The organism is Maritimimonas sp. 2405UD52-3 (assembly GCF_056591715.1).
On sequence record NZ_JBWQOL010000001.1, the window covers coordinates 634,386 to 692,056 of the forward strand.

Annotated in this window: 61 protein-coding genes (1 of these 61 only partly in view); 39 read left to right on the forward strand and 22 right to left on the reverse strand. The window is 33.3% G+C overall.

Translation table 11 applies throughout. The features are described from left to right. Positions 1–522 precede the first annotated feature (522 nt). Positions 523–1,464 carry a calcium/sodium antiporter gene (locus tag AC1EU5_RS02925; protein ID WP_480190850.1) on the forward strand — a complete coding sequence of 314 codons (942 nt, stop codon included), beginning with the start codon at positions 523–525 and terminating at the stop codon, positions 1,462–1,464. Between the two features lie 40 nt (positions 1,465–1,504). Here AC1EU5_RS02925 and AC1EU5_RS02930 read toward each other — a convergent pair whose 3' ends face one another. The 3 genes from AC1EU5_RS02930 to alaS form a co-directional block, all read right to left on the reverse strand. After that, complete coding sequence (locus AC1EU5_RS02930) at positions 1,505–1,924, reverse strand: CBS domain-containing protein (protein WP_480190851.1); 420 nt, start codon at positions 1,922–1,924, stop codon at positions 1,505–1,507. Between the two features lie 83 nt (positions 1,925–2,007). Beyond that, on the reverse strand, positions 2,008–2,961 hold the full coding sequence (locus tag AC1EU5_RS02935) for a GSCFA domain-containing protein (RefSeq protein WP_480190852.1): 954 nt from the start codon (positions 2,959–2,961) through the stop codon (positions 2,008–2,010). Between the two features lie 111 nt (positions 2,962–3,072). Beyond that, positions 3,073–5,682 (reverse strand): alanine--tRNA ligase, encoded by a 2,610-nt coding sequence (gene alaS / locus AC1EU5_RS02940; RefSeq protein WP_480190853.1) that lies wholly within the window; start codon positions 5,680–5,682, stop codon positions 3,073–3,075. Positions 5,683–5,812: 130 nt separating this feature from the next. Here alaS and AC1EU5_RS02945 point away from each other — a divergent pair, with 130 nt between their 5' ends. From AC1EU5_RS02945 to AC1EU5_RS02975, 7 genes are all read left to right on the forward strand, one after another. Continuing rightward, positions 5,813–6,784 (forward strand): peptidoglycan DD-metalloendopeptidase family protein, encoded by a 972-nt coding sequence (locus tag AC1EU5_RS02945; RefSeq protein WP_480190854.1) that lies wholly within the window; start codon positions 5,813–5,815, stop codon positions 6,782–6,784. Beyond that, entirely contained in the window at positions 6,784–7,113 is a 330-nt protein-coding gene (locus AC1EU5_RS02950; RefSeq protein WP_480190855.1) for a MerR family transcriptional regulator, read from the forward strand. Before AC1EU5_RS02945 ends, AC1EU5_RS02950 begins: the two co-directional genes overlap by 1 nt. Before the next feature lie 21 nt (positions 7,114–7,134). After that, positions 7,135–7,743, forward strand: coding sequence for a LemA family protein (locus tag AC1EU5_RS02955; protein WP_480190856.1), 609 nt, complete (start codon positions 7,135–7,137; stop codon positions 7,741–7,743). Then, positions 7,744–8,181 carry a TPM domain-containing protein gene (locus tag AC1EU5_RS02960; RefSeq protein ID WP_480190857.1) on the forward strand — a complete coding sequence of 146 codons (438 nt, stop codon included), beginning with the start codon at positions 7,744–7,746 and terminating at the stop codon, positions 8,179–8,181. Between the two features lie 70 nt (positions 8,182–8,251). Next, positions 8,252–9,304, forward strand: coding sequence for a 2Fe-2S iron-sulfur cluster-binding protein (locus AC1EU5_RS02965; protein WP_480190858.1), 1,053 nt, complete (start codon positions 8,252–8,254; stop codon positions 9,302–9,304). A gap of 6 nt (positions 9,305–9,310) precedes the next feature. Further along, complete coding sequence (locus tag AC1EU5_RS02970) at positions 9,311–10,003, forward strand: LysE family translocator (protein WP_480190859.1); 693 nt, start codon at positions 9,311–9,313, stop codon at positions 10,001–10,003. After that, positions 10,000–10,539, forward strand: coding sequence for a GNAT family N-acetyltransferase (locus AC1EU5_RS02975; protein ID WP_480190860.1), 540 nt, complete (start codon positions 10,000–10,002; stop codon positions 10,537–10,539). Before AC1EU5_RS02970 ends, AC1EU5_RS02975 begins: the two co-directional genes overlap by 4 nt. Here the strand turns inward: AC1EU5_RS02975 and dut are convergent. From dut to AC1EU5_RS03000, 5 genes are all read right to left on the reverse strand, one after another. Next, on the reverse strand, positions 10,536–10,967 hold the full coding sequence (gene dut, locus AC1EU5_RS02980; protein WP_480190861.1) for a dUTP diphosphatase: 432 nt from the start codon (positions 10,965–10,967) through the stop codon (positions 10,536–10,538). The two genes, AC1EU5_RS02975 and dut, sit on opposite strands and share 4 nt — an antisense overlap. Further along, the gene (locus AC1EU5_RS02985) at positions 10,964–12,418 is read right to left on the reverse strand and encodes a lipopolysaccharide biosynthesis protein (RefSeq protein WP_480190862.1); all 1,455 of its coding nucleotides are present in this window, start codon (positions 12,416–12,418) and stop codon (positions 10,964–10,966) included. The genes dut and AC1EU5_RS02985 overlap by 4 nt, the downstream gene beginning before the upstream one ends. Positions 12,419–12,528: 110 nt before the next feature. Next, a complete protein-coding gene (gene rpmA / locus AC1EU5_RS02990; RefSeq protein ID WP_480190863.1) occupies positions 12,529–12,789 on the reverse strand; it encodes a 50S ribosomal protein L27 in 261 nt (86 codons plus the stop codon). A 36-nt stretch (positions 12,790–12,825) separates the two neighbouring features. Next, on the reverse strand, positions 12,826–13,500 hold the full coding sequence (gene rplU / locus AC1EU5_RS02995; RefSeq protein ID WP_480190864.1) for a 50S ribosomal protein L21: 675 nt from the start codon (positions 13,498–13,500) through the stop codon (positions 12,826–12,828). A gap of 119 nt (positions 13,501–13,619) precedes the next feature. Then, positions 13,620–14,486, reverse strand: a complete 867-nt coding sequence (locus AC1EU5_RS03000; RefSeq protein ID WP_480190865.1) for a DMT family transporter — start codon at positions 14,484–14,486, stop codon at positions 13,620–13,622. A gap of 100 nt (positions 14,487–14,586) precedes the next feature. Here AC1EU5_RS03000 and AC1EU5_RS03005 point away from each other — a divergent pair, with 100 nt between their 5' ends. The 3 genes from AC1EU5_RS03005 to AC1EU5_RS03015 all read left to right on the forward strand — a co-directional run bounded on the left by AC1EU5_RS03005 (position 14,587) and on the right by AC1EU5_RS03015 (position 16,536). Next, a complete protein-coding gene (locus AC1EU5_RS03005; RefSeq protein WP_480190866.1) occupies positions 14,587–14,988 on the forward strand; it encodes a heavy-metal-associated domain-containing protein in 402 nt (133 codons plus the stop codon). An 83-nt stretch (positions 14,989–15,071) separates the two neighbouring features. Then, positions 15,072–15,413 (forward strand): hypothetical protein, encoded by a 342-nt coding sequence (locus tag AC1EU5_RS03010; protein ID WP_480190867.1) that lies wholly within the window; start codon positions 15,072–15,074, stop codon positions 15,411–15,413. 94 nt (positions 15,414–15,507) lie between these two features. Beyond that, positions 15,508–16,536, forward strand: a complete 1,029-nt coding sequence (locus tag AC1EU5_RS03015; protein ID WP_480190868.1) for a COX15/CtaA family protein — start codon at positions 15,508–15,510, stop codon at positions 16,534–16,536. Here AC1EU5_RS03015 and gldD read toward each other — a convergent pair. Genes gldD through mutY form a run of 4 tightly spaced genes read right to left on the reverse strand, consistent with a single transcriptional unit; the run spans position 16,533 to position 19,974 of the window. Next, positions 16,533–17,123, reverse strand: a complete 591-nt coding sequence (gene gldD / locus AC1EU5_RS03020) for a gliding motility lipoprotein GldD (protein ID WP_480190869.1) — start codon at positions 17,121–17,123, stop codon at positions 16,533–16,535. The genes AC1EU5_RS03015 and gldD overlap by 4 nt on opposite strands. After that, complete coding sequence (locus AC1EU5_RS03025) at positions 17,116–18,420, reverse strand: gliding motility-associated protein GldE (protein WP_480190870.1); 1,305 nt, start codon at positions 18,418–18,420, stop codon at positions 17,116–17,118. Before AC1EU5_RS03025 ends, gldD begins: the two co-directional genes overlap by 8 nt. Positions 18,421–18,442: 22 nt before the next feature. Then, a complete protein-coding gene (locus tag AC1EU5_RS03030) occupies positions 18,443–18,892 on the reverse strand; it encodes a single-stranded DNA-binding protein (RefSeq protein WP_480190871.1) in 450 nt (149 codons plus the stop codon). A gap of 38 nt (positions 18,893–18,930) precedes the next feature. Continuing rightward, positions 18,931–19,974 (reverse strand): A/G-specific adenine glycosylase, encoded by a 1,044-nt coding sequence (mutY, locus tag AC1EU5_RS03035; protein WP_480190872.1) that lies wholly within the window; start codon positions 19,972–19,974, stop codon positions 18,931–18,933. 133 nt (positions 19,975–20,107) lie between these two features. Here mutY and AC1EU5_RS03040 point away from each other — a divergent pair, with 133 nt between their 5' ends. Together AC1EU5_RS03040 and AC1EU5_RS03045 are read left to right on the forward strand one after the other, a co-directional pair. After that, positions 20,108–20,398, forward strand: coding sequence for an HU family DNA-binding protein (locus AC1EU5_RS03040; protein WP_480190873.1), 291 nt, complete (start codon positions 20,108–20,110; stop codon positions 20,396–20,398). 299 nt (positions 20,399–20,697) lie between these two features. Beyond that, a complete protein-coding gene (locus tag AC1EU5_RS03045; protein WP_480190874.1) occupies positions 20,698–22,242 on the forward strand; it encodes an Rne/Rng family ribonuclease in 1,545 nt (514 codons plus the stop codon). A 154-nt stretch (positions 22,243–22,396) separates the two neighbouring features. Here the strand turns inward: AC1EU5_RS03045 and AC1EU5_RS03050 are convergent, their stop codons facing one another. Then, positions 22,397–24,565 (reverse strand): choice-of-anchor J domain-containing protein, encoded by a 2,169-nt coding sequence (locus AC1EU5_RS03050; RefSeq protein WP_480190875.1) that lies wholly within the window; start codon positions 24,563–24,565, stop codon positions 22,397–22,399. 126 nt (positions 24,566–24,691) lie between these two features. Here AC1EU5_RS03050 and AC1EU5_RS03055 point away from each other — a divergent pair, with 126 nt between their 5' ends. Then, the gene (locus AC1EU5_RS03055) at positions 24,692–25,159 is read left to right on the forward strand and encodes a regulatory protein RecX (RefSeq protein ID WP_480190876.1); all 468 of its coding nucleotides are present in this window, start codon (positions 24,692–24,694) and stop codon (positions 25,157–25,159) included. Here the strand turns inward: AC1EU5_RS03055 and AC1EU5_RS03060 are convergent. From AC1EU5_RS03060 to AC1EU5_RS03070, 3 genes are all read right to left on the reverse strand, one after another. Beyond that, positions 25,156–25,650: a DUF6646 family protein gene (locus AC1EU5_RS03060; protein ID WP_480190877.1), complete on the reverse strand. Its 495-nt coding sequence runs from the start codon at positions 25,648–25,650 to the stop codon at positions 25,156–25,158. The genes AC1EU5_RS03055 and AC1EU5_RS03060 overlap by 4 nt on opposite strands. Positions 25,651–25,690: 40 nt before the next feature. Beyond that, on the reverse strand, positions 25,691–26,563 hold the full coding sequence (locus tag AC1EU5_RS03065) for a cupin-like domain-containing protein (protein ID WP_480190878.1): 873 nt from the start codon (positions 26,561–26,563) through the stop codon (positions 25,691–25,693). A 79-nt stretch (positions 26,564–26,642) separates the two neighbouring features. Then, positions 26,643–27,176 carry a hypothetical protein gene (locus AC1EU5_RS03070; RefSeq protein WP_480190879.1) on the reverse strand — a complete coding sequence of 178 codons (534 nt, stop codon included), beginning with the start codon at positions 27,174–27,176 and terminating at the stop codon, positions 26,643–26,645. Positions 27,177–27,226: 50 nt separating this feature from the next. Between AC1EU5_RS03070 and AC1EU5_RS03075 the strand changes: the two genes are divergently transcribed. Both AC1EU5_RS03075 and AC1EU5_RS03080 read left to right on the forward strand, forming a co-directional pair. Further along, on the forward strand, positions 27,227–28,162 hold the full coding sequence (locus AC1EU5_RS03075; RefSeq protein WP_480190880.1) for an NAD-dependent epimerase/dehydratase family protein: 936 nt from the start codon (positions 27,227–27,229) through the stop codon (positions 28,160–28,162). 65 nt (positions 28,163–28,227) lie between these two features. Further along, a complete protein-coding gene (locus AC1EU5_RS03080; RefSeq protein ID WP_480190881.1) occupies positions 28,228–28,824 on the forward strand; it encodes a thioredoxin family protein in 597 nt (198 codons plus the stop codon). Here AC1EU5_RS03080 and truB read toward each other — a convergent pair. The 5 genes from truB to mce are packed head-to-tail and all read right to left on the reverse strand — an operon-like array spanning position 28,804 to position 31,902. Next, complete coding sequence (gene truB / locus AC1EU5_RS03085) at positions 28,804–29,502, reverse strand: tRNA pseudouridine(55) synthase TruB (protein WP_480190882.1); 699 nt, start codon at positions 29,500–29,502, stop codon at positions 28,804–28,806. The genes AC1EU5_RS03080 and truB overlap by 21 nt on opposite strands. A gap of 5 nt (positions 29,503–29,507) precedes the next feature. Then, positions 29,508–30,302 (reverse strand): undecaprenyl-diphosphate phosphatase, encoded by a 795-nt coding sequence (locus AC1EU5_RS03090; protein ID WP_480190883.1) that lies wholly within the window; start codon positions 30,300–30,302, stop codon positions 29,508–29,510. 3 nt (positions 30,303–30,305) lie between these two features. Beyond that, positions 30,306–30,557: a DUF3098 domain-containing protein gene (locus AC1EU5_RS03095; protein ID WP_480190884.1), complete on the reverse strand. Its 252-nt coding sequence runs from the start codon at positions 30,555–30,557 to the stop codon at positions 30,306–30,308. Position 30,558: 1 nt separating this feature from the next. Further along, positions 30,559–31,440 (reverse strand): cell division protein FtsX, encoded by an 882-nt coding sequence (locus AC1EU5_RS03100; RefSeq protein WP_480190885.1) that lies wholly within the window; start codon positions 31,438–31,440, stop codon positions 30,559–30,561. Positions 31,441–31,494: 54 nt separating this feature from the next. Further along, positions 31,495–31,902: a methylmalonyl-CoA epimerase gene (gene mce / locus AC1EU5_RS03105; protein ID WP_480190886.1), complete on the reverse strand. Its 408-nt coding sequence runs from the start codon at positions 31,900–31,902 to the stop codon at positions 31,495–31,497. A 95-nt stretch (positions 31,903–31,997) separates the two neighbouring features. Here mce and rbfA point away from each other — a divergent pair, with 95 nt between their 5' ends. From rbfA to AC1EU5_RS03120, 3 genes are all read left to right on the forward strand, one after another. Then, positions 31,998–32,390, forward strand: a complete 393-nt coding sequence (gene rbfA / locus AC1EU5_RS03110; protein ID WP_480190887.1) for a 30S ribosome-binding factor RbfA — start codon at positions 31,998–32,000, stop codon at positions 32,388–32,390. Further along, positions 32,391–33,587: an ABC transporter permease gene (locus tag AC1EU5_RS03115; protein ID WP_480190888.1), complete on the forward strand. Its 1,197-nt coding sequence runs from the start codon at positions 32,391–32,393 to the stop codon at positions 33,585–33,587. 102 nt (positions 33,588–33,689) lie between these two features. Beyond that, a complete protein-coding gene (locus AC1EU5_RS03120; RefSeq protein ID WP_480190889.1) occupies positions 33,690–36,074 on the forward strand; it encodes a GAF domain-containing protein in 2,385 nt (794 codons plus the stop codon). Positions 36,075–36,125: 51 nt separating this feature from the next. Here the strand turns inward: AC1EU5_RS03120 and AC1EU5_RS03125 are convergent, their stop codons facing one another. Further along, a complete protein-coding gene (locus AC1EU5_RS03125) occupies positions 36,126–37,334 on the reverse strand; it encodes a Pycsar system effector family protein (protein WP_480190890.1) in 1,209 nt (402 codons plus the stop codon). 301 nt (positions 37,335–37,635) lie between these two features. Between AC1EU5_RS03125 and AC1EU5_RS03130 the strand changes: the two genes are divergently transcribed. The 20 genes from AC1EU5_RS03130 to AC1EU5_RS03225 form a co-directional block, all read left to right on the forward strand. Continuing rightward, positions 37,636–38,097, forward strand: a complete 462-nt coding sequence (locus tag AC1EU5_RS03130; protein ID WP_480190891.1) for a hypothetical protein — start codon at positions 37,636–37,638, stop codon at positions 38,095–38,097. A 20-nt stretch (positions 38,098–38,117) separates the two neighbouring features. Then, on the forward strand, positions 38,118–38,603 hold the full coding sequence (locus AC1EU5_RS03135) for a (2Fe-2S)-binding protein (RefSeq protein ID WP_480190892.1): 486 nt from the start codon (positions 38,118–38,120) through the stop codon (positions 38,601–38,603). A gap of 3 nt (positions 38,604–38,606) precedes the next feature. Further along, positions 38,607–40,772, forward strand: a complete 2,166-nt coding sequence (locus tag AC1EU5_RS03140) for a xanthine dehydrogenase family protein molybdopterin-binding subunit (RefSeq protein WP_480190893.1) — start codon at positions 38,607–38,609, stop codon at positions 40,770–40,772. 66 nt (positions 40,773–40,838) lie between these two features. After that, the gene (locus tag AC1EU5_RS03145) at positions 40,839–41,849 is read left to right on the forward strand and encodes an XdhC family protein (protein ID WP_480190894.1); all 1,011 of its coding nucleotides are present in this window, start codon (positions 40,839–40,841) and stop codon (positions 41,847–41,849) included. Beyond that, positions 41,839–43,074: a class I SAM-dependent rRNA methyltransferase gene (locus AC1EU5_RS03150; protein WP_480190895.1), complete on the forward strand. Its 1,236-nt coding sequence runs from the start codon at positions 41,839–41,841 to the stop codon at positions 43,072–43,074. The genes AC1EU5_RS03145 and AC1EU5_RS03150 overlap by 11 nt, the downstream gene beginning before the upstream one ends. A gap of 39 nt (positions 43,075–43,113) precedes the next feature. Continuing rightward, a complete protein-coding gene (locus tag AC1EU5_RS03155; RefSeq protein WP_480190896.1) occupies positions 43,114–43,683 on the forward strand; it encodes a nucleotidyltransferase family protein in 570 nt (189 codons plus the stop codon). Next, positions 43,683–44,624 (forward strand): aldo/keto reductase, encoded by a 942-nt coding sequence (locus tag AC1EU5_RS03160; protein WP_480190897.1) that lies wholly within the window; start codon positions 43,683–43,685, stop codon positions 44,622–44,624. Before AC1EU5_RS03155 ends, AC1EU5_RS03160 begins: the two co-directional genes overlap by 1 nt. Before the next feature lie 23 nt (positions 44,625–44,647). Beyond that, the gene (locus AC1EU5_RS03165; protein ID WP_480190898.1) at positions 44,648–44,923 is read left to right on the forward strand and encodes a hypothetical protein; all 276 of its coding nucleotides are present in this window, start codon (positions 44,648–44,650) and stop codon (positions 44,921–44,923) included. Positions 44,924–44,931: 8 nt separating this feature from the next. Further along, entirely contained in the window at positions 44,932–45,114 is a 183-nt protein-coding gene (locus AC1EU5_RS03170; RefSeq protein WP_480190899.1) for a hypothetical protein, read from the forward strand. A 36-nt stretch (positions 45,115–45,150) separates the two neighbouring features. Further along, positions 45,151–46,257: an MBL fold metallo-hydrolase gene (locus AC1EU5_RS03175; protein ID WP_480190900.1), complete on the forward strand. Its 1,107-nt coding sequence runs from the start codon at positions 45,151–45,153 to the stop codon at positions 46,255–46,257. 203 nt (positions 46,258–46,460) lie between these two features. Continuing rightward, positions 46,461–46,919, forward strand: coding sequence for a peptide-methionine (R)-S-oxide reductase MsrB (gene msrB, locus AC1EU5_RS03180; protein WP_480190901.1), 459 nt, complete (start codon positions 46,461–46,463; stop codon positions 46,917–46,919). Beyond that, positions 46,912–47,382: a peroxiredoxin family protein gene (locus AC1EU5_RS03185; RefSeq protein WP_480190902.1), complete on the forward strand. Its 471-nt coding sequence runs from the start codon at positions 46,912–46,914 to the stop codon at positions 47,380–47,382. The genes msrB and AC1EU5_RS03185 overlap by 8 nt, the downstream gene beginning before the upstream one ends. After that, complete coding sequence (locus AC1EU5_RS03190) at positions 47,382–47,642, forward strand: glutaredoxin family protein (RefSeq protein ID WP_480190903.1); 261 nt, start codon at positions 47,382–47,384, stop codon at positions 47,640–47,642. The genes AC1EU5_RS03185 and AC1EU5_RS03190 overlap by 1 nt, the downstream gene beginning before the upstream one ends. Before the next feature lie 146 nt (positions 47,643–47,788). Beyond that, a complete protein-coding gene (locus tag AC1EU5_RS03195) occupies positions 47,789–51,496 on the forward strand; it encodes a metallophosphoesterase (RefSeq protein ID WP_480190904.1) in 3,708 nt (1,235 codons plus the stop codon). 112 nt (positions 51,497–51,608) lie between these two features. Next, positions 51,609–52,622, forward strand: coding sequence for a helix-turn-helix domain-containing protein (locus tag AC1EU5_RS03200; RefSeq protein ID WP_480190905.1), 1,014 nt, complete (start codon positions 51,609–51,611; stop codon positions 52,620–52,622). 244 nt (positions 52,623–52,866) lie between these two features. Further along, positions 52,867–54,060 (forward strand): cytochrome-c peroxidase, encoded by a 1,194-nt coding sequence (locus AC1EU5_RS03205; RefSeq protein ID WP_480190906.1) that lies wholly within the window; start codon positions 52,867–52,869, stop codon positions 54,058–54,060. A gap of 6 nt (positions 54,061–54,066) precedes the next feature. Beyond that, positions 54,067–54,621 (forward strand): phosphatase PAP2 family protein, encoded by a 555-nt coding sequence (locus AC1EU5_RS03210; protein ID WP_480190907.1) that lies wholly within the window; start codon positions 54,067–54,069, stop codon positions 54,619–54,621. A 36-nt stretch (positions 54,622–54,657) separates the two neighbouring features. Next, on the forward strand, positions 54,658–55,443 hold the full coding sequence (locus AC1EU5_RS03215; protein ID WP_480190908.1) for a glycosyltransferase: 786 nt from the start codon (positions 54,658–54,660) through the stop codon (positions 55,441–55,443). An 85-nt stretch (positions 55,444–55,528) separates the two neighbouring features. Beyond that, a complete protein-coding gene (locus AC1EU5_RS03220; RefSeq protein ID WP_480190909.1) occupies positions 55,529–56,842 on the forward strand; it encodes an ArnT family glycosyltransferase in 1,314 nt (437 codons plus the stop codon). Between the two features lie 270 nt (positions 56,843–57,112). Continuing rightward, positions 57,113–57,671 carry the beginning of a TolC family protein gene (locus AC1EU5_RS03225; RefSeq protein WP_480190910.1) on the forward strand. Its footprint extends 1,784 nt past the window's final position, so only the first 559 of its 2,343 coding nucleotides appear in the window; its start codon is at positions 57,113–57,115; its stop codon lies off the right edge, out of view.

Genomic DNA, 57,671 nt, shown 5'->3' on the forward strand with positions numbered 1-57,671 from the left:
TAATTTGAATCATAGTTTTTAGAGATTTTGGTTAATTTTTTAGTTTGTTGAATAAATTCTTTTTCAGTATACCAAGTTTTCCAAAATCTGGTCACATAAAAAATATAAAATCTATGAAATTGCCTACCAAATTTTAAGTATTAAATAAAATAAGCCCTACAAGTGTAAGTTATTTTTCTTGAAATATGTAACAATATGTAACTTTAATTGTGTTAAATGGTTACAAATTATAATAATTGTAGAGCATTTTTTCATCAATTTTTATAAAAATGATGAAAAGTCATCTTTTTTTGGCTATATTTTGTGCTTTTCATCTTTTATTGAATCGTTTCTATGTTTTTTTGATGAATAAAAAACCTTATTATTTTTTAGATAATAAGGTCAATTCAAGGATGAGTTATTTGGTTAGTTTTTTACTCTTTTTGTTGATTTTAAGGCTTTAAATTATCCTTATCTAAATTTTAGGTTATTCATACAACTTCAAAGAATGTTTTTAAAATTATATTTGCCAAAATTTAGTCTATGAGCATCCTATACATAGTTGGTGGTTTGGTTTTATTGGTTTTGGGAGGCAACTGGCTCTTAAAGGCCGCTGTAGGCTTATCACTTCAGCTAAATATTCCAAAGATTGTTATAGGAATGACGGTAGTATCATTTGCTACTTCTGCTCCAGAACTAATTGTAAGTATAAAATCAGCTTTAGATGGTGCCACCGGTTTGGCAATAGGAAATGTCATTGGTTCTAATATTGCGAATTTAGGATTGGTTTTAGGAGTGACCATTATTTTAGGAAGCATAGATGTAGAGAGAAGTTTTTACAAAACAAATTGGCCTGTAATGATGCTTGCTTCTATAGTTCTGTATTTTTTTATTGCAGAAGATCTGGTAATTCAGCAGTATGAGGGAATTATTATGTTTTCAATGCTAATTATTTTCCTGATTTACCTATTGCGATTTCAGAAACCCGCAGTCGTTGATGAAATGCCTGAAGATGATGAGCTTTTACCTTTGTATAAGGTTGTTTTGTTTTTAGTGATTGGAGGTTTAGGGCTTTGGGGTGGTTCTGAATTTTTAATCACCGGTGCTGTTGATCTGGCTAAAAATTTAGGTGTAAGTGATGCTATTATTGGTGTAACGGTTGTATCTGTTGGGACCAGCGTACCTGAGTTGGCGGCTTCTATAATTGCCGTTTTAAAGAAAGAGAAAGCCATCTCATTAGGAAATTTAGTGGGCTCAAATGTGTTTAATATTCTAGCAGTTTTGGGTATTACTTCAATGATTTTACCTGTGGAGGTAAAGCCAGATGCCATGAGTCTTATTAACAATGATATTTTCTGGATGCTGGGAGTATCTTTTTTAATATTTCCATTGGTATTCTTACCCAAAGGCCTACGATTGAACTGGCGCGATGGTATTGTTCTACTTAGCCTTTATGTGCTTTTTATATACAAATCCTTTAGTTAAAAAGCTTACTAACCAAAATTGACCCTACTTCAAGCTGTACTTAAAACTGTTCCAATAAATATTTTATAAGATCTGTAGTAGTTACAATACCTACTAGTTCATCTTCTTCAACTACTGGCAATGCATGAAATTCTTGATTGGCTAAAATTTCTGCTACTTCCTTTATTGTTGCTGATGGTGAAACAGAAATAAGATTTTTAGCCATGACTTGTTCAATTGTGAACATATTATAAACAATGGTTTCAACGTCACTTTCGTCATCTTCTATAGCATCTGCAAAACTTATGCGTAAAAGATCAGTATAACTTAACATCCCTTTAATTTGATTGCCTTCAACAACCGGAATATGTCTGATTTTATTTTCTTTAAATAGTCGCTCGGCACTTACTAGGTCACCTGAGGTATTCAATGTGATGACATCTTTAGTCATTATTGTTGATATGGGTGTTCTTTTTTTCATAATAAATCATCTTTTTTGTTTGAATAAAGTTCTGATTTAAACTCAACTCAAAAACTGATATTTATCATGAAAAAGAAAATTCTTTAATCAAAAGAAATATAAGGATGGTTGACTTGAAGCAATTTTATTTTTTCTTCTAAAGAATTTAAAAAAGTTTGGTGCAGTTCAGAATTAGGATTAAAAGACTTGTGTAACAATCCTTTTTGAATTATATCAATGTCTTTCATAGTGTTTCTGGCACTTTGGGAAATCCAGACACTTTGAAATTTTTCCCAGATATAATCAATTGCGATTTGATTAGGATGTATCATGTCTTCAGCATAAAAACGATAATCACGTAATTCATCTAACATCAACTCATAGGAAGGGAAATAATGAGTATTCTTACGCGGCTCAACTACTTGGTGTATAGCAGCAGTTAAATGAGCCTTGCTTCTTGCATTTTCAGTAAAACCATCTTTTAAATGACGTACAGGAGACACTGTAAATAATAAAGAGACTTTAGGATTTACTTTCTTAATCAATGCAATAATAGCTTCTAAACTTTGCTGGATTTCTTCAACGGTGAGCAGCTCTTTTAAAAACTCCTTTTGCGGTACTTTATGACAATTAGCAATAACGGTATCAGACTCAATATGTCTATAGACCCAAGCAGTTCCCAGAGTAATGATTATATGTGTAGCCTTATTTATTTGTTGACTCGTATTGTCTATTCCATTATTTAGGTTTTGCAGTAAAACTTCTTTTTCAGGATGACCTAACCTAGAATGTGCCTCAAAACAATGCCATTGTTCATTCAAAAAAAAGATATCTTCTTGAGTGTATCGCTTCTCATTTATAGAGTTCGCAATAAGGTTTTCGATCGCTTTAGGGTGAAATAAAATTCCAAAGGGATTTAAAAGATTTTGAAATTTAAAATAGGAGAGTTTAGACCCGATATGTTCAGTAAAACAAGAACCTAGTAACAACAAATCAGAATCATAATTAATAGAATGATATCGTTGAGGTTCTAAGGGTATTTGCGTTTGTAACTGCATTTTATAGTAATGTCATTCTTACCTTTTGTCTTCATTAAAGGTAGACTTCGGTAGAAGTTTGTTTATGAAAAATCTGGATTCCGCATCAAGTGCGGAATGACAAATATTAAACTATGATAAATATTCTTTCGCTTTTACAAGCGCCTCTTTAATACCATCAGGGTTTTTACCACCAGCAGTTGCAAAAAATGGTTGCCCGCCGCCGCCGCCATGAATTAGTTTACCTAGTTCTCTTACTATCTTTCCGGCATTTAAGTTATCATTTGCTATGTTCTTAGAAATGTAAACTGTCAGCATAGCCTTACCATTATTGGTAGACCCTGCAATAAAATATAAGTTCTCCATTTCACCACCTATTTGAAACGCAAGATCTTTAATGGCACTTTGATCTAGACTTACCTCTGAGGCAATAAAATTAATACCATTAATGTTTTCAGCACTTTTTTTCAAATCATTCTTTAATGAAGAAGCTTTGTCTTTCATAAAAACTTCCAACTGTTTTTTAAGCTCGGTGTTTTCCTGTTGCAAAGCTTTTACAGATTCTATTGGGCTTGACGAACTTTTGAATAAATCCTTAATCTCAAAATAGGCTCTATTCGTTTCAAAATAAAAGTCTTTTACTGCGTCATAAGTAATGGCTTCAATTCTTCTGATTCCTGAAGCTACAGCACTTTCTGATCTGATTTTAAAATGCCAGAGGTCGCTTGTATTTTGAACATGTGTACCTCCACAGAGTTCAATAGATTTTCCAAAACGAATTGTTCGTACAGTATCACCATATTTTTCCCCAAAAAGTGCCATAGCACCTTGATTTTTAGCCTCTGTCATGGTAATGTTCCTGTCTTCTTGAAGCGCTAGTTTATTATTGATTCTTGCATTGACAAAATTCTCTACATCTCGCAATTCGTCTAAAGTTAATTTAGAAAAATGCGAAAAGTCAAATCGTAAATATTTTGAATGCACTGCAGACCCTTTTTGCTCAACATGTGTACCTAAAATCTCACGAAGTGCCTGGTGCAATAAATGCGTTGCTGTATGATTACAAGCTGTTCTAAAACGCTGCTTTTCATCAACAACTACCTTAAAAGTATCAGAAACATTTTTAGGTAAGTTCTCTGCAAAATGAATGATAAGATTATTCTCTTTTTTTGTGTCAATAATATAAATAACGTCACCGTTAGGAGTTTCTAAATAACCTTTATCGCCAACTTGCCCACCGCCTTCAGGGTAGAAAGGCGTTAAATTAAAAACCAGCTGATATTGATCACCATCTTTTTTAGAACTTACCTTTCTATAGCGTGTAATCTTAACACTCGCTTCCAATTGGTCATAGCCAATAAATTCTTCATCTTTATCGTCTACTAATATATGCCAATCATCAGTTTCAACTTCTGATGCTGCTCTAGAACGACTCTTTTGCTTTTCTAATTCTTCATTGAATGTTTTTTCATCAAAGGTCAATCCTTTTTCAGAAAGAATAAGTGCTGTAAGGTCTTTTGGGAATCCATAGGTATCATACAATTCAAAAGCTTTTTCACCAGAAATGACATTTCCTTTGGTTTGCTGAACTATTCCATCCAACAAGATCAATCCTTGTTCTAAAGTCCTTAAAAAGGAATGCTCTTCCTCTTTAATAACATTTGTAATTAATTGCTTTTGTTCTTTTAGTTCAGTAAAGAAAACTCCCATTTCTTTACTTAAGGTCTGCACCAGCTTGAAAATAAAGGGCTCTTTTTGATTTAAAAATGTGAATCCGTAACGAATAGCACGTCTCAAAATTCTTCTTATCACATAACCAGCACCAGTATTTGAGGGTAGTTGGCCATCAGCAATAGCAAAAGCTACAGCACGCACATGATCAGCAATCACACGAATGGCAACATCTGTTTTTTTGTCTTTACTATACTCAGATCTGGTTATGGTTTCAACTTCCCTAATAAGAGGGGTAAATACATCAGTATCATAGTTAGACTGGACGTTTTGTAATACCATACAAAGGCGTTCAAAGCCCATTCCGGTATCAATATGTTTTTGAGGAAGTTCTTCTAAAGAGCCGTCAGCTTTTCGGTTATACTGCATAAAAACCAGATTCCAGATCTCAACTACTTCGGGGTGGTCTTTGTTCACCAATTCCTTACCGGGAATTTTTGCTTTTTCTTCTTTTGATCGTATATCTACATGAATTTCAGAACAAGGTCCACTAGGTCCTTGAGCACCCATTTCCCAGAAGTTATCCTTTTTATTACCATTGATAATGCGATCTTCATCTATCAATTCTTTCCAATAATCATAAGCTTCCTGATCAAATGCCAATCCATCATTTTTATCGCCTTCAAAAACCGTGACATATAAGTCATTTTTGTTAATCTTATAAACCTCTGTAAGTAATTCCCATGCCCACGCAATAGCTTCTTTTTTAAAGTAATCGCCAAAACTCCAATTACCTAACATTTCAAACATCGTGTGATGGTAGGTGTCAATTCCTACTTCCTCTAAATCATTATGCTTGCCAGAAACACGTAAACATTTTTGTGTATCTGCTATTCTTTTGACATCCGCTTTTTTTTGCCCTAAAAAATACTCCTTAAAAGGAACCATCCCCGCATTAGTAAACATTAGGGTAGGGTCATTTTTGAGAACCATAGGTGAGGAAGCTACTATATTGTGGCTTTTAGATTTAAAAAAGTCTAAAAATTGCTGTCTGATTTCCTGTGACGTCATAATGTTAATTAAAAGCTAAATAAAAGGGCTTTTTTTTCAGTTGCAAAACATTTCGTAAATTTGTTGTTATGCAAAAAAATAAGCATATAAAAATGCTTAATAGACTGCAAAAATAGTATAATTTAGCGTTATGGCGAAGGTAAAATATTATTACGATTCAGACACTTTATCGTATCGTAAAATAGAGCTTAAAAAACGGGAAAAAATTAAGCAGACTTTAATATTCCTAGCCAGTTCTGTTTTGTTTTCCTTGCTTATCGTTTTTCTTTCTTTTCAATTTATAGAATCACCTAAAGAAAAAGCACTCAATAGAGAACTTGATAACATGAAGTTACGCTATGACTTACTTTCAAAGAAAATGGATAGGGCGACGGATGTCTTAGCCGAAATCCAACAACGTGATAATGACATTTACCGCTTGTATTTTGAAGCAAACCCTATTCCTGAAGAGCAGCGCAAAGCGGGCTTTGGAGGAATTAACAGATATAAATCATTAGAAGGTTTTGAAAATTCTGAAATGATAGTTGATGTGACCAAGAATATGGATATTCTGTCAAAACAGCTCTACATTCAGTCAAAATCTTTAGATGAGATTATTAATTTGGCTGAGGATAAAGAAAAATTATTGGCATCAATACCGGCAATTCAACCTATAAAAAAAGAAGATCTTACAAGAATGGCTTCAGGGTATGGTTGGCGTTCTGACCCATTTACCAAGGCTAGAAAAATGCATAAAGGAATGGATTTTACTGCTCCTACAGGTACACCTATTTATGCTACCGGTAATGGAAGAGTAAAACGTGCAGATAATAGAGCTTCCGGTTTTGGTGAGCATATAGAAATAGACCACGGATTTGGCTATAAAACCATTTACGCACATTTGAGTAAGTACAATGTAAAGCGCGGTCAGAAGGTAAAAAGGGGTGACCTAATTGGATTTGTTGGAAGTACGGGTCGTTCGGCAGGACCACACTTACATTACGAAGTACATAAAAATGGCAAAGCCATTAACCCTATAAATTTCTATTATGGAAATTTAACACCTGAAGAGTTCAAAAAAATGTTAGAAGCTGCTTCGCAAGAAGGCCAATCATTTGATTAATGCATATAGATCTACCAGACAAGCGATACTACAAAATTGGAGAAGTGGCAAAAGCCTTTAATGTTAATACTTCATTAATCCGTTTTTGGGATAAAGAGTTTGATATCATCAAGCCAAAAAAGAATGCGAAGGGTAACCGACTTTTTACACCTGAAGACATCAAGAATTTGCAGATGATTTATCATTTGGTAAAAGAAAAAGGATTTACTTTAGATGGTGCAAAGAATAAATTAAAGCAAAATCTTGAAAAAGTAAAGGGCAATCATGAAATTATTGCGCGATTGCAAGGCGTAAAAGATCAACTTATAAAAATTAAAAATCAATTATAATCAACTAAAATTACTATTATCATGAAAAAATGGCTTATCCCCGTAATAATACTTGCAGTTTTAGCACTAGGATTGTATAACTGGGCTGTTGGCTTTAACAATACTGCTGTTGAATATGAAGCTGATGCTAAAACCGCTTGGTCTAATGTAGAGAGCGCGTATCAAAGAAGGAACGACCTTATCGGTAATTTAGTGAAAACAGTACAAGGTGCAGCTGATTTTGAGAAAGAAACCTTAGAAAGTGTGATAAGTGCCAGAGCAAAAGCTACTCAAACTACAATTGATCCGTCAAATTTAACTGCTGAGAATATGGCAGCTTTTCAACAAGCACAACAAGGATTAAGCGGTGCGCTGTCAAGATTATTAGTAACTGTTGAGCGCTATCCGGAATTAAAGGCGAATCAAAACTTTTTAGAACTACAGTCTCAATTAGAAGGAACAGAAAATAGGATTAACGTTGCGAGAGACCGTTTTAATGAGAAAGTGAATATTTATGATATTCATACCACCAAATTTCCAGGAAAAATTTTAGCAGGAATGTTTGGCTTTAAGGAAATGGCTAGATATAAAGCAGATCCCGGTTCTGAGAACGCTCCAGATGTAAATTTTGATTTTGGTAAAAAGGAATAAATGTCTAAAGTAGAAGCCTTTTTAACTGCTGCCGAAGAACAAAGTATTATAGATGCAATTCGTGATGCAGAGAAGAATACTTCTGGAGAAATCCGTGTACATTTAGAAAAAAATACAGAAAAAGACCCTTTGGAACGTGCCAAAGAGGTCTTTTACTTTTTGAAGATGGATGCCACAGCTCAGCAAAATGGTGTGCTTTTTTATGTGGCAGTAGATGATAGGAAGTTTTCGGTAGTTGGCGATAAAGGAATCGATCAAGTTGTGCCGAATGATTTTTGGAATAGTATTAAGAACACGCTTATTGCCAAATTTAAAATGGGTGAATATGCTCAAGGCTTAAAAGATGGTATTCTTGAAACAGGCGAAAAATTAAAAGAACACTTTCCGTATCAAACCAACGATAGCAACGAGTTATCTGATGAAATTTCTAAAGGATAATTTTTTGCTTTTCAATTATTTTTCAGTTCCTCTTTTTGTATTTTTAACGCTTAAATCTTAAGCCCTTTACATGTCATCATTTTATCATGTACCTATTAAAAAAATTGCTAGGCAAACCTACAATTCCGTATCTATAACTTTTGACATTCCAGCTAGCTTAAAGGATAAGTTCACATTTATTCCAGGGCAGTATATTACTATTCAAACAAGTTTAAGAGATGAGCAGATAAGGAGAGATTACTCCATTTGTTCTTCAATAAACAGTAGTCGAGTAAGGATAGGTGTTAAAGCAGTTGAGAATGGTCTTTTTTCTAAGTACGCTGTAAACGTTTTAAAAGAAGGTGATGAGTTAGAAATTTCTGCTCCTCAGGGTAGATTTAACCTTCAGTCTAATGTAACTAATAAAAAGAATTATATGGCTTTTGCCGCAGGAAGCGGTATCACTCCTATTTTGTCTATGATAACATCAGTTTTGGAAATTGAACCAGAAAGTAATTTTGTGCTTGCTTATAGTAACAAAACTCAAAATGATGTGATGTTTAAATCTGAAATTGACGATTTGCTGAAACAATATGGTGATCGTTTTTTTGCACACTATACGTATACGCAAGGAAGCTATGAAGGTGCAAGGTCAGGTAGGATAGATGAAAACTTTACAAAAGAACTACTTGAAAGATATAAAAATCTAGTTTTTGATGGATTTTTTCTTTGTGGCCCAGAACCTATGATTCATTTGGTTAAAGATGCTTTAAAGGGAAAAGGTGTTAATGAAGATAGCATTCACTTTGAATTGTTTACTACTCCATCGGAGCCAACTTCTGAAATCGAGGAGAATCTCGATGGAGAGACACAAATCACCATCCTATTAGATGATGAAGAGGAAACATTTTCAATGAAAAAAGAGCATACTATTTTAGATGCAGCCCTGCTTAAAGGATTAGATGCACCATATTCTTGTCAAGGAGGTATTTGCAGCAGCTGTATTGCCAAAATAACTGAAGGAAAAGCTGTGATGGAAAAGAATTCTATACTCTCTGATGCAGAAGTTGAAGATGGTATTATTTTAACCTGTCAAGCACACCCTACTACTTCAAAGATACGAGTTGACTATGATGATGTATAGAGTAATATGATACAAGATATTTTAAATGCCATACCTCTTGGAATTGCGCTGGCCTTTATGATAGGTCCAGTATTCTTTGTGTTACTTGAAACAAGTGCAACTAAAGGATTTAGAGCAGGAATGGTATTTGATTTTGGTGTTATTTTAGCTGATATAATCTTTATTGCTTTTGCCTACTACGGGAGTAGAACATTGCTAGAGAAAATAAAGGATGATCCTAGATTGTTTGTATTAGGAGGCGGTATTTTATTTATCTATGGCTTGTTTACCTTTTACAAGCGAAGGAAAGCTGTAATTACTAATGAGGAATTAGTAGTGGTTGAAAGGAATAACTATTTAACACTTTTTGTCAAAGGTTTTTTCTTGAATTTCATCAACATAGGTGTGTTGGCATTTTGGCTAGGCGTGGTAGTTTTTGTAGGTACAAATCTTGATATGGATGACAGACGAATATTTAACTACTTTACTACCATTATCATTAGCTACTTTTTGACTGATCTTTTGAAAATTTTATTGGCAAAGCAACTAAGAAATAAACTAACACCACAAGTAACGCATAAGATAAAACGTGGAATGGGTATTGCCTTGATGGTATTTGGACTTGTCTTGGCGTCAAAAGGATTATTACCTAAGGAGGCAATGAATAAAATTGATGATGCTATAGAGGATAGAGTTTCACTTCCTGATGAAAGCGAATGAAAATTCAGCTAAACAATGATGTTTTTTTAAAAACAATTACAATCCACGATGATGAGTTATTGTATAAATTTATGCAAGAAATTTACCCACCTGCTTACGCTCATTATTGGAAGGATGAAGGTGAATGGTACTTAGAAGATCAATTTTCAAAGCAAAATTTGAAAAAGGAATTATCAGAAGGTCAGCCCTATTATTTTGTGTTTTATAAAGATGAGATTAAAGGTATTGTACGATTGCTTCTTGATCAAAAACTCAATGCCAAACCCAATCTAAATGCTGTGAAACTTCATAGGATTTATTTGCATCAAGATACACAGAACAAAGGTATTGGTACGCTTATTATGAAATTTATAGAAAGACTTTCTAAAGAAAAGGGATATGATCTTTTGTGGTTGGAGGTTATGCAAGAGCAGCGGCAAGCATTCAATTTTTATAAAAAACTTGGTTTTGAGCTAGCTGAAGCTTATAGTTACGATAAAGAGTTATTGCATAAAGAATATAGGTCTATGCTAGCGGTCTACAAAAAGTTGAATTAGATACCTGTACTCCCAAAACCACCAGCACCACGTTGAGTTTCATCTAAAATATCAACTTCTTGCCAGGCAATATGTTCATGTTTAGCAATTACCAATTGCGCTATACGTTCACCATCATTAATTGTAAAATCTTCATTTGATAAATTCACCAAAATGACGCCTATTTCACCACGATAATCTGCATCTACTGTGCCTGGAGCATTTAATACTGTTATACCTTTTTTTGCAGCAAGCCCACTTCTGGGCCGTACCTGAGCTTCATAACCAACAGGAAGAGCTATGAACAAACCGGTTTTTACAATAGCTCTTTCAAGAGGTTTTAACGTAATAGCTTCATCTATATTTGCGCGTAAATCCATCCCAGCAGAAGCTGATGTTTCATAATGTGGCAATGTGTGTTTTGATTTGTTGATGATCTTAATGGTCATTTTTTAAAGATGGTTTTAAATTCTTTACGCTCATTTATGAAGATTAAGCTTATAAAAAGGATTAAAAATATAGTTGATATAATGTAGTCGTTCCTAAATTGATGAAATGAAATAAATGATAGTAGAATTGATATTCCTAGATACATGAAAATATTTAAGACGTTGTATGGAACTTCATAATATCTTTTTCCATAGAAATAAGAGATAATACACATGGTGCCATACGCTGCTAATGTAGCCCAAGCAGACGCCATAAACCCTATTTTGGGTATTAAAACAACATTTAAAGCAATAGTAATAGCAGCACCAATTAATGAGAAATACATTCCATATTTGGTTCTGTCAGTTAATTTATACCATACTGATAAATTATGGTAAATACCTAAAAATAAATTGGCCAACAAAATAATAGGAACAATTGCTAAAGCTTCAAAATATTCTGGTTGACCTAACAATAAACTAGCAGGTATATCTATAAAAGCAACAACTACTAATAAAAATATCGCACCAATAATAGTAAACCATTTCATGATTTTAGCATATGTTTCTTTGGCGTTTTTCTTAGAAGCTTCATTAAAAAAGAAAGGTTCAGCACCTAAACGAAACGCCGTTACATATAAGGTCATAAAAACGCCAAGTTTATAACAAGCAGCGTAAATTCCCATTTCGTCTTTGCCTATCATATCACCTAATAACAACTTGTCTAAATTTTCATTAGTTACATAAGCCAATGTACCTATCATTATGGGAATTCCATAATTTAACATTTTACGAAGCAAAGAACGATCAAATTCAAATTTGAACTTGAGTAATTGAGGTAATAGCATTAAAAAGGTTGCAAAACTTGCAATGAGATTTGCAATGAAAATGTAAACCACAGGAGGTGTTTTCTCATAGTGGTTTACCAAGAATTCAGGTAAGCTAATATTGTTTCTTAAAGCATAAGGTATGAACCATAAAAAGAAGAGGTTAAAAAATGCATAGATTACAATATTGATAATTTTGAAAGATGCAAATTTTATAGGTCTATTGGTAACTCGTAAATAGGCATATGGTATGACTACAAAAGTATCAAAAGCAGTTACTAATGTCAATATTTTTAAATGAGTTGGATTGCTAAACCCAAGCCAATCGGCAAACTGATTGTTAAATACCAGTAGTATGATTAAAAAAATACTAACCGAGGTAACTAGTGTTATAAAGGCTGTTGAGACAACCTTCCCTTTTTCTTGTTCCTTAGTAAAAAACCTGAAAAATGCTGTTTCCAGCCCAAAAGTTAAAAAACCAATAAAGTAGGCAGCAAAGACAAAATACCAGGTGTTTTCGGCAAATTTATCAGTTTCGAGGGTTTCTGTGTGTAATCGGGTTAAAAGGATGTTTACTGCTCGAGGCAGTACCGCCGCAATTCCATAAATGACAGTGTCTTTAAAAAATCCTTTTAACGAACTCAACGTTGATTTGGGTTAGGTAGTCATCCCATAAAGGGAAAATATTTCAACAAATATAAAAGAAAAACCCTCACCAAAATGGCAAGGGTTTTTTAAGTATCTTCTTCTAAATCTTAAGCTTCAAATGGTTCAATTGAAACATATGATTTATTGTCTTTCTTTTTGGTAAACTTTACAACACCATCAGCCTGCGCATGTAATGTATGGTCTTTACCCATATATACATTTTCGCCAGGGTGATGTTTTGTACCTCTTTGACGTACAATAATGTTACCTGCAATGGCAGCCTGACCGCCAAAAATCTTAACGCCTAAGCGTTTCGATTCTGACTCTCTACCATTTTTAGAACTACCTACACCTTTTTTATGTGCCATGATCCTATAATTTTATATGATTAATAATGAGTAGTGTTATTTTTCTACACCACCATCCAATTTATCTTGTAACTCTTTTAGTTCATCCCACTTACCATCAGCAGCTAATTTTGCTTGCTTAGGCCAAGTATCTGTAACATGATTACCTCTTACATCAGCAATGATCTCAGAAATAGCTGCTGGTTTAGCTTTCGCCAAGTCTGCAAATGTAACAATACCTGCTGCAGCTAAAGTTTCAGCAATCTTTGGGCCAATACCTTCAATTTTCTTTAAATCATCTGCTTTAGCTGTAACCTTTTTAGCAGGTGCTTTTTTCTCAGCAACCTTTTCAACTACTTTTTCCTCTTTTTTAGGAGCTACTTCCTTTTTTGGTTCAGCTTTCTTTGTAGCTTTTTTAGCACCGCTAGCAACAATACTTTCAATTTGAATTTCTGATAAGTATTGACGATGCCCATTCTTTACTTTGTAACCTTTTCTACGTTTTTTCTTAAAAACGATAACTTTGTCACCTTTAAGATGCTTTAATATTTTAGCATTTACTGCTGCACCTTCTATAACTGGGGCGCCTAAGGTAACCTTACCATCGTCTAACATCAAAACATTGTCAAAAGTAACTTTTGAACCTTCTTTTTCTTGTAAACGATGTACGAAAACCTTCTGGTCTTTTGCAACTTTAAATTGCTGCCCTGCTATCTCTACAATTGCGTACATAATTTAATTGTTTATTTCGCTTGATTTTAAAAAATAAAATTGCCTTCCATTTAGGCGGGTGCAAATATACGTCTATTTTGTTTATTCACAATAGTTTTGGTGAAATTATTAGATGAAATCTATTTCTTATTAGCAAGGTAAACACCTACTAAAATTATAACACCTGCTAACAATTGAATGAATGTTAATTTTTCACCATCCAAAATACCAAAAAGAACAGCTACAATAGGAATTAAATAGGTAACTGAAGAGGCAAATAAGGGTGTAGAGATTTGCACTAATTTATTAAACAATGTTTTGGCAAAGGCAGTACCCACTATAGCAAGTATACTTATATAAAGTAATGAGTAAGTCATTTCTGAAGACTCTTCATATAATTGAAAGAAATCTGAGAACCATAAGACTATAAATGTGGGAATAATTAAGATGATGAAGTTGCCTAGTGTAACAGCTAAAGCATCAAGATCGTTTAAATACTTTTTTAAGATATTTACATTAAATGCATAGCCAATAGAAGATAGAATAGGTAACAAGGCATACCAATAATTTTGATTGGGATTTGATTCGGCTCCTTTAAGAATTAATACAATTGTTCCTGCAAAACCTATTAATACTCCTAATAGTTGTGACTTTCTAAACGTAAAACTAAAAACTAAAAATCCAACGATAAGCGTATTTAATGGTGTCAATGAATTTAGTATAGAAGCTACAGAACTATCAATTTTATCAATGGCGAAAGCAAATAGAAAAGCAGGAAAAAATGTACCGACCAATGCTGTAATAAATAGCGGCCACCAATGTTTTTTTTGAATGTTTTTTAATCTTTTATAGCCTACAATTATTAATGCCAAGGCAGTAATAAGAATTCTTAAGGCGCCTACCTGTATTGGTGTTAAACCTATAAGCGCTTTTTTCATGAGTATAAATGAACTTCCCCATACTAATGCGAGAATAATAAGATAAAACCAACGAGGGTTATTGTTCATTAATACTGTTTTGCGATTGTAAATGTCGTGATTATAGCATTAAAAAGTTAAAGTTTAGTTAGAAATAAATGTGGCTAAAATTTAGCCACTGATTTTTAGTATGTTTGCATCAGTAATATTAAGAATGATGATGAAAAAATTACTTTTTTTAACTTTTATTGGACTTGCCTTATTGTCTTGTAAAGAAGTCCAAGATGCAAAAAGCACTACAGTCAATACAGCTAATGCGGAAGATTTAGCAGTAAACCTTAAAAAGGTATCAATAGATATAGAAGGGATGACGTGTGAAATAGGTTGTGCTAAGACAATAGAATCTAAATTATCTAAAACTGAAGGTGTAACCTTGGCCAAAGTTAATTTTGATGATAAAAAAGGGGTAGTAGAGTTTGATGCAAATAAAGTAAATGCTGATCAAATTGCTGCAGTAGTTCAAAAGATTGCCGGTGGTGACCTCTACAAAGTCACTGGTACTAAATCGATTGAAATTAATTCTGGAGAATAAAGTTTCAAAAAACTTTTGGCTTTATGAAATATAATTGGTTTATTTGCGTTTCGTTAACGTATAAAAACTAAAATTATCAAACAATGAAATTAATGAAAGGTTTATTGATGCTAGCTATCGTTGGTTTAGTAGCTGTATCTTGTAAGGAAACTGCAAAAGGAGCTGCTGAAGACGCTAAAGATGCTGTTGAGGCAGTAGAAGGCGCGGCTGATAAAGCTGCTGACGCCGCTGGTGATGCTGTAGACGCTGCTGGTGACGCTGTTGAAAAAGCTGGCGACGCTGTAGAAAAAGTAGCTGACTCTGCTGCTGCAAAAGCAGGTGATGCTGTAGACGCAGTTAAAGAAGGTGCTAAAGAAGCTGTAAAAGATGGCGCTAGTGCTGTTGAAAAAGCAGCTAAAGATGTAAAGGAAAAGGTTGAGAACTAATTTAGTTTTATATCTTTCTTTATAGAAATTTAAAGCCTCCAAATTTTGGAGGCTTTTTTTATGCTTTTAATTTATCTTTGCACAAAGGTTTTTGATGAAAAAATACTTTCCTTTCCTAGTCAAAATTTGCCTGATTTCTATTTATGTAATAATCCTTGCAGGCGCTACTGTTCGTATGACAGGTAGTGGTATGGGGTGCCCAGATTGGCCTAAATGCTTTGGGTACTTAGTACCACCAACAAACGAAGATGCCATTCTATGGAAGCCTAATACAGAATTTAAAAAAGGACGTATTATTGTTAAGGATGAGGTATTATGGGTAGCTCAACATACTTTTACTACTTCAGATACTTTCATTACTACTAATTGGCAAGCCTATACCAAGCATGATTATGCCAAATTTAATGTAACCCACACTTGGGTGGAATATATTAATAGGTTAGCTACTGTAATTTCAGGTTTTTTCTTTATTGCATTAATTATTGTTTCATTGTGGTATTGGAAAGAGCAAAAAATAGTAACCATACTTTCTTTCGGTACTTTTTTCTTAATGGGTTTTGAAGCCTGGTTGGGTAAAACTGTAGTTGATTCTAATTTAGCAATTTCTAAAATTACTATTCATATGCTCGTGGCTTTATTAATAGCTGCATTACTATTGGTATTGGTTTATAAAACAAGAATTTCTAATAAACAATTTAAAATAGATAAGGTTTTTAGAATTTTGCTCTTCTTGTCCTTTACATTAACAATTATTCAAATAGTATTAGGAATAGAAGTACGTCAATTTGTTGATGAACAATTAAAGCTAATAGGTTTTGAAAATAAAGGACTCTTAAACCTTGATAGAAATTCCAATTTCTTAATACATCGTTCTTTTTCAATTTTAGTAATTGTACTAAACGTGTGGTTGTTTTTTAGAAATAAGCAATTAAACCTTGGATTTACTTTGCCTATCTGGATGTTGATTGTTCTCGCTGTTGAAGTTATAGCAGGTATTTTAATGTACTATGCAGCCTTTCCTTTCGGAATGCAGGCAACGCACATGTTATTCGCGGCTATCTTATTCGGGATGCAATTTTATTTGATTTTAGAAGGTAAATTGTCTAAAACAGTACTTTCTTAATTTTTCCATTCAAAAGTTTCCATGATATGCCTTAGATCTTTTTCTACATATTTGATAGCTGGTAGAATCGAATCATAATTTGGTTGAACTTCAAAGTATAAAGCTCCGGTTACAAAATGTTTAGTACTATCAGTTAAATGAAACTGTAAAGGTGAAGCGGCATTACCAGTTACTTCAGATACCGATCCAAAAGCTCGTTTTTCAAAATTCACATACGGTTGTGCGCTAATCTCATCTGCTTTTATAGCATGATTGTAAGTTAGTTTTTCTGACTCACGTAATAACTCTGTTAAGTTATTGGTAATGGGTCTGTATGTCATATTTAAAGAAGCTTTCAATTTGGGATATTTAATATTTACCCAACATTTTTCATTTGGGTTTAATTGAGCCTTCTGTGAAAACTCAAAAGTATAGGGGCAAGGTAATTCAGCTTTTTGATAGGCAGCATCTGTATATGATAAGCGCAAAAATGCTTTTGGTTTAGGTAGCGTTTCCTCTTTACAGGAAACAATTAATAGAGAAATAACTACTAGTAAAATGGATTGCTGCTTATACGGGAATGATAAAAAGTGAAAATTCTTAATCATGGGGCAATGTAACTTTTATTTGTTTAATCCTTTTTTTATCTAGAGCCTCTATTTTAAATTGATAGTTCTCAAAAGTAATCACTTCATTTTTCTTAGGGAACTTTCCTGATATTTCAAGAATGAATCCAGCTAATGTTTCTGCTTCTCCTTTATGTTCCTCAAATAGTTCTTCTTCAATTTGTAATACCTTATAAAAGTCTTTCAATACTATCTTACCTTCAAAAACATAATTATGATCGTCTATTTTTGAATAAGAAAGGTCATCATCATCAAATTCATCACTAATATCCCCAACTATTTCTTCTATAACATCTTCTAAAGTTACAATACCTGAGGTACCGCCATATTCATCTACTACAATTGCCAAGTGATTTTTCTTTTCTTGAAATTCTTTTAATAGATCATCTAATTTCTTATTCTCAGGCACAAAAAAAGGTTCGCGCAATAGCTTTTTCCATTGAAAGGACTTTTTGTTAAGATGGGGCAATAAATCTTTAGTATATAATATTCCAATAACTTCATCTATACTTTCCTTATAAACGGGAATTCTGGAATGTCCATTTTTAATAATTTTTGATACCACTTCTGTATATTGTTCATCGTCAGCCAAGGCAAAAACATCCATTCTTGGGCACATGACTTGTGCAGTGTCTGTATTTCCAAAATTCACAATGCCTTCCAGTATTTTTTGTTCGTCTTTTGTTGTGGCTTCTTCAGATGTTAGTTCCAACGCTTGTGAGAGTTTTTCCACTGAAAAGTCTGATTGTTTTTTTCCTAAACGTTTTTCAACTAAAGTAGTCAGGCTCATAAGTGGAATACTCACAAAGGTGAGTAGCGAGTTTAATAACTTAATTGGTAATGCCATGAAAGATGCAAATTGTATGGCATTTCTGTTGGCGTATATTTTTGGTAAAACTTCGCCAAATAATAAGATTAAAAAAGTAACAACAATAACTTCAATAGTAAATCGAAGTACAGTTGAGCTGATAGTTGAAAAGAAATATTCACCTATGTAAGCAAATAATAGTACAATTAATATATTAATGAAATTATTGGCAATAAGTATAGTTGCTAATAATTTTTTTGGATTTTCTAATTGCTGAGCAACTACTTTTTTCTTTTGCGATTTATCGTTAGAAGCTTCATCTAAGTCAGCCTTACTTAATGAAAAGAAAGCAACTTCGGCGCCAGAAATGAGTGCAGAAAGGCATAGTAATACTAGTAAAGCAATAATACCAATACTGAGGGTTCCGTTAAAGGAATTTATAATATATAAACTCGGAGGTTCAGGATCCAAATACGTTCAATTTAATTCAACTTTAAAATGGAAGGTCGTCATCTACCTGTGATTCATTTTCCATTTTATTTGGTGCTTCTTCAACCTTTTGGTTTGCATTTGCAGGCGCTTGTGATGTGCTAGATTGCAAATCCTTCTTAGTAGTTAAAAAGGTCATATCTGTAGCATGTATCTCTGTTGAATAACGTTTTTGCCCATCCTGTCCTTCCCACTGTCTAGTTTTGATACGTCCTTCAACATATACTCGGTCACCTTTTGAAAGGTATTTCTCGCAAATTTCTGCCAATTTATTACGAACAACTAAATTATGCCATTCGGTTGTAGTTACCTTTTCACCAGTTTGCCTGTTGGTATAACTTTCATTGGTAGCAACCGGAAAGCGACCAATTGAATTTCCACCTTCAAAATAGTGCATCTTTACTTCATCACCCAAGTGCCCTATCAACATTGCTTTATTAAGCGTTCCTGCCATTTTGTTTTTGTTTTAACTAATCAAAGATAGTAAAATAGCTAATTCAGCCCTTTAAATTTTGCAGCAAAGTTATGAATTAAAATAGGCATTGGGTAGCTGCTAAAAGTATCCCACGAAATGGAGTTTTCAATTGCTTCTGTAGTATCAATTATCCAGAACTTAGTATATAAATGTTGATGTGATAATTTGTGAATGATGGACTTAGAATTGAACAAATGAATTTTACTTTCATTAATATTTAGTAGGTTAGATATAGATTTTGATTTAATAAAGTCTTTATAGCTCAATTCTCCATCGCTTTCAAACAAGGGAAATTGATATAAGCCTTGCCAAATGCCTTTAGAAGTTCTTTGCTCTATAATTGTTTTATTGTTTGAATCTAGTACTAAGAAGTTAAAATATCTTTTAGTTATTTTCAATTTCTTTTCCTTAATGGGAAGTTTAGCAACTAGTTTTTTTTGAAGAGCAATACAACTATTGTTTAAAGGGCATACTGCACAATTTGGACTTTGAGGTTTGCATTGACGTGCACCAAACTCCATAATAGCCTGATTAAAAGTGCCAGGATTTTTTGTGTCTATTAATTCTTGAGCTAAGGCTTTAAACTCTTTTATGCCATTAGTTGAATTAATTGGAGTTTTAATGCCAAAATATCGAGCCAACACTCTATATACGTTGCCATCAACTACAGCTGTGGGTTCATTAAAACAAATAGAAGCTATTGCAGATGCGGTGTAGTCTCCCACTCCTTTAAGTTTTAACAATTCATTATATGTTGATGGAAAGATACCATTCAATTCATTGACAATATACTTGGCTGAATAATGCAAATTCCTTGCCCTTGAGTAATATCCTAATCCTTGCCACAATTTCAAAATAGTTTCTTCATTCGCCTTGGCGAGATCAAAAACTGTAGGGAAGCGTTCGCTAAATTTTATGTAATAATTCAGCCCTTGGTTAATGCGCGTTTGTTGTAATATGATTTCTGATAGCCAAATTAAATAGGGGTCTTTGGTTTTTCGCCAAGGTAAATCACGTTTATTTTGTAAATACCACTGAATTAATGTGTTAGAAAATTGCATTATCTCAATAAATTTTGCAATAATACTGCTTTTATCTTATTAAATTTTAGAGAATTAGCTTTCAGAAAAAGATATAAATGTTATATATTTGCCACCCTTAAAATTAATGAATAACAATTAAAAATAATTAATAATGACAAAAGCGGAGATCGTCGCTAATATTTCAGAAAAATCTGGAATCGAAAAAGCAGATGTATTACGAGTAGTTGAAGATTTGATGAAAGAGGTAAAGGCTTCATTAGAAAAAGGAGATAATGTTTATTTAAGAGGTTTTGGAAGCTTTACAGTTAAGAAAAGAGCTGAGAAAACAGGTAGAAATATCTCTAAGAACACTACTATTAAAATACCTGCTCACAATATTCCTGCATTTAAACCAGCAAAGATTTTTGTTGAGGGCGTAAAGAAAAACGTTCCGGTTAAATAATTAAGCAATAATAACAGTATATAAAACGTTTGAAATATGCCTAGCGGAAAAAAAAGAAAACGCAGTAAGATTTCTACTCATAAACGTAAAAAAAGGAGTAGACAAAATAGACATAAGAAGAAGAAATAGTTGAAAATCAACTATTTCTTTTTTTAAAAATCTAAAACCCGTTCTTTGAAAAAAGAGATTTAAATTTTTAAATCTCGTCAGGTTAAAACAACCTGTGAAATTTTTATAAATCCATCTACACAAATACAAGTTTTGTTAAAACTGTTGTGTAGGTACAAAAAACGTACAGAGTGAAAACAGAATTAATTATTAGATCAAATTCCTCTGATATAGATTTTGCCTTATTAAGAGATGGAAAGCTTGTAGAATTACACAAAGAAAATGTAGAAAATAATTTTAATGTTGGTGATATATTTTTAGCCAAGATTAAAAAAACCTTATCAGGATTAAATGCTTCATTTGTAAATGTAGGTAGCGAAAAAGATGCCTTTTTGCATTATCATGATTTAGGACCACAACTACTTTCATTAAGTAAATTCATCAAGCTAGTAAGCACAGGTAAATTAAAACAATTCACTTTAAAAAATTTCCGTTTTGAAAAAGACATTGATAAAAACGGAAAAATTGATCAAGTATTAAAAGCTGGTCAAAATTTGTTAGTACAAGTTGTAAAAGAACCAATATCTACAAAAGGTCCTCGTATAAGCTCTGAGCTTTCTATTGCCGGTAGATATTTAGTATTAGTTCCTTTTTCTGATAGAGTATCGGTATCACAGAAGATATCTAGTAGAAAGGAAAAAGAACGTTTAAAGCGACTTGCAAAAAGTATTAAGCCAAAAGGTTTTGGCGTTATTTTAAGAACCGTTGCAGAAGGTATTAAAGTAGCAGAACTTGATAAAGATTTGCAGAATTCATTGAAGCAATGGGTAACGTTGTGTAAACAATTGCCTAATGCTCAAGCTCCTGTTAAAGTATTATCAGAACTGAACAGAGCCTCTTCTATTTTAAGAGATGTATTTAATGATTCATTTACGGGCATTGTCACAAATGACAAATCTTTACATGATGAGTTAAAAGAGTATCTTTTTAGAATTGCTCCTGAAAAGGCATCTATTGTAAGGATGCACCGTTCTAAAGTACCTATTTTTGAAAAGTATAAGATAGAACGACAAATAAAAACAGCATTTGGTAAGACTGTTTCTATGCAAAAAGGAGCGTATTTGGTTATTGAGCATACAGAAGCCTTACATGTTATAGATGTAAATAGTGGTAATCGTTCAAACAAAGCAAACTCTCAAGCTGATACTGCATTAGAAGTTAATTTGATTGCAGCAACAGAAATTGCTAGACAATTACAATTAAGAGACATGGGAGGAATTATTGTTGTAGATTTTATTGATATGCATTCGGCTCAACATAGACAGAAGCTGTATGAACATTTAAAAAAGGAAATGCAACTCACAAGAACCAAACATAAAGTATTGCCGCCAAGTAAGTTTGGACTTGTTCAAATTACAAGACAACGTGTTCGCCCAGAGAGGGTTATTAAGACGAGTGAAGAAAATCCTAATATGAATGGAGAAGTCGAGGCTCCTATTGTATTGATTGATAAGATTGAAAATGAACTACAGAGATTATTAAATCAAAAGAAGAATTCAAAAGGAATTACATTGCATGTACACCCCTTTGTGGCTTCTTATTTAAAGAGTGGTTTTCCATCAATTCAAAATAAATGGTTTTTCGCCTATAAAAAGTGGATTAAAATTTTACCTAGAGATGCTTACAAGTATCTACAATTTCAGTTTTACACGGCTGAAGATAAAGTAGAAGCATAAGGTTATCTTATATCAAAAAACCCAAAGTGAATAGCTTTGGGTTTTTTTATGGCTTTTATTCAACAATCTTAATAAAGTTAGTCGTATAAGTATGGAAAGAGTTAGTTTGGGTAGGTTATAAAATCATGTTACAACCTGTTGTTACGCGATTTTTTTATTGTAAGATAATCTTTTTAGTTATTGTTTGATTATTAACTAATGAAGCGTTAATAAGCAAAATTGTACCATCTACAATGCTATTACTATCCAATATAAAGTGGGAATCATCCAGTTGTGATCTGGAAATAGTTTTACCTAATATGTCATAAATAGATAATTCTTTTATCAATGTTTGATTTTTAGTTTTTATCTCTATTTGATTGTCATCTTGAATAATTAGTAAGTCTTCTAAAATTGAAATAACCTCTGTCTCTGTGCTCAACACTTCAGATTTTGTAAGCAATAATTCAAAGCGATCATTAAAAGCGCCTTGCTCATCTGTGGTAAATTCATAATCTTCAAGCGTTAAATCATGAATAACATCTAAATAGTTATCTCTTATGAAGATATAATAGTTATTCAACTCTCCTTCCATTTTTTCAATAGAAATTTTAAGAATATCTTCTGTTTCTATGCGAGAATGATATCCTAATGAAATTACTTCTTCATCTTTTAATACACTTCTACCTTGAATAGCAAAATTTTGACCGTCAATGATAGAATAAAATGAAGCATCACCACTTCTACGTAATTCACCATCAAACCTATCAATATTATCTGAAGCTCCATCTACAAAACCAATTAAAGTTTGACTAAAAGCACCCTTATTGTTATAGATATTCAGCCATATTCTATCTCTTTCTAGCTTATTTTTAGATTTGAAAAACTGACTATTATTAGAAGTAACTCGCATTGAATTATTAAAAGTAGCTTGCCCAGCTGCTAACCCTTGTAACAAAAACCCTTGACCCGATGCTATAAAACCATTAGGAATTGTGCTGCCAGTACTAGCCGCTACACCACCCACACCCGCTGTATAAGCAGCATAATCATTTCCATTGTATTTTGGAGCTGGGGCTGTATTGTGTGTCCAAAAATAAATAGTGCCACCTACCTCGTTTATATTTAATGGATCGTTTAAAAATAAATCTGCATCAATGGCAGATGGATATGGATTTCCTATAATTCCCCAATAGTAAGTTATGTCTGAAAAACTAGAAGTCTGTAAAACACCATTGTTAACAGGTCCACTAAAAATAACTGATTGATTCATCGGATAACTACCAGTTGGCGCTTGTATAACATAACCTTCAGTAGGCTCTAAAACATCAGAATCACTTTTTTGTTCCCACCCAACAGAATTATTCCAGTCATATTTTATGTTTGATAAGGGAAATGTATCACCAAAAGTCTCGTTTAATACTGGTGATGACCAGTATACAAAGTCGGATACATTGTCAAGAAGTGATGAGGTTTTGTGAATATTGGTTGTTCCTGAAGATGTAACAATTCCGTCATCTTGAACCATTACTAAAGAACCTTCATGTTGAACCTCTAAAGTACCATTGACTGTTAAATCATTTTCTACTTGAATGTAACTTCCTGCTTGTATATTTACCGTATTACCATTATTAATGGTGCAGTTACAAGATTCAAAGTTACCGTTACTTGCAGTATTGTAGTTTCCATTTATAATAGCTGATGTGAATGAATTTGGGCTACCATTATTCCAACTAGAACCATTCCAAGTGGTAATTGAAGAACAGGGTAGACCCGTAATTACAATATCATCTAAATACCATTCTCTATCTGTAAGCGTAAGAAAAAAGTTGAAACTGTCACCAACGTACCTAAAAGCTATATAAACATTAGGTTCAGTTGGTAATTGATCATTGATTGTGACTTGTGACCAGTTTGTTGAAGCATTTTGAGAATTTATTATTGTCCAAGAGGCATTATTTGGATCACCACTACCTGAATAATCTGTTGAATATAGAACTTGTTGTATAGGGTTTAATGCTATTGCACCAGGGTGATTTACATTAAGCTGAGAATATGTTAGGTTTATTGATTCCGCCGCAGACAGATTTAAAGATGGAGAAATTAACCAAACTTCGTTATTTGTTACATTGAAAAATCCGGCATTTGATGTAAACGTAAATTCAGAAAAGCTTCCGCTATTGGCGGTTGCTGTAGTTCTGGCAAAAGGATTATTACCTGTTACTTGAAATTGTGTCCAGCCACTCAAAGAATCTTCAAAATCTTCTGATAATATTTGAGCATATCCAAATACACCATAAAAAATGGAAAAAAGAATTACTAATATAGAATTATAGTTTTTCATTATTTTAGCGACGGTTATTGACTAGTTTCAAATGTATCAAAGTTATTTACCTTAAAAACAACTGAATATTACATTTTCCTAACAGTTTTTCCACAATTTTATTGTATTAAAAGATTTAATTGTTTTTTGACTAAGACCTACACTTTTACAGAAGCTAAACGCAAGTTAGAAAGATATTGCTCTTATCAAGATAGATGCCACCAAGAGGTTAATAAAAAACTCTTAGAGATGCGCATGATTCCTGAAGCATGTGAACAGATAATTCTTCATTTATTGAATCATGATTTTCTGAATGAAGAACGCTATACTAAAAGTTTTGCTAGAGGAAAGTTCAGAATAAAGAAATGGGGAAGGCAACGCATCATAAGAGAGCTAAAATCTAAAGAAATTTCAGACTATAATATTAAAATAGCTCTCAAAGAGATAAATGCTAACGAGTACCGTCATACATTTAATGAATTAGCTGCCAAAAGATTATCAGCATTATCTGAATCAAATAAATATAAAAAAAGAAAAAAATTGGCCGATTATCTTCTCTACAGAGGTTGGGAGAGTGATTTAGTTTATAAAAAAATCATAGAACTAATTCCTTAATCTAAATTAAAAGCAGCTCCAACATTAAAGTATACCTGATTATGTAATTCTTCAGCTGGAGTTAGATCTCCAGTTTCATATTTGGCAATAGGAAACCCTAATTCAGAATAGAGACCAAAACCACTTGTAAAGAAGTAACGAGCCCCTACATGCCCGCCAAAATTTTTCAAGCCCAAGGATAAGCCAGGATAAAAATCGAAATTTTCATCAATTGCTAATACACTACTTAGATTTGCATTAAAACGAGCACGAATATCAAACCTATCTCCAAAATCAGCATCTAATTCATCTGTAACTCCTAGAAGATACGATGTAGAAATGCCTATAGAAATATTTTCACCTAGACCATAATCATATGAGATATTTAAGCCAGAACCATCCTTTTGAAGGTTAGCACCAACCTGAAATTTACTATCGTATTTTCCAATAAATGATTGGGCATTTGTAAATAGAAATGTCAATAGAAAAGTAACTAGAATAGAATTTCTCATAAGAATAAATTAAGCGGCAAATATAGAATTTCTTATAAAATTAACCTGTTAATCCTAGAGATTTATGGGTTCTAATAATGGCTTGTTCATTTTTCCAGTCAATCCATTTTTGTCTACTTACTTTGCGCATGAAATTATCAAAATTTCGCATAATAAGAATATTGTAGATTGCTTTTGCTAAATTCTTAGGGTTTCTGGCAATGGCTCTTAAGCTCATTGAGAATCCCGGAGTAATGTAACGCATATAATGCCAATACCCTTCAGGCATAAATAAGGTATTGCCATGCTCTAATTCTGTAATATAACCACTAGAGTTTTTTAGTGCTGGCCATTTTTCAAAATCAGGATTGACAAAATTAATATCTTCTCTTGTAATTAAAGAATGTGGAATCTTGTATAGATACTTACTTTGGTCTTGATCGAACAGTATGCATTGTTTTTTTCCCTCAAAATGGAAATGAAATATATTGGCAAGATCAATATCGTAATGCATAAAAGTATGTGAATCTCTACCACCAAAGAATAACATAGGTAATTGTTTCATAAGACGAATGCCAAAATCAGGATACGAGAAATCATTTTGAAGTTGAGGTACTTCTTTAAGAATGTTCCAAAGAAAGATTCTGAATTTTGTAGGCTCTCTTTTGAGTAAATCAATATACGCACTCATTTTCATTTGTGCGTGTGGCTCGTTAAACCCATCTTTATAATTTACCGGTCTATCATCATAGAGAGGAACAGTTTTATCACCTGAAACTTCAGCCATATAATCTAAATTCCACTTTTTGAAAGCTGGCCAATCTTCTGTAAAGCATTCAATAACAACTGGCTTTTGTGGCTTAAAATAATTTTTTATAAACGCTTCTTTAGTGATAGTTTTCACCCTCTCAACCGAAGTGAGATTCAATTTCATAAAACCAATACAAATTAGCTAGGAATAAAATTAAAAAAAATAAGAATAATTAAAGTGGATGTGTTTTTGAAAAGTGTATTCAATTGTTGAATTCGGATAGCTCCTTTTCTAAAGATTTTTGTTTTAGAATGTTGTTAATTTTACTGTTTAGTGCAGAATAGGCCGCCAGTATATTTTCAACTTCACTTTTAACTTCTTGGTCAGTAATGGTTTGAATAGATTGCATATCACTTAATCGTAATGTATAGTTATAAAGTACATTCATTCGTATTTTGAGATCTGGTCTTTCAAATTGTGTTATTCTTATTGAATCTCTTAACTGCAATGCAGCAATTGAAAGATCTTTAGCTTTAAGTAAAGCTTCATCTGTGGTTGTACTATAAAAATCTTCTAAAAGATCATCTATAGTAGTATATTCTTTCCAGTCATCAACCAGTTTCATTGCTTCTGTAGATAAGGTTTCGCCTATACTATTCACAATTTTTTTATCAACTATTGCTATGCTATCTTTAGTGTTTTGAGCATCAGTTTTTGATTTATTTCCGTTACAACTTATGAACGTTAATACAATGGAAATAACAAGAAATTTTAATAAGTATTCTTTTAAGTTCATGCGTCAAAAGTACTGCTTTTCTCTATATTTGATGTTGAAAAATCGAATCGATGGATAATTCAATTTTAGTTATAGGTGCTTGTGGTCAAATAGGCTCTGAATTAACTATGAAACTTCGCGAAACATACGGTCAAGACGCGGTAATCGCTTCAGATATTGTAGCGGGTAAAGCTGATTTATTATGGTCTGGTACATTTGAAATTTTAGATGCTACAGATAAGAAAGAAGTTAGAGACACCATAGAAAAATATAATGTTAAAGAAGTATATCTAATGGCAGCTATGTTGTCAGGAACAGCTGAAAAATACCCTGATAAAGCATGGAATTTAAATATGAATTCATTATTTCATGTACTTGATTTTGCAAAAGAAGGACTAATTGATAAAGTTTTTTGGCCAAGTTCTATTGCCGTTTTTGGGCCAACAACACCACAAAAAAATACACCACAACATACAATAACGGAACCAACAACAGTATATGGTATAAGTAAATTTTCAGGAGAGAATTGGTGTAATTATTACCATCAGAAATATGGTGTAGATGTTCGTAGTGTTAGATACCCAGGACTTATTAGTTATAAAACACTGCCTGGAGGGGGTACCACAGATTATGCTGTTGAAATTTTTCATAAAGCCATTAGAGACAGAAAGTATACTTCTTTTCTAAGTGAAGATGCACGTTTACCAATGATGTATATGGATGATGCTATTGAAGCTACTATTGGTTTAATGCGAGGTAGTAAACATGATAAATTTACTGCCTACAACATTGCTGCGATCAATTTTACACCAGAAGAATTAGCTTCAGAAATTAAAAAACATATACCCGATTTTCAGATAGAATATCAACCAGATTTCCGTCAGGCTATTGCTGAAAGCTGGCCTCATTCTATTGATGATTCTGAAGCTAAAAAAGATTGGAATTGGAGTCCTAATTTTGACCTTGAGAAAATGACAAAAGTAATGATCAAAAATCTTCGTAGGTAATTCGAATTTACGCTAATTGTAAGTTTTCATTTTTTTAATGTCTAAGTTTTGGTAAATAATATTTTATGAATAACACAATAAAAGATAGTCTTAAAAAGTCATTGTCATATGATCAGTATAGAACTTTGGTTGCAGATTTATTGAAGCAAGGTAAATCTACAGGTAATGTACAAACCGAAGCATATTTAAATTATAGCAAATTAGGTAATGCACGTATGAAGCGCTTAGATAAAACCTTTAAATTGAGCCCTGAAGTTGAAGGTCAAATTAAAGAATCAACAAAAAAATACAAATGGCTTGTGTTGACTGAAGGTTGGTGTGGTGATGCTGCACATGCATTACCTATAATAAACAAAATTGCTGAAGTATCTGATCATATAGATTTAAATTTAGTGTTGAGAGATGAAAATGATGATTTAATGAATGAATTTCTTACTAATGATAGTAAGTCTATCCCTAAATTAATTGTTCTTGATAGCGATACTGATGAGGTTGTTAATAGTTGGGGGCCAAGGCCATCCATAGCTACTAAAATGGTGAATGATCATAAAGAAAAACATGGTTCACTTGATGCTCAGTTTAAGGAAGATCTGCAAGTCTGGTATAATAAGAATAAAGGTGAAAATATATTAGAAGATCTTTTAGGTTTGATTGAAGCCTAAAGACTGTGTAAAATCATCAATCGTCAAAGCATCATTTACACTAAAATCTCCAATTCTTGTTCTTCTTAAAGCTGTTAAATGAGCACCTGAATTTAAAGCTTTGCCATAATCATGAGCTAATGAGCGTATATAAGTACCTTTACTACAAACCACGCTGAATTCAATATCTGGTAAGCCTATTTTCGTTATGTCAAATCTTGAAATTTCAACTTTTCTTGATTTGATTTCAGTTTTTTCTCCTTTTCGAGCTAGTTCATAGAGGCGCTTTCCGTCTTTCTTAATTGCTGAAAAAATTGGTGGTTTTTGTTCTATTTCTCCAATGAATTGATTTGTCGTATTTTCCAACAATTCTTTGTGAATGTGGTCAATTGAAAATGTTTGATCAATTTCTGTTTCTAAATCGAATGAAGGTGTAGTACCTCCCAAAGTAAAAGTACCAGTATATTCCTTTTCCTTAGCTTGAAATTCAGAAATTCTCTTGGTGAATTTTCCTATACATAGAATGAGTAATCCTGTTGCTAAAGGATCAAGAGTTCCAGCATGGCCAACCTTAATTCTTTTTAATTTATAATGTCTTTTCAAGACCCATCTTACCTTATTAACTACTTGAAAGGAAGTCCACTCCAAAGGTTTATCAATTAACAGTACTTGTCCGTTTATAAAGTCCTCAGCCTTCAATAGAATTAATTTAATAAAGTGTAGCCAATGGCAATCAATCCAACAACTAGGCAGTACATTGAAAAGTAAGAAAGCTTACTTTTTTTGACAAGAGCAATCATCCAGTTACAAGCAAACAATCCAGAAATAAAAGCAGCTAAAAAGCCAACACTTAAGATACCAATTTGAGAACCTTCAAGACTGATTTCACCACCCATAATATCCTTAGCAACTTTTCCAAAAATTAAAGGTACCACCATTAAAAAAGAAAAACGAGCGGCCTTAGTTCTATCTATCCCTAATAATACAGAAGTAGAAATAGTTGCACCTGATCGTGAAATACCAGGTAACATGGCCACTGCTTGTGAAATACCAACGATAAATGCATTGCTATACGATACTTTTTTATTGGTGTTCTTGGCTCTATCTGCCAGCAACAGCAAAAGTGCAGTAATAAGTAACATACTACCAACTAGTAATAAATTGCCACCAAATAAAGCTTCCAGTTGTTCTTCGAAAAGTAGACCAATAACTACTGCTGGTAGCATAGAAACAATAATTTTCAGTGAAAACTGTAGTTCTTCATTCCATTTAAACTGAAATAATCCATTTAAAATCTCAAATACTTCTTTTCTAAAAACCACTAGAGTACTGAGCGCTGTGGCAAAATGAAGTACTACGGTAAATGTCAGACTTTCTTCAGGTAAAGAATTATCACCAAAAATAGCTTTACCAATTTCAAGGTGGCCACTAGAAGATACGGGTAAGAATTCGGTTAATCCTTGAATAATACCAAGAATAATAGCTTCTATAAAGGTCATTTGCTATTTCTTAGGATTTGCCAATATGGCATAAATTTCTATAACAAAACCTATAATAACTAAAGTAGGAGCCAAACGGATACGTCTAAAACTATAAATTTCTTCATTAAATACATTCGGATCATCACTGCCTCCGCCGGCCATTAGAATAAAACCTAAGGCTATAATTAATAAGCCAATGAGCATAATTATATAATTAAGCTTTCCAAAAAGGAATTCACTCTTCTTAGGTTGTTGCTTTTGTTGTTTTGCCATATTAATAGTACAGTTGATCTGTTCTTAAATTTAAAAAACGTTGGGTTGCAAAAAAGGCACTAAACCATGTGATAATAATACCCACCAATAGTATACCTCCAAATAAATAACCCAAGATCATTTTATCTTTTAGAAGCCCTAATTCAGGAAAGTTTATATTTAAATAGTAGATAGTTACTGCCAGCCCTATCATCGCAATCAAAGACCCTAAAAACCCAAGACGAACACTACTCCATATAAAAGGCCTTCTAATAAATCGCTTGGTAGCACCTACCATTTGCATGGTTTTAATGGTGAAACGCTTGGCATAAACTGATAAACGAATAGAGTTGTTAATCAGTAACATGGCTATAATGGCAAATAGACCACTAAAAACAAGTACCCATAAGCTGATACGTTTCACATTTTCTGTTAATAGGCTTATAAGAGATTTATTATATGATGCTTCAAATACAATGTCCTTTTTTGCAATTTCTTGTTGAACTTCCTCCATTTTTTCTGGAGTTACGTAGGCGGCATTTAGATATAGTTCCAGAGAGTTCTTTAACGGATTGTAGCCAATAAACTCCATAAAGTCTTCACCATTCTCTTTTTTAATGACCTCTGCAGCTTCTTCTTTTGAAACATAGGATAATGATTTGGTATACTCTTGATTTTTTAGAGAGTTTTGAAAGCTTAACAGTTCTTCTTTACTAACATCATCATTCAAAAAAATGGTTACTGAAGCTTGCTCTTTAAAATAGTCTGATAAGTTTTTAGTATTCAGTACCAAAAGCCCCAAAACACCTAATAAGAATAAGACAAAAGCAATACTCATGATCACCGAAAAATAGGAGGAACGAAGTCGGCGTTTTTGATATTTCTCAAAAGAAGTTGTACTCACATTAACTTTTTTAGGTCATTTTATTTAGGCCGCAATATACAAACTTTTACAGCTTTATTCTTCTGGAATATCCTGGCATAGTTCTATTAAAACTCCATTGCTTGTTTTGGGGTGCAAAAAGGACACTAGCTTATTGTCAGCACCTTTTTTAGGTGTCTCATTCAAAACTTTAAACCCTTCTTTCTTTAAACGTTCTATTTCTGCAAAAATATCTTTAACTGCAAAAGCAATATGATGAATACCTTCGCCTTTTTTTTCTATAAATTTTGCAATAGGACTATCTGGTTTTGTGGCTTCTAATAGTTCAATTTTATTGGGGCCAGATTTAAAAAAGGATGTTTTTACACCTTCGCTAAGCACTTCTTCTATTTTATAATGCTTTTTATCAAATAATTTGGCAAAAAGTTTGTTAGATTCTTCTAAACTCTTCACAGCAATACCTATGTGTTCAATTTTTTTCATGTACTTTATTTATAGAACTTTCCGCTTTAGGTGGGATAAGAAATTGTATCCAAAAATATAGAATTTATAACGGTTTTTAAGTGTATTTTTGCCCCATGGAAACAAATAGACAAAAAAAGATAGCTGGTGTTTTGCAAAAGGACTTAGTAGATGTGCTACAAAGTGCCGCTAGAGATGGAATGAAGGGCGTGTTGATCTCGGTTACAAAAGTACATGTAACCCCCGATTTGATACAAGCTAAGGTTTATTTAAGTGTTTTTCCTAATGACAAAAGAACTAAATTGTTAGATGGCATTCGCTCAAACGCTCCTTTAATACGTCATGAGTTATCACAGCGTACCAGGAATCAGTTACGAAGAGTACCTGAGTTGGTATTTTTAATAGATGATTCCTTAGATCATATAGAGAAAATAGATAATGCCCTTCGTGGAAATGACGCTGACCCTATTAAGAATCCTGATTTGTTAGACAAACGTAAGAAGATCTAATTGAATTTTCCGCTATACATAGCAAAAAGATATCTTTTTTCTAAGAGCAGTAACAATGCCATTAACATTATAACACTTATTGCTACATTGGGTGTTATTGTCAGTGCAATTGCATTATTTATTGTGCTCTCTGTATTTTCTGGATTAAAGAATTTTAGTCTTGATTTTATAAAAGTTTCTGATCCTGATCTAAAAATATCTTCCGCAAAAGGTAAATCTTTTCTTTTTAATGATACTATCCAAAGCGCACTTAAAGATGCTAGAATTGCTAGTTATAGCAGAGTAGTAGAGGAAAAAGCCTTTTTTAATTATAAAGAGAAGCAACATATAGCTAACATCAAGGGGGTAGATGCCAATTATTTATTGGTAAATAATGTAGATACAGCAGTTTATTTTGGTGAGTGGCTAAATCCTGATATTACAAATTCAGCAGTAATTGGTAACGGGGTTTCATCAACTTTATCATTAGGTACTTACGATATGGTTGAACCATTAAAAGTTTATGTTCCAAAACCTGGTAAAGGTTATTTAAACAACCCTAAAACAGCCTTTAATAAAATTAATTTACAGTCAGTTGGTGTTTTTAAACTTAATGAAGAACTAGATACTAAATATGTGTTTTCAAATTTGGCTACAGCACAAGAACTTTTAAAGTATCACCCAAATAGAGTTTCTGCTATAGAGCTCAAAATGAATAATATAGAAAATAGAAGTGCATTGATAGATGACCTTGAAATGAAACTTGGTAATGATTTCAATATACAAACAAGAGAGCAGTTAAATGCCGTATTCTATAGGATGATCAATACTGAGAATCTAGTATCGTATCTGGTGTTTACACTTATTTTAATCATTGCATTGTTTAATGTAATTGGAGCTATTGTTATGATGATCTTAGACAAGCGTGAAAACCTAAAAACACTATTCAATTTGGGAAGTACTATCACTGATTTACGTAGAATTTTCGTTTTACAAGGGTTTTTGTTAACTGCCTTTGGCTTAGTTATAGGTATCCTCATTGCTGTTATTTTCGTGCTATTACAGAAACAATATGGCTTTATTATGATTACTCCTTCTTTGGCCTATCCAGTAGAATTCAAGTGGTTTAATTTGCTCGTCGTTATACTTACGATTTTAGTGCTTGGTTATATTTCTGCAAAAATTGCTAGTGCACGTATTTCTAAGCAAATTATCTAGTAAAATTTAACACAATAAACTGTTACAAAATCTGTTAGGAAACGTCTATTTTTACGACGAAAGTCAAATATTTAGTAACTTTGTAAGTCAAACTTTTGAGAAATGAAGATAATAGAATCAAATATAACCAAAGATTTAGAGCTTCCTTTACAGTTGTATATAAGCTTTGAGCAGGTATTTGAGTACTATAACAAGTATGCTCAAGATAAAAATCATCCCTATTATAAATCTGCAAAACAGGTTACGGAGCACTTAAGTCAATTTCCAGAACTTATAGAAGGTTTCAAAGATCATTCATTATTGAAAAAATATGAAGATGAAATCGATTTAATGTTAGAAGGGTTATTTCCTGAAATCTTAACTTTTAATGAGATTAAGGCAGCGAGCGTACCTTTTTCATTTACCTCATTTAAGTTTACAAAGCGTTTTGAGAATATACTTGAAAATGCTGGTGATGATTATGATTTTAGAATTAGAAATTTTGAAGAAGATCAAATGTATATCATGGCATGTACAATGATCTTAAATTTCTATTATAAGGAGCAAATAGACTTAAAAAGACCTTTCTTTTTTGATATTCCTGATAAAAAATCAGGAATTATGCGTTATTATCGTGTAGCTTTTAATGGTGATTTTATGAATATCACCAAAACAGATCAAGCACCTGAAATTAATGAGGATGATATAAAGTTATTATTAGATAATTATGATAATATAGATGTATGGAAGGAGAAATTCCCACCAGATAGTTATGTTTTTAATGGTTTTGGACTGATGAATTTATTTGATGTAACACCAGATGAAACGTTGTCATCAATTAAGGAAACACTATTAAGAACAGATAACAATATAATAGCTGACCTTAGACAAAATTTAAGTGAATTTTATAATATTAAGGATTTAATGTTGGGTTACTCAATTTTTGATGCTGTTAACAGTCAATTATGTGAAACCACAACTAAGAAATCTGAAAGTCTGATCTTGAGTGAGGATGCCAAGATTTCGTGTAATGAGAGTTATTTTTGTCAAGGCATTATGGAAATAGTGTTTAAAAAGCATGAGATCATGACTATTTCTGATATTGAGCGTTATGGAGAATGGACAAATCAGAATCCTTTTTATGAGACATTAAAAGCTAAAGGCATTGGGAGTATAATTTTGGTACCTATTAAGGCTACGTCTAACGATGATTTGGCTTTATTAGAAATTGCTTCACCAAGGGCTTATGAATTAAACTCTGTAAATCAGCAAAAGCTTAGAGATATTATTCCTGTATTTAAAACAGCGGTAGAAAGAGCATCTGAAGAACACCAAAATGTATTAGAAGCTACCATACAAGAACACTACACATCTATTCATCCTACGGTGAAGTGGCGTTTTTATGATGCGGCTGAAAAGTATCAAGATGATTTATTAAAGGGTGTTGAGTCTCCTGAAATTGAGGATATTGTCTTTGAAAATGTATATCCGTTATATGGGCAAAGTGATATAAAAGGTTCTTCTATAGCTAGAAATTTGGCTATACAAGAAGATTTAACAACGCAGCTAAAGTTAGCTATTAATGTGCTGAAGAATGCTCGTAAAAAGACAGATTTACCAATTTATGATGAGCTTAGTTTTAGAATAAAAGGATATTTAGAACATACAGAAGCTGGATTGAAGGCAGGTGATGAAGTGGCCATTCTAGATTTCTTGAAAAGAGATATTTACCCGGTTTTTAATCATATTAATGCCACTGACCCTGTATTGGGGTCTTTAGTGAAAGAATATTTAAATAGACTCGATCCTGAGTTACATGTTATATATGAAAAGAGAAAAGCTTATGAAAAGAGTGTTACCTGTTTAAATACCAAGTTGGCAAACTATCTTGATAAAAAACAAGACGAAGCGCAAGCCATGTTTCCACATTATTTTGAGCGTTATAAAACTGATGGTGTTGAGTACAACATGTATATAGGACAGTCACTTGTAAAGCATGAAAAGTTTGATGATTTGTTCTTGTACAATTTGCGCTTATGGCAATTGCAGAACATGTATGAAATGGAGCAGGTTGCACATCAAGCGCGCAAAGAAATGGAACACGACCTACAAGTTGCTTCTTTGATATTGATTCATAGCAACCCGCTGTCTATCAAGTTTAGAATGGATGAAAAGCAATTTGATGTTGATGGAGCCTATAATATCCGTTATGAGATCATTAAAAAACGTATTGATAAAGCGCATATCAAAGGAACCAATGAAAGATTAACCGTTCCTGGTAAAATATCTATTGTTTATTCAAGAGGTCAAGATGCTCGTGAGTACATAAAGTATATTAAATATTTGCAGTCTAAAAACTATTTAGGCAAATTAGAATATTTAGAATTGGAAGATCTTCAAGGTGTTTCCGGTTTGCGTGCTTTACGTGTTGAAGTTATTTATAAAGATGATTTCAATGAAAAATCGTCAATCACCATTGATGAATTAATGGAAGATATAAAAGCTTAAATTTCTTATAAAATAAAATAAAATAAAAAGGTCTCAAATGGAGGCCTTTTTTTATGCTGCAGGTGGAATCTCTTGCATTTGAAATGAAACAGCAAAAGCAATGACACTCACTACAATTCCTATGATAAAAACAGTATAGGTTGTGCGTAAGAGATTATACTTTCTATTCAGTACAAGCCCCAAAAAATAAAGGTCTTTAGTAAGTGAGCTGTACAGATAGTCACGGTCTTTCATCATTTCTTCCATAGCCCATTCAAAGTCATCTAATTTCATTTGATGGAAATTTCCGAAGAATAAAAGATTCACCTTTTTATTATTAACATCTTCTTTAGTGAATTTTCCTTTGGTAACATTAGGGCGTGTTGCCAAAACTGACAATACTATTGACGCTACTGTAAATGCTACAAAAATGATGGTTGGCAAAATTAAATATTGATTAGAAGGATTGTCAAGCTTTGAAAGTAGATTTGATAAAACTAATGATATAATAATTGCATTAACTGAGAGTAAAATGTTTGCTTTAGTATCAGCAATATCACTTAACGTAATGTGATTTCTCAATGCCACACGAAACATAGTTTCTATGCCACGTTCCGGTAACTCAATTTTACTTTTCTTAAAAGCTAATTCCTCCTTCTTTTGTTTGAGTTTACTATTCTCTTGTTTTAATTTTTTCTGAGACTTTAACAACTGCGCAAGGTTCTTGCCTTTTTGCTTATCCCAAGTTGTTGAAGCAATATCTGAGTAAAAACGATGTTTATTGGTCATAAAATCTATATTCTCTTCTAGCCATTCTACTTCAGAAAGCTTCCTTTCCTTGGTTAATTCCCATTCCTTTCTAAGTAATTCTGTTAGTTCAATAAAACTCTTACTACCTATATGAGAGCAGTCAGCATCACAGATGATCTTTTCTGGTTCTGTTTTTGGCAGAGCCCCCATTTTGGTAGCTAAGATGAGATTAGCTACATTTTTTATAGTTGCTTCTGGTGCATTCTGTTCCTGTAAAAATTTAGTGGCAATTTCAGCACCTTTCTTTTCATGTTCGTCTATTTGCTCTGTATATCCTGTATCGTGAAACCAAGCAGCTAAAATAAGTTCATTGGCTTCTTCACCATTTATTTGAGCCGCTTCAATTAGTTCTTGTGTTTTTTCAACTACACGCAGTGTATGTGCTAGATTGTGGTAAACAAAAGACTTGTCAAGATTGTCATTTAAATGATTGATAACATATTTTTTAGATGCAGCTATCAAATTTTCCATAAGGTCATTGTATTTGGATGATAAAGATAAAAATTATGCGCTATTTAGTTTTTAAATAGTTTGATGATAAAATAGTAACTTTATAGACGGAATATATTCAAAACCTTAATTTAATTTTTTTCCTAGTATGATTTTTAAGAAGCGTATAAAGAAAAGCATCTACTCACTTTTGTTTTTTTTCCTGTTCGTGATAAGTGTCGTTTTTGCTTTTAGTTACCCAAATCGATCGGCTGACAATTATATCGCTATAGAAAAAAATAAAAACTTCATAAATCAAAACAATGAAAATTTTGATAAGATAATGAATGTATTAACACATCAAAGGTGTATGAATTGCCACCCAAATGATAATGTGCCAAAACAAGGGGAAGACAGGCATCCACACTATTTTGGCATGCAACGAGGTAAGACCGATCATGGTTTTGAAGCTACTAAGTGTAATACATGTCATCAATCTGAAAATAATCAGTACTCCGGAGTGCCCGGTGCACCACATTGGGGTTTGGCACCCGCTACTATGGGATGGCAAGGTCTCACCAAAAAACAAATAGCCGAATCATTGCTTGATAGAACCAAAAATGGAAATCGTACTTATGAAGACTTAATCCATCATATGACTGAAGATAAATTGGTGTTATGGGCTTGGCAACCTGGCATTAATGCAGAAGGTAATCCTCGATCAATACCACCAGTTTCTAGGGAAGAGTTTGCTGCCGCAATAAAAGAGTGGTTTGCAAAAGGTGCTGTTATCCCAGAAAATTAACTTTATAAAACTTTAAATAAATGAAAGTATCCTTTCAGATTAATAACCAACAGCAAACCATAGATATTGAGGATCAAAATACCCCATTACTCTGGGTAGTGAGAGATATCTTAAACCTTAAAGGAACAAAGTTTGGCTGTGGTAAAGCCGCCTGTGGTGCTTGTACTTTACATGTTGACGGCCAAGCGGTGCGTTCATGTTCATTTCCTGTGCATTTAGCGGAAGGAAAAAAAATAACGACTATAGAAGGTTTAGGGACCCCTGAAAATCCGCATCCGGTGCAACAGGCATGGATAGAAGAGATTGTACCCCAATGTGGTTATTGCCAACCTGGATTTATGATGGCAACTGCTGCTTTATTAGAAGAGATTCCGAATCCTACAGATGATGATATTGATAAGAATATTATCAATGTATGCCGTTGTGCAACCTATTATAGAATGCGCAAGGCCATTCACAGAGCAGCGGAATTAAAAAATGAATCATCAAATCCTGTAAATTCTTAAGCCATGAGTGAAAAAACAAAAAAGAAGATTTCTCGCCGTAAATTCTTGGTGCGAGGTGGTTTAGGTACACTTGGAGTTCTAGCTGTTGGAACCTATTTGTTTAGAGGAAGTATTCGCAGAGGTATGGCAGGATTCGCAAATACGGCGGAGCCTCCTTATATGGGAAATACAAAGACCCCTATTATTTGGTTTGAGATCAATAAAGACAATACTGTCACTCTATACAGCCCTAAAGTAGAAATGGGTCAGGGTACTTTTACCGGGTTAGCTCAAATGACTGCTGATGAATTAGAAGTTTCTATGCAGCAAATAAGTGTATTGAATGCACCAACCATTTCCGGTAATATAGATGGTTTTGCTACAGGAGGTAGTACTTCTATTTCAAGTCTTTGGAATCCATTGCGAGAGTTGGCAGCTACCATGCGTGAAATGCTAAAAAATAAAGCAGCAGAAAAATTGGGTGTAGCCGTAGCTGATTTAAATGTTCAAGATGGAGTTATTTCTGGTGGAGGAAAAACGATAACCTATGCTGAGGTGGTTGATGGTGTTACTGAATGGGATGTACCCGATACACCTGAGTTAAAAGATGTAAAGTCCTACAAGTTTGTTGGAAAACCGGTACCAAGAGTTGATTTAAATGCAAAAGTTTTTGGCGACCCTATTTTTGGTATGGATGTATCTATGCCAGATATGTTATACGGTTCTGTGCTACGACCCACGCATATCGGTGCCAAATTTGTGGATGCCGATGTGTCAGAAGCAGAAAAAATGCCAGGTGTTGTTAAGGTAGTTAAGGAAAAAGATTTTGTAGGTGTAGTTGCTGAAACTTTTCAGCAAGCAGAAAATGCAAAACATGCGATTAAAGCGACATGGAATAATGAGAAAAATTGGCAAAGCTCAGAAATAGAAGCAATGATTAAAGTAGGTGAAGGAACACCTATTGAAATCCAAAAACAAGGAAGCGCAAAGAAAATGGTGGAAGGAGATGATGTAATTGTAGTTGAATATAAAAGCCCTATTGGTGCACATGCTCAGATAGAACCCAATGGAGCAGTGGCTTTTGTTGAAGATGATAAGGTTACAGTAAGTATGTCTACTCAGGTGGTAAAAATTACTAGAGATGAAATTGCAGACAGAATAGGTGTAGCTAAAGATAAAGTGAATTTAATTCCTACTTTTTTAGGTGGCGGTTTTGGTCGACGTTTGCACACACCTAATGGAATGCAGGCAGCCGTTTTATCTAAGGCTGTGGGTAAACCAGTTAAGTGTTTTTTGACTAGAAAAGAAGAGTTTCAACATGATACCTTTCGTCCACCTACTCATCACGTATTGAAGGCGAAGTTAAAAGAAGATGGAATGATTGAAGCTATGGAGCATAATGTATCAAGTGGAGATGTAGCTTTTGGTTCACCTATGGTTCCCGGTTTTGCGCCCTTTGTCATGGGGGCGGATTTAGGTGCTTGGCGCGGAGGTATGATCAATTATTCATCAATTCCAAACTATCGGGCTGTATCATGGCGTGTAAAACTACCTTTTGCCACCAGTTGGTGGCGTAGCCTAGGCTTACTGGCCAATACGTTTGCTATTGAAAGTTTTATGGATGAGCTGGCCGTTAAATCGGGTAAAGCCCCGGTACAATATAGATTAGATCAAATAGGCGAGGACGAACGAGGTAGACGATTAAAAGAAGTGATCAAGGCTGCGGCTGAAAAAGCAGGATATTCTGATAAAATAGAAAATGGAAGAGCTATGGGTTTTGCCTGTTCAGTAGATGCCAATACGCCTTGTGCACAAGTTGCAGAAGTTTCTATAGAAAATAATGAGATAAAAGTACATAAAGTAACGTGCGCAATGGATCCCGGTATTGTTGTGAATCCTGATCAGGTACGTGCGCAATGTGAAGGTGCCATTATTATGGGAATGAGTGCTTCAATGTATGAACAAATGCAAGTAGAAGATGGGCAGTTACGACCCATAATATATGGTCCGTATCAGATGGCATTAATGAAACATGCCCCTAAAGAGATTGATGTAATTTTATTACAAGGAATTGATGCTCCGGGTGCAGTAGGTGAGCCGCCATTAGGCCCTATAGGTGCTGCCGTTGCGAATGCGGTATATAGACTAACGGGAAAAAGGCTTCGTACTATGCCTTTACAATTATCATAAATTTACGTTAACGCAATAAAATTAGGTGAAGTTTCCTATGATTTTACCTAATTTTATTTTTTAGGAATGACACACGAATTTAAAGAAATAGTAGATCAGACACTGGTTAATCAGCAAAGAGGAGTTAAATCTGTATTAGCTACAGTGGTGTATTTAGAGGGTTCTTCTTATAGAAAACCAGGTGTTCGTATGTTAATTGATGAACAAGGAGGTATGACTGGAGCTGTAAGTGGAGGTTGTGTTGAGAAAGAAGTGTTTAGAAGGGCGAAATCAGTTTTTGAAGATGGAAAGACAAAAGTTATGGCGTATGATGGTCGTTATCGTTTAGGTTGTGAAGGAACACTTTATATTATGATTGAATCTTTTACCGTTTCAGAGGACTTTGCTAAGGCTTTTTATGAAAATTTAGAAAATAGAAATGAGTTTAAAATTGATTCTTATTTTCAAAAAGGAGATGAAGTTTTTGGCGAATTCGGTTCTATAGTGCAGTTTAAAAATGGGAAATCCTTCAACTTCGGTAAGGAAGTTGATAAAATGGTGAATGTATTTTCACAACAGCTACAACCGCTGTTTAGATTACTTATTATTGGTGGCGAACATGATGCAGTTGAGCTATGTAAAATGGCATCACTTTTAGGTTGGCAAGTAGATGTGATTACTTCTATGAATGATCCAAAACAACTAATAGATTTTCCAGGTGCGCATTCAGTAATTGGGCAGTCACCAGAAACGATTGTTTTTGATGATTTGACGAAAAATATGGCCATAGTAATTATGAATCATAGTTATGTGCAAGATTTGCGTTATGTGGTAAAACTTAATACGTGTAAAGTAAAGTATATTGGTATTTTAGGTGCTGCCAAACGTAGAGAGCGTTTGTTCAATGAATTATTTGATTTTGTCCCCGATGTTTCTGAAGAATTTTTAGATTTAATTTACACGCCAGCGGGCCTTAATATTGGTGCGGAGACTCCAGAAGAAATTGCTTTGTCTATTTTAGCTGAAATCCAAATGGTGATTAAAGAAAAAGAAGCTTTTTCACTTCGAAAAGTTACGGGTAGAATTAATGTTCAATAATACCTTTTTCTATAATAGCACAAATGATTTTAAACCACAAAGGTTAGCCGTAAAGTTAACTGCAAAAGGGGAAAAAAGTGTCTTCCAAAATCATCCTTGGATATTTAGTGATAGTATTGAAAAAGTTAACAAGAAGGCAAACTCTGGTAACATTGCTATTATTTTTAGTAAGAAGAAAAATACTGTTATTGGTATCGGATTGTATGATGCCCAATCACCAATTCGTATTAAAATGATTCACTTTGGAAGCAGCACTACAATAAATGAAGCATTTTTTAATTCCAAAATAAAACAAGCTTACAATAAGAGAATACCTCTGTTACAATCTAATACGAACGGCTGCCGTCTTCTTTTTGGTGAGAACGATGGTTTTCCTGGATTGATTGCAGATATGTATGCCAAGGTGCTCGTGGTAAAATTGTATTCTGAAATATGGCTGCCGTATTTACAAACTATTATAAAAGCATTAGTACAGATTTCAGAAGTAGAGATTGTAGTTATGCGTTTGAGTAGAAATTTGCAAAAATCTAAGTCTGTTCAATTACAGGATGGTGAGGTTATTTATGGAGAATTAACAAACGAAGTAGTTCACTTTGTAGAACATGACGTGCAATTTTCAGCAAATGTTGTGAAGGGTCATAAAACAGGATTTTTTTTAGATCACCGTCATAATCGCAAAAAAGTTGGGAAATTAAGCCAAGGAAAGACTGTGTTAGATGTATTTGCTTATGCAGGAGGGTTTTCAATTCATGCATTAACCAATGGTGCAAAATCGGTTACCAGTTTGGATATCAGTGACCATGCATTGAAAATTGCTAGGCAGAATGCAAATCTGAACAAATTTTCAGGAACACATCATGTTATAGTTGGAGATGCTTTTGTAGAACTTCAGAAGTTAATAGATGCTAAAACAACATTTGATGTAGTGATTATTGATCCGCCTAGTTTTGCAAAGCAACAATTCGAGATTATAGTTGCTAAAAAAAAATACCGCCAATTAGCAGAATTAGGGATACGACTTACTTCAAAAAATGGACTTTTAGTACTAGCAAGTTGTAGTTCCCGTATTTTAGCAGAAGATTTTTTTGAGATTAATTATGGTACATTGAAAAACTCTAAACGAACATTTAAAACCGAATTAAAAACAACACATGATATAGATCACCAGGTAGGTTTTAAGGAAGGGGCCTATTTAAAATGTGGATATTATAGATTTTTAAATTGATTATATTGTTGTGAAAGGCCTGCCAAAATCTAGTTATTTATGAAGATAACCATTCTTATTTTAGCTGCAGGAACGTCTTCCCGAATGGGAAAGCCAAAACAATTACTTTCGTATAAACATACCACTTTATTAGGCTGGGCCATTGAACAAGCACAAAATTCAAATGCTGATCAGGTTATGTGTATATTAGGTGCGAATGCCGAAAATATACAACCAACAATAAAAAAATACCACGTGAAGACAATCCTAAATACCAAATTTCAAGAAGGCTTAAGTTCAAGCATTGTATGCGGAGTTAAAGAATTGAAAAATAAAGATGCAGTGCTTATTATGCTTGCAGACCAACCTAATGTTACAACAAGCTATTTAAATCAACTTTTAGAAATATCTTCAAAAAGCCCTAAAAAGATTATTGCTTCTAGTTATGGGAAATCGGTAGGCGTCCCCACCTTATTTCCTAAACAATATTATGCTGAATTAACAAAATTGAAAGGTGATAAAGGCGCAAAAAGTTTTCTAAATAATCATGTTTCTGATATTGTTAAAGTAAACGGTGTTGAGCTAATAGACATTGATCTTCCTGAGGATTATAATAAATTGAAGCACTAATGAATTTAGCTTTAGGAACAGCGGCATTAGGGAGGCCACTCTATATAAATATCAGGCAAGCCCAGCCAACATTTAATATGGAAAGCTTCAGAAAAAATGGCTTGTCAGTCTTAGATGAAGCATATCTGTTAGGAATTCGCCATTTTGATACTGCTCCCGGTTATGGATTGGCAGAAGAATTGTTAATTGAGTGGTTACAAACTAAAGATGATAATACAATAACAGTCTCTACAAAATGGGGATATACCTACGTTGCTAATTTTAATCCAAATGCAAAGACTCATGAGGTTAAAGAACATAGTTTATCAAAACTGAATGAACAATGGCAAGCTTCAAAGGCTTTATTGCCCTATTTATCTATATATCAAATTCATTCTGCAACTTTAGAAACTGGCGTATTAAAAGATAAGGTTATTTTAGAGCAGCTGGCATTTTTGAAGGATGAATATGCTATAAAAATTGGCATCAGCACAACAGGTGCTGATCAGGTAGAGGTGATTAAAACAGCTTTAGATATTGAGGTAGATGGTGATCAGTTGTTTGACAGTTTTCAGTGTACCTTTAATATGTTAGATCAAAGTATCGGTGAGGTGATGAAGGAACTAAAAGATCAGCAAAAAGTATTGTTGGCGAAAGAAGCTTTGGCCAATGGCAGATTATTTCCAAACTCAAATTTCAAACAGTATCAATCACTGTATAAGGAGTTAAACTTTTTAACGTCTAAATACAATGTAGGCATTGATGCCATTGCATTACAATATTGTTATGCAAAATTAAATGCAGATTGGGTACTAAGCGGAGCTGCTAATACTATGCATTTAGGCCAAAACCTGAAGGCAGATAAATTTGAGTTGAATGAACAAGAATTAGTTCGTTTGGATAGATTTAGAGTTGATCCTTCCATATATTGGCAAGAGCGCAAACAATTGCAATGGAATTAATTATATATTAAAACGAATAGATTATGAATCTTATAGATAGTTTAAAATCGTATTTTTTAAAGAAAACCAACAATGAATCTGCTGGAGATGCACCTGAAGGTTTGTGCCCTAATTGCTGGGGAAAACAGGAGTGGGAAGGCGAATTTTACAAAAAGATAAAAGCCAATAACATCACACCAGAAAATCACACGTATACTAGTTTTGTGCATGAAGTTGCTGAAAAGCTAGATAAGATTACATTGAAGGAAGATATTTTGATTTGCGAGACTTGCAAGGTATCGTATAAAAAGAATGCCTAAAACAAAAGATGTATCCTTATCACAATAAAATAAAACAACGTATTAATAATGGAGAGTTTGTACGATATGAATACGTTGCAAAATACAAGCAAATAGCTCCTTGTTTATTGTTGTATTTCAATACAGAACCTTATATCCGCCCCATAAGGGAACACAGGTTTGAAGAATATGAGGAGATTTTAAAAAAATAAAACGTTATTAGAAAAATTAAAAAATTATTAAAGCGTATGCTATTGTCTACAATTGCATTCATTGCCATATTGATTATTGCCTATATACTGTTTATCAATTTTTATCCTTCTTTTGGAGGTGATGTTTCTAAAGAAAGAAAAGAGCAATACAAAACATCAAAACAATTTAATAACGGTGTGTTTGCTAATGTAAAGGATGTGCCTAAAGACCCTAATTTTTCAGAAATTTTGACGATGTCTAGAAAATTTTTCTTTCAAAAAGTTGAGAATGGTAGACCAAAAAATGATCTAAAATCTGAAAAAATAGATTCAATAAATATTGATGGTTATGAAGGTGGTACGCGCCTCATTTGGTTTGGACACTCTACTTTTTTAGTGCAAATAAAAGGTAAGAATATTTTGATAGACCCTATGTTTGGTGATGTTCCGGCGCCCCATCCCTGGCTAGGAGCAGGTAGATTTAGTAAGGAATTACCCATTCAAATTGAAAAACTCCCAAAAATTGATGCGGTTCTCATTTCTCATGATCATTATGATCACTTAGATTACAGTTCTATTAAGAAACTGAAGAATAAAGTAGAACGATTTTATGTGCCACTAGGGGTGGGTGTTCATTTGCAGGCTTGGGATATTCCTTCTGAGCGTATTAATGAATTAGATTGGTGGCAAGAAATACGATTTAAAGATTTGGAATTTGTATGCACACCAGCACAACACTTTTCTGGACGAAAATTTGACAATCGTCAAAGTACCTTATGGGCTTCTTGGGTCATTAAATCACAAAAAGAACGCATTTTCTTTAGTGGAGATAGTGGCTATGCTCCTCATTTTAAAGAGATAGGCGAAAAATACGGTCCCTTTGATTTTGCTATGCTAGAATGTGGTCAATACAACAAAATGTGGCCAGATGTACATATGTTTCCTGAAGAAACAGCGCAAGCCGGACTAGATGTAAAAGCCAAAGCTATTATGCCTATCCACTGGGGCGCATTTAAACTGGCACTACATTCATGGACAGACCCTGTAGAGCGCGTAACTAATAAAGCAGCAGAATTAGAAATTCCGTTAATAATACCAAAAATTGGAGAGTCTATTCTTATAGATAATCTATCCATTAATCATAATCGATGGTGGTTGAATTAATTAGGGTTTGCCCTTAAAACTGTAAGTTTTAAGGATTGTTTCGACTAAAATTATGTTGAAAAAAGCATATTTATTAACTAGAAAAGAAACCGACTTGCTTAAACTAAATGCTTGTTTAATCAATTGCATTTAGTTTTGCAACAAAGGTTCTTTCTGGCCAATAACAATTATTATTAATTTACAGAAAGAAAGGAACCAAATGTATGCTAACTTGGAAAGAAGTTATCAACTTTTCCGTAAAGGGAAACCCAACTCCAGACAGGCGAGTTGAAAAATCAGAAAAAGAATGGAAAGCTCAATTAACTCCCGAGCAATTTAGAATCACAAGACTAAAAGGAACAGAAAGACCGCATAGCGGAGCTTTATGCAGTATTTATGATGCTGGCAAATACAATTGTGTGTGTTGTAATACGCCTTTGTTTGATTCTACCATTAAATTTAGTTCAGGAACGGGTTGGCCTAGCTTTACACAACCTATTAAAGAAAATGCCATTAAGTATGAAAAAGATATTTCATTTGGTATGATTAGAGTGGAGGTTATGTGTAACACCTGCGATGCACATTTAGGGCATGTATTTCCTGATGGGCCAGAACCAAGTGGATTGCGTTACTGTATTAATTCAGAATCTATGACCTTAGAACAGGAGAATGCTAATGGATAATATAAGAGCTAAGGAATTTAATGTAAAACATTGGGTTGATGCTTATGGAAATAAGATTGAATCTATAAAATTATCAGATTTTAAAGGTAAGTTTAAAGTGTTGTATTGTTTTCAAAGTTGGTGCCCGGGCTGTCATAGCAGAGGATTGCCAGCATTACAAAAAATGGTAGATGCTTTAAAAGAGAATGATAAGGTCATTTATTTAGCTGTTCAGACAGTTTTTGAAGGATTTGAAGCAAATACGTATGACAAAATGCTTGAAACTCAAAAGCAATATGAGCTTAAAATTCCATTTGGACATGATGCAGGTGATGATGATAAGTCAACATCTAACATTATGAGAAATTACCAAACAGGCGGAACGCCATGGTTTATCTTTGTTGATCAACATGATAATGTGGTATTTGCAGATTTTCATTTAAACGAAGATGCCGCAATAGAATTTTTAAAGACCATTAAGTAGTGGGAAAGCTTCCAGTCATAAAGTTATATGGAGCTGCTAGGTGCCATAAAACGAACCACTACAGGTCGTTTTTAGATCAGGCACAATTACCCTATACTTTTTTTGATGTAGAAGAGAATGAGGACCACGCAGAAGAATTGCGTGGTCTTTATGAAAATAGAAAATTGAATTTTCCAACAATTATGATTGGTAAAAAGAAATTGAGAAATCCATCTGATAAAGATTTGAATAAATGGATTAGGAAATTTTATGATACATAGGGTTTCCTTTAATTTAAAAATTCTTGAATTAGTTCAATAGATATAAAGACTACTGTAGTTATTTTTGATATTCAATTCTAAACACTAAACTTTAAATAAGTTTTTTGTATTTTAACTTTTCGTTTATGCTAAACCTCAAATCTGTCATGAGATATAAATACTCCTTCATTTTTCTTGCTATTTTATTTATAATTAGTTCTTGTGCTACCTATGAAAGTCATATAAAGAAAGGCGTTGTTCAACAGACGAAGCCAAGTAAAGAAATCAAGCATACCTTTTATTTTATAGGCGATGCTGGAAATTCTGAGCAAGGCCAAACTTCAGCCGTTTTAAAGGCTTTTAAAATTGAATTAGATAGGGCTTCAGAAAATAGTACCGCCATTTTTCTTGGTGATAATATTTATCAAGATGGCTTGCCTAAAAAAGGAAGTGAAGATTATTCATTAGCCGAACATCGTTTAAAAGTACAGACAGAGGCTGTTAAAGATTTTAAAGGGAAAACGGTTTTTATTCCGGGAAATCACGATTGGTATTCGGGGATAAAAGGATTGAAACGGCAGGAAAAATTTGTTGAAGATGCACTTGGTAAGGATAGTTTTTTGCCTGAAGATGGTTGCCCTATTGATAAGATCCATATTTCAAATGACATAGAACTAATTTTAATAGATAGTCATTGGTTTATTACTAACTGGAATAAAGAACCGACCATTAATGATGATTGTGATATAAAAACGCGTACAGCTTTTTTTAATGAATTCAGTAGTTTAATTAAAAAGGCAAGAACAAAAACTACCATTGTAGCATTACACCATCCTATGTATACCAATGGTGCACATGGAGGTCAATATACATTTGGTAGTCACTTAACCCCGGTTCCTGTACTCGGAACTTTAAAAAATGTTATTCGTAAAACCAGCGGGGTTAGCCATGCTGATTTACAACACTCACGTTATAATGAGTTGAAAAGAAGGTTAGTTACCTTAGCGCAAGCCAATAAGAAAGTCATTTTTGTATCGGGTCATGAACACAATTTACAATATCTTATTGAAGATAATCTACATCAAATTGTAAGTGGGTCAGGTTCAAAAGTGAAAGCCGCTAGAAATGTAGGGGGAGGTCAGTTTGCTTACGCTACTCCTGGTTATGCAAAGCTAGTTGTCTTTAAAGATGGCTCTTCGCATGTTTCCTTTTATTCTTCTGAGGATAAAAAGATTGTTTTTGAAAATCAGATATTTCCACCCAATCAAAAAAAAGAATTCAATACCTACCCTAAGAGTTTTCCGGCAAGCAAATCTGCATCCGTTTATACAGATGAAGAGACAAAAGCCGGAGGTTTTAAAAAATTCATTTGGGGTGATCGCTATAGAAAATATTATAGTACTAAGGTAAATGTACCAACAGTAAATTTAGATACGCTCTTTGGCGGATTATCACCCGTACGAAAAGGAGGTGGGAATCAATCAAAATCACTGCGTCTTAAAGATAAAAATGGAGCTCAGTATGTAATGAGAGCTTTGCGAAAACAAGCAACGCAGTACATGCAGGCAACCGTATTTAAGGATCAATATATTGAAGGGCAGTTTGATAATACGGCAGCTGAAAAAATACTGTTAGACGTCTTTGCAGGTTCACACCCTTATGCTCCATTTGTGATTGGTGATCTATCAGATGCAGTAAATGTTTATCACACAAAACCTGTTTTATATTTTGTGCCTAAGCAAAATGCTTTAGGTCATTTTAATTCTGAATTTGGAAATGAATTGTATATGATTGAAGAGCATACTTCAGAAGGACATAGTGATAAATCTTATTTTGGTTTTCAGGACAAATTATTGAGTACTGATGATATGATGAAAAAGTTGCATAAGGATGAAGATATTACCATTGATGAAGAATCATACATCAGAGCACGTTTGTTTGATATGTTGATTGGTGATTGGGATCGTCATCAGGATCAATGGCGATGGATTCAATTTAAAGAAGATGACAAAAAAGTATTTCGCCCTATGCCTCGTGATCGCGACCAAGCATTTTCTATAATGGCGGATGGCTTCTTATTAGGTGCAGCAGTTAAACTAATACCAACAGCACGACTCCTTCGCAAGTATTCTGATGATCTGGTAGATGTAAAGGGAGTAAATGTAGAACCGTACCCTCTAGATATGGAATTAATTACACATTCTGGTAAGGACGTATGGGATGCACAAGTAAAGGCTATTCAATCTGGTATTACCGATGAGGTTATAGAAAAAGCCTTTTTAAATTTCCCTGAGGAAGTAAGAGGTGCAGCCGTTGATGAGATCAAACGCACGTTGAAAGCACGTAGAGGAAATTTGCAGAAAATATCTGATCGTTATTTTGATTTAGTGAATCGTTTTGCGGTCATCAAAGGAACTAATAAGGATGACTGGTTTGATATTGAGCGCTTGCCTAATGGAAAGACAAAGATAATGGCGTACAGAATTAAAGGAGGTGAGAAAGCAGATAAATTTCATGAGCGTACTTATAATCATGATCAAACAAAAGAGATTTGGATCTATGGTTTAGATGATGATGATGTATTTCATGCTTTTGGTGGTGATTCAGATAGAGAAATTAAAGTTCGATTGATAGGGGGACAAAACAACGATACCTATAACATTCAAAAAGGAAAACGAATAACTTTTTATGATTACAAATCAAAAAAGAATACTATAAAAACCAATAAGGGCCATAAAAAGTTCTCAGATAACTATGCTACAAATGTGTATGATTATAAAAAGCTACGAAATAATATTACTCAAATTGTACCTAGTATAGGAGCCAATCCTGATGACGGATTTAGAATTGGAGCGTCAGCTACCATCACCAACTTTGGTTTTGAACGTAATCCGTTTTCGGCCAGACATAGTTTGTCAGCGGCCTATTATTTTGCTACCAGTGGATACGACCTAAACTATAGCGGTGAGTTTGCCAATTTATTTCAAAATGTAAATTTTGGAATTGATTTGCATTTTAATAGCCCTAATTATGCTACCAATTTCTTTGGATTTGGAAATAGCACTACAAACTTAGAAGCAGATGATGATGATGGGTTTGATGCTGATTTAGACTTCAATCGTGTAAAAATTAGAACATTTAAAGCAATGCCTTCATTAATTTGGCGAGGGCAGCAAGGTGCTAGTTTTAAGGTAGGTGCTTTCTATGAAAGTAATGAAGTTGAACGCACAGCAGGTCGGTTTTTAGAAGCAACTACTTTTCCTGATAATGCTGTATTTGATAAGCAGGATTTTTATGGAGTTGATGCCAAATATCATTTTGAAAACAAGGATAATGCTTCGTTTCCTACACTTGGTTTTCAAGTAGCATTACAGGCAGGTTATAAGAACAATGTAAGTACTGAAAAAGGGTTTGGCTATATTATCCCAGAGTTGGGTTTTGACTATAAACTGATACCAAGTGGTCAACTGGTATTAGCAACAAATCTTAGAGGTCATTTTAATCTAGGTGATGATTTTGAGTTTTACCAAGCAGCCAATTTAGGAGCTAGCAATGGACTCAGAGGTTATAGAAACCAACGTTTTTCAGGTAAGTCAGCTTTTGTACAAAGTACAGATATTCGCTGGGTGTTTAATAATATGAAAACGAGTGTAATGCCAATTAGATTGGGTATTTATGGAGGTTTTGATTATGGTAGGGTTTGGATAGATGATGAATTTGTTGATTTTCCAAGTACAAACAATCAAGATGATTTGAATACCTCTTTTGGAGGAGGTTTCTTTATCAATATGGCGAAGATGATGACCCTAAATGTATCTGCATTTAATAGTGATGATAATCTACGATTGGCATTTAGATTAGGGTTTGGGTTTTAGCTGGCTAGTGCTAAGGGGTTTAATTTATAATGAAAGGCTGTACCATTTATTTATAAAAATCTTAATAGTATCAATGATTTAGCATTAGTTTCGTTTTTCTATTTTTGCTGCAATGCTAAAAACCATCCAAATAATAGCCTTATTACAAGGCATCTTTTTACTATTCATTTTATTTCAGCGTAGAAGTGAATATAAAAAGGTGAATTTTTGGTTATTGTTGGGGTGTATTGTATCTGTTATATTATACGCCATTGGTGATGACGATTATAATTTATTTGTCAATGACTCTGACTGGTTTTTATTTCATGACACCTTAATTATTACATTCTTCTTTTTATTTGTTCGCTACTATAAGTCTGATAAAGAAGTGTTTAACAAAAGAGATCTATGGTTTTTTACCCCTTATATATTTACTATTATTTTCAAGGCTATAGACAGCTACAGCTCAGTAGAAAGAGATTTAACTCTAAAAATAGCTCATGAAACAATAGAGCTAACTTTTCTGGGAATGCTATTATATGCTATTTATGATATTATAAAAAATAAAAAGGAAAAATGGTTATTGGTTTTTATAATTCCGCTTACAATCATTTTTACGATAGATGAACTTACTTTTTTCTTGACTGGTTCTAATGATACACCTTATTTTTTAGATAGTTATGGTATAATACTAGCAACAATTTTTCTATTTTATTACGTTTTGTACAAGTTAATTATTGCTCCGAAAGATGTGCTGCCAAAATCTGATGATTCTAAATACAAAACATCCAGTTTAGATATAAAAAATATTGAAGCGTATAAATCAGAATTAAATCATTTAATGACTGAAGAAAAACTATTTAAAGATAGTAAGCTTACCGTTAACGAAGTTGCTAACCATTTAAATATACCTAGGCAGCATTTATCTGAAGTTTTAAATATTCATATGAAAACGGGATTTCAAGACTTATTGAATCAATATCGTGTAGAAGAATTTATCACCTGTTTGCAAAATGAAACGTATAAAAATTATACGCTTTTAGGCATCGCCAATGAAGTTGGTTTTAGCTCAAAATCATCTTTTAATACTACCTTTAAAAAGTTAAAAGGAATGACCCCAAGTCAATATAAAAAACAGCTGGTTTAATTCATTTTCCTTACCTTTTCATAAATTCATTTTTTTCATCAAAAATAGACTCAAACGTTCAAAATACGTATTCTGAACCTTGAGAGATATGATTTAACATTTTATTTAAAATATTGATAATCAGTTATTAAAATTCTATTTTCTTCAAATGAGTACAGTGAACGTATTCTGAACCTACTTCATTTTTAAACGGCTTATAACCACCCTACTTTTGGCTTGAAATTAATTTTTTAAGTGTTCTGAAATGGAGAAATACAAGTCATATATTACACCAAAGAATCTTTTGATTTTCAATCTGATTTTGATCCTTCTTTTTTTTCTTTTGGGTTGTGTCGCCGAGGATGACGAAGCTTTTTTTAATCCCGTAATGGACATAGAAAATATCATTTCACCACTACCAGAATATACTCCTGTACCAGTGACTAATGAAATGACTGATGAAAAAATAAATTTAGGAAAACAATTGTTTTGGGATCCTATTTTATCTGGTAATATGGATGTAGCCTGTGCTACATGTCATCATCCCGATAAAGGTTATGCAGATGCTTTAGATTTATCAATAGGTGTTGATGGTATTGGATTAGGAGAACAGCGAACAGGAACAATACTAGCTAAACGAAATGCACATACTATTATTAATACTGCCTTTAATGGTATTACTGTAGATGATGATGTTGAACCGCTTCAAGCACCCATGTTTTGGGATAATAGGGCTTTGAGTTTGGAAGAGCAGGCATTACTTCCAATACTTTCAAAAGAAGAGATGAAAGGCGATGAAATACCAGAGAACGAGATTTATGGAATTGTTATAAACCGTTTAGATGCTATTCCTCTCTATAAACAGGCATTTCAAAATGCTTTTGGAACGGATGAGATTACTACAGACAGAATTGCCAAGGCCATAGCATCATTTGAAAGAACCCTTGTGTCTTCAAACAGTCCTTTTGACAGATATATGCGAGGTGATGCATCAGCAATGACACAACAAGAAATTAATGGTATGAATGCCTTTGTAAACGTAGGTTGTGCAGAATGCCACAGCGGACCAATGTTTTCTGATTATCAATTGCACGTTTTGGGTATACCTGATAATCCAAAGTTATCTGAAACAGATGCCGGTGAAGGAACGTATGCTTTTAGAACTCCCACATTAAGGAATCTGTCATTAACGGCACCTTACATGCATAATGGAATGCATACTTCACTCTTAGAAGTCATGGATTTTTATGAGGAGGTTTCAGAAGGCGATACTAATATCATCAATACTAACTTAACCATCAATGAGATTGACCCGTTGGCTAGAGAGTTAGATATGGATGATGACGTAACAGGTGCGATTATAGCTTTTATAGAAGCACTTAATGATTCTGATTTCGATAAAACTATTCCAAATGCCGTAGCTAGTGGTTTACCAGTAGGTGGGAACATTAATAACTAGAAGAGCATGAGAAAATTTATTGCCGTAGTTATTATTTCAAGTAGTTTTTTAGTTCAGGCACAACAACCTTTAAACTTTTCCCAAAAAGCTCATGAAACGGCAGGTGATATCCTCTTATTTTCAATGCCAGCGTTGGCTTTAGGTTCTACATTTGTTTGGCAAGATGGCGAAAATAGTACCTACCAATTCTCAAAATCATTAGCTGGTACTATAGCATTATCGTATGCATTAAAATTTACCATAAATAAAGAGCGCCCAAATGGGGAGAACAATAACAGCTTTCCTTCAGCACATACTTCAGTAGCATTTGCCAGTGCGGCTTTTATTCAAAAAAGGTATGGCTGGGAATATGGAATTCCCGCTTACCTCTTGGCAGGGTATGTTGGTTATTCTCGTATAGAAGCAAACAAACATGACGGTTGGGATGTGTTGGCGGGAGCAGCCATTGGTGTTGGTATGAGTTACTTATTTACGAAACGCTACGATAAGGAAAAGAAATTTAGAATTTCTTCTGGTTTTGTAAAGAATACCCCTACAGTTGGATTCGTATATAGATTTTGATGCCTATGAAGAACAACTACTTAAAAATTAATAAATATGAATACTTCTTTTGAATTAGTAATAGTTATTCCAACGTATAATGAAGAAAAGAGAATATCTCTTAATAAATACTTCAATTTTTTAAAAGAACATAAAGATGTTATGCTGTGCTTTGTGAATGACGGTTCTACAGACCATACAGGAAAATTATTACATAATATTAAGCTATCTGCTTATAATAATGTGAAGATTTTAGAACATGTTAAGAACAGAGGAAAAGCAGCAGCTGTACTTTCAGGTTTTTTATATAGCAGTTCTAATATTCAATATAAGAAAATAGCTTACCTAGATGCTGATTTGTCTACATCTTTAGAAACATGTTATGCATTAAGTCAACATATAAATAAACAAACGGAATTTGTATTTGGATCTCGTATCAGGAAACTCGACTCTTTTATAAAAAGAAAACCCTATAGATTTTATGTAGGGAGGGCTATTGCAACACTTATTTCCAATCAATTAAAGTTAAATGTTTATGATACGCAATGTGGCTGTAAAATATTCTCACCGCAATTAGCACAAAAAGTTATGACAGATACTTTTGTATCTACTTGGTTATTTGATGTAGAAATCTTTCATCGTATACAAAATCTGTATGGTAAACGAGAGTTAATTAGAACTTCACAAGAAGTACCACTGCGATCCTGGATAGACAAGAATCATTCAAAGGTGAGTTTCACTTATTTTTTTAGAATGTGGTTTGAGTTGATAATGATTCAAAGAAAATATAAAACAAGAAGGATTTATGAATCGCAAGTGGTTTTAAGTGATGCAATTGCATAATACATATAAGCCATTGAATTGGATTTTTGTTGTTATTGTGATGCTACTTGTTTTTAGATTGTTTCTAAACCATAGCATTCCCTTAATGGACAAAACCGAAGCTCGCTATGCAGAAATAGCGAGACTTATGGTAGAGACTAATGACTGGGTGGTTCCGCAAATAGATTATGGAGTACCCTTTTGGGCCAAACCACCATTGTCTACTTGGTTTTCAGCACTTAGTTTTAAATGGTTTGGAATTAGTGAGTTTTCTGCTAGGTTGCCCTATTTCTTACTGTCATTCATCTTGGTATTAATGTTGGGTAAATATGCCAAAAGAGATGGATTATCCTTTTGGTTACCAGCACTAATATTGTTTACAATACCACAATTCTTTTTACATGCAGGTGTGGTGTCAACAGACACAGCATTGGCATTTAGTGTTGCGCTAGTGATGCTTTCTTTTTGGGAAACTATGAATGGCAATAAGCATTGGTATTGGAAATATCTCTTTTTTGTTGGTATAGGTCTTGGCTTATTGGCTAAAGGCCCCATCATATTAATACTAACCCTTCCACCTCTTTTTGTGTGGGTTTGGTTGCAAAAATCCTTTAAAAGGGTTTGGTTACTATTCCCATGGATAATGGGTGCACTTATCACATTAACTATAGCAGCGCCTTGGTATTATTTAGCAGAAAAACAGTCACCTGGTTTTATAGATTATTTTATTGTTGGTGAGCATTTCAAACGTTTTTTTGATTCGAGTTGGGCGGGTGATAAATACGGATTTCCAAAATCACAACCACTTGGAATGATCTGGTTGTTTTTGTTACTGTTTGTATTACCATGGATTCAGGTCTTAATAGTACAGAATGTCAAAAACAGAAAATTGATTCTTAAGAATAGATGGTTAAGTTTTTTAATGCTATGGTTGTTATGGACACCACTATTTTTTACCGTTTCTAAAAGCTTGATACATCCTTACATAATGCCAGTTATGGTTCCTGTTGCTTTGCTTGTAGTTTACTGGTGGAAGGAATTAAAGTATAAAAGAAGTATTTTGAAGTTTGCTCTCTCCATACCTCTTCTTGCTTTCACTTTGTTTGTATATGCTGAGAGAACCAATAAAGTAATATTCTATGCTAATTCAGATAAATTTTTTATTGAATATATTCAAACCAAAAATATACCTATTTATCATTTTATTAAGAAGAGTTATTCAGGACAGTTTTATTCTACAGGAAAGTTGAAGGCAATTAAATTCAATAAAATGCAAGAGTATATGTCTGATAGGAATTCATTTGCAGTTTTAATCAAACATAGAGATACTTTAAAAATTCCGGTTGCAGCTCTTGAAAAATTAAAACCTATGGCAGCTAACAATAAAAAAACACTCTATATTTTTAATAGAAGGCAATAGATTGATGTCAATATGTAACAATTTCTAAAGATTCACTTAGTCCAATATTTAATGATCTGTTTATAAAAATAGGTAGAGAAAAACACTTCTTAAACCAATGGTCTTAATTGTTGTGGGATGACAGGTTGGAAAATTTTTTATACAGCATTTTGTTTTGAGTGTTAATTTAAAGTTATTTCGAAATCTGCATTGCGGCTTATTTCATATCTATATATGCAGTCATTACCTGAATCTTTTTTTTGTACATTTATGACATTAACTCAAACAAAAATGAAAAAACAACTCCTCACTTTAGTTTTCTTGTGTGTTTCAATTATAATTTTCGCTCAAAAAAAAAACTATAATATTGGAATCCTTGTAGATCACACAACTGAAGAGTTACAACCTATTTTACTGCAATTACAAAACCAAATTAAAGCCGTAGTAGGTGAGGACGCAACTATTGTTTTTCCTGATGGAAATATCTTAGTCAATAATTACGATTTGCAGAAAGCTGAGCAGAACTATCAGCAACTGTTAAATAATGAAACAGATATTATTTTAGCATTTGGTGTAGTAAATAATAGGGTAGTAAATAACCAAGCAGCACATAAAAAACCTACTATTTTGTTTGGTGCAGTCAATAAGGATTTTAATGGCATAGATTTAACCAAGAAGACCTCTGGTATTGAAAATTTCACCTACTTAATTGAATCGGAATCCTTTTTAGATGATTTCAAAACCTTTAAAGAACTAACCGAATTTAAAACAGTGGGTATTGCTATAGAAAAACCATTAGTTGATCTATTGCCACTTAAAGAAACCTTTGATAAAGAATTCAAAGAGTTGG

Bases quoted from the DNA above. Each gene is read 5' to 3' on its own strand.
- AC1EU5_RS02965 (WP_480190858.1), top strand. From the start codon at position 8,252: ATGTCATCATTTTATCATGTACCTATTAAAAAAATTGCTAGGCAAACC.
- AC1EU5_RS02950 (WP_480190855.1), top strand. From the start codon at position 6,784: ATGCATATAGATCTACCAGACAAGCGATACTACAAAATTGGAGAAGTG.
- alaS (WP_480190853.1), bottom strand. From the start codon at position 5,682: ATGACGTCACAGGAAATCAGACAGCAATTTTTAGACTTTTTTAAATCT.
- rpmA (WP_480190863.1), bottom strand. From the start codon at position 12,789: ATGGCACATAAAAAAGGTGTAGGTAGTTCTAAAAATGGTAGAGAGTCA.
- AC1EU5_RS03130 (WP_480190891.1), top strand. From the start codon at position 37,636: ATGAATGTATTAACACATCAAAGGTGTATGAATTGCCACCCAAATGAT.
- mce (WP_480190886.1), bottom strand. From the start codon at position 31,902: ATGAAAAAAATTGAACACATAGGTATTGCTGTGAAGAGTTTAGAAGAA.
- AC1EU5_RS02930 (WP_480190851.1), bottom strand. From the start codon at position 1,924: ATGAAAAAAAGAACACCCATATCAACAATAATGACTAAAGATGTCATC.
- AC1EU5_RS03125 (WP_480190890.1), bottom strand. From the start codon at position 37,334: ATGGAAAATTTGATAGCTGCATCTAAAAAATATGTTATCAATCATTTA.
- rbfA (WP_480190887.1), top strand. From the start codon at position 31,998: ATGGAAACAAATAGACAAAAAAAGATAGCTGGTGTTTTGCAAAAGGAC.
- AC1EU5_RS03065 (WP_480190878.1), bottom strand. From the start codon at position 26,563: ATGAAATTGAATCTCACTTCGGTTGAGAGGGTGAAAACTATCACTAAA.
- AC1EU5_RS02945 (WP_480190854.1), top strand. From the start codon at position 5,813: ATGGCGAAGGTAAAATATTATTACGATTCAGACACTTTATCGTATCGT.
- AC1EU5_RS03120 (WP_480190889.1), top strand. From the start codon at position 33,690: ATGAAGATAATAGAATCAAATATAACCAAAGATTTAGAGCTTCCTTTA.
- AC1EU5_RS03195 (WP_480190904.1), top strand. From the start codon at position 47,789: ATGAGATATAAATACTCCTTCATTTTTCTTGCTATTTTATTTATAATT.
- AC1EU5_RS03160 (WP_480190897.1), top strand. From the start codon at position 43,683: ATGAATTTAGCTTTAGGAACAGCGGCATTAGGGAGGCCACTCTATATA.
- AC1EU5_RS02975 (WP_480190860.1), top strand. From the start codon at position 10,000: ATGAAAATTCAGCTAAACAATGATGTTTTTTTAAAAACAATTACAATC.
- AC1EU5_RS03200 (WP_480190905.1), top strand. From the start codon at position 51,609: ATGCTAAAAACCATCCAAATAATAGCCTTATTACAAGGCATCTTTTTA.
- AC1EU5_RS03210 (WP_480190907.1), top strand. From the start codon at position 54,067: ATGAGAAAATTTATTGCCGTAGTTATTATTTCAAGTAGTTTTTTAGTT.
- AC1EU5_RS03040 (WP_480190873.1), top strand. From the start codon at position 20,108: ATGACAAAAGCGGAGATCGTCGCTAATATTTCAGAAAAATCTGGAATC.
- gldD (WP_480190869.1), bottom strand. From the start codon at position 17,123: ATGATTAAGAATTTTCACTTTTTATCATTCCCGTATAAGCAGCAATCC.
- AC1EU5_RS03030 (WP_480190871.1), bottom strand. From the start codon at position 18,892: ATGGCAGGAACGCTTAATAAAGCAATGTTGATAGGGCACTTGGGTGAT.
- AC1EU5_RS03145 (WP_480190894.1), top strand. From the start codon at position 40,839: ATGACACACGAATTTAAAGAAATAGTAGATCAGACACTGGTTAATCAG.
- msrB (WP_480190901.1), top strand. From the start codon at position 46,461: ATGCTAACTTGGAAAGAAGTTATCAACTTTTCCGTAAAGGGAAACCCA.
- AC1EU5_RS03150 (WP_480190895.1), top strand. From the start codon at position 41,839: ATGTTCAATAATACCTTTTTCTATAATAGCACAAATGATTTTAAACCA.
- AC1EU5_RS03205 (WP_480190906.1), top strand. From the start codon at position 52,867: ATGGAGAAATACAAGTCATATATTACACCAAAGAATCTTTTGATTTTC.
- AC1EU5_RS03075 (WP_480190880.1), top strand. From the start codon at position 27,227: ATGGATAATTCAATTTTAGTTATAGGTGCTTGTGGTCAAATAGGCTCT.
- AC1EU5_RS02960 (WP_480190857.1), top strand. From the start codon at position 7,744: ATGTCTAAAGTAGAAGCCTTTTTAACTGCTGCCGAAGAACAAAGTATT.
- AC1EU5_RS03005 (WP_480190866.1), top strand. From the start codon at position 14,587: ATGTTTGCATCAGTAATATTAAGAATGATGATGAAAAAATTACTTTTT.
- AC1EU5_RS03155 (WP_480190896.1), top strand. From the start codon at position 43,114: ATGAAGATAACCATTCTTATTTTAGCTGCAGGAACGTCTTCCCGAATG.
- rplU (WP_480190864.1), bottom strand. From the start codon at position 13,500: ATGTACGCAATTGTAGAGATAGCAGGGCAGCAATTTAAAGTTGCAAAA.
- AC1EU5_RS02935 (WP_480190852.1), bottom strand. From the start codon at position 2,961: ATGCAGTTACAAACGCAAATACCCTTAGAACCTCAACGATATCATTCT.
- AC1EU5_RS03135 (WP_480190892.1), top strand. From the start codon at position 38,118: ATGAAAGTATCCTTTCAGATTAATAACCAACAGCAAACCATAGATATT.
- AC1EU5_RS03220 (WP_480190909.1), top strand. From the start codon at position 55,529: ATGGACAAAACCGAAGCTCGCTATGCAGAAATAGCGAGACTTATGGTA.
- AC1EU5_RS03185 (WP_480190902.1), top strand. From the start codon at position 46,912: ATGGATAATATAAGAGCTAAGGAATTTAATGTAAAACATTGGGTTGAT.
- AC1EU5_RS03015 (WP_480190868.1), top strand. From the start codon at position 15,508: ATGAAAAAATACTTTCCTTTCCTAGTCAAAATTTGCCTGATTTCTATT.
- AC1EU5_RS03215 (WP_480190908.1), top strand. From the start codon at position 54,658: ATGAATACTTCTTTTGAATTAGTAATAGTTATTCCAACGTATAATGAA.
- AC1EU5_RS03070 (WP_480190879.1), bottom strand. From the start codon at position 27,176: ATGAACTTAAAAGAATACTTATTAAAATTTCTTGTTATTTCCATTGTA.
- AC1EU5_RS03170 (WP_480190899.1), top strand. From the start codon at position 44,932: ATGTATCCTTATCACAATAAAATAAAACAACGTATTAATAATGGAGAG.
- mutY (WP_480190872.1), bottom strand. From the start codon at position 19,974: ATGCAATTTTCTAACACATTAATTCAGTGGTATTTACAAAATAAACGT.
- AC1EU5_RS03060 (WP_480190877.1), bottom strand. From the start codon at position 25,650: ATGAGAAATTCTATTCTAGTTACTTTTCTATTGACATTTCTATTTACA.
- AC1EU5_RS03140 (WP_480190893.1), top strand. From the start codon at position 38,607: ATGAGTGAAAAAACAAAAAAGAAGATTTCTCGCCGTAAATTCTTGGTG.
- AC1EU5_RS03095 (WP_480190884.1), bottom strand. From the start codon at position 30,557: ATGGCAAAACAACAAAAGCAACAACCTAAGAAGAGTGAATTCCTTTTT.
- AC1EU5_RS03090 (WP_480190883.1), bottom strand. From the start codon at position 30,302: ATGACCTTTATAGAAGCTATTATTCTTGGTATTATTCAAGGATTAACC.
- AC1EU5_RS02955 (WP_480190856.1), top strand. From the start codon at position 7,135: ATGAAAAAATGGCTTATCCCCGTAATAATACTTGCAGTTTTAGCACTA.
- AC1EU5_RS03000 (WP_480190865.1), bottom strand. From the start codon at position 14,486: ATGAACAATAACCCTCGTTGGTTTTATCTTATTATTCTCGCATTAGTA.
- AC1EU5_RS03010 (WP_480190867.1), top strand. From the start codon at position 15,072: ATGAAATTAATGAAAGGTTTATTGATGCTAGCTATCGTTGGTTTAGTA.
- AC1EU5_RS03080 (WP_480190881.1), top strand. From the start codon at position 28,228: ATGAATAACACAATAAAAGATAGTCTTAAAAAGTCATTGTCATATGAT.
- AC1EU5_RS03050 (WP_480190875.1), bottom strand. From the start codon at position 24,565: ATGAAAAACTATAATTCTATATTAGTAATTCTTTTTTCCATTTTTTAT.
- AC1EU5_RS03175 (WP_480190900.1), top strand. From the start codon at position 45,151: ATGCTATTGTCTACAATTGCATTCATTGCCATATTGATTATTGCCTAT.
- AC1EU5_RS03165 (WP_480190898.1), top strand. From the start codon at position 44,648: ATGAATCTTATAGATAGTTTAAAATCGTATTTTTTAAAGAAAACCAAC.
- AC1EU5_RS02970 (WP_480190859.1), top strand. From the start codon at position 9,311: ATGATACAAGATATTTTAAATGCCATACCTCTTGGAATTGCGCTGGCC.
- dut (WP_480190861.1), bottom strand. From the start codon at position 10,967: ATGACCATTAAGATCATCAACAAATCAAAACACACATTGCCACATTAT.
- AC1EU5_RS02925 (WP_480190850.1), top strand. From the start codon at position 523: ATGAGCATCCTATACATAGTTGGTGGTTTGGTTTTATTGGTTTTGGGA.